This is a genomic window from Flammeovirga yaeyamensis (assembly GCF_018736045.1).
Lineage (GTDB): Bacteria > Bacteroidota > Bacteroidia > Cytophagales > Flammeovirgaceae > Flammeovirga > Flammeovirga yaeyamensis.
The window spans coordinates 2076174-2133844 of sequence record NZ_CP076133.1 but is presented as its reverse complement, the minus strand read 5'-3'; the positions used below and the strand labels follow the sequence as shown (position 1 = coordinate 2133844).

The window sequence follows — 57671 nt, the reverse complement described above, 5'->3', positions numbered from 1 at the left end:
CAGGACAATCTAATATGAGATGGTTTGTAAGAGATGCCAATAACCCAAGGGAGGAGATAAAAAATTCATCGAATTACACCAATATTCGTTTCCTTGCGATGCCGTTGTCAGGTTCTGATACTCCAAAAACTGAGGTAAAGGCAAAGTGGGAAGTATGTTCCTCAAGCACAATTAAAGACAAAACAGCTGTAGGGTATTTCTTTGGTAAAGAGTTATCCGACAACTTAAAAGGAGTAGCGATTGGTTTAATTGATATTTCTTATGGAGGCGCAAGCATCAGTACATTTATGGATGCAGAAACCATAAAAAATTCTCCAGAACTAGAAGGTATTGAAAGAAGAAATAAAAACTTCTTAGCACATTATCATAAGCAAAAGAAAAAATGGGATGAGAACCCTGAAGGTAAAGCACCTTATTATCCTGAAAACTGTTTGGGATCTTATTGTTTCAACGATATGATTCATCCATTAATTCCATATTCAGCACAAGGCATGATTTGGTATCAAGGGGAAACAAATGCAGGAGAGCCTAAACCTTATATCACTTGGTTTGGTGAATTTGTGGAGATGATGAGAAAGCATTTTAAAAATGAAAATATGCCTACTTATTTTGTTCAACTTGCAGGATTTAAAGGGGTGAAAGGAAGAGAAATGCAAAATGAGTCATGGGCAAAATTTCGACTTGCACAAGCGGAGTGTTTACAATTTGAAAATACAGGAATGGCCACGGCTATGGATGTAGGAGAAGCATACGATATTCATCCAAGAAATAAACAAGAGGTAGGAAGAAGACTATCTTTATTGGCTTTAAGAGATACTTATAAAAAGAAAGTAATTGCGGAAGGACCAACAGTAAAATCATATAAAGTAGATAACAATAAATTGATTATCACTTTTGATAACGTGGCTAAGCAATTAACTACTTCTGATGGAAAAGAGGAAGTGATAGGCTTTACAGTAAGAAATGACGAAGGAAAACTAGATCCTATATCAGCAAAGATTATTGGCAAGAATAAAATAGAAGTAGAGTTCAATGGAAATAATTTGATCATGTACGCTTATGACGTATTTCCTGAATGTAATTTATATAATTCTGCCAATTTACCGGCAACACCTTTTAACCTAAATACCGACCAAATGCTAAATTAGTGACCATCAGTTTTGGATAGTATTAGGACAAAAACTAATTGGTAATGTGATAAACATGATCAATTAGTTTTTTTGTTTTAACGGATTTCTAGTGTTTTTATCTATTATGATAACTATAAGTGTATCTCTTAAATAGGTGATTTGTAGTTATAGGTTAATTAATATAAGTGACTAAAGGAGTAAATTATTCATTTTATAACACATTTTCGTCTATACCATCTATTGAGACGATTTAGACCCCTTTATTCTGATTGATTCTACTTAATTTGTTGTATCATAAAATGGAATGAAATTTTTTAGATGATGAACAAATTAACAAAAACGTTATTAACCGCTGTATGGGGAGGAATGAGTGTATTCTCTCATGCACAAGAAATACCTAATTGGGAGAACCCCGATGTGATTCGTGTAAACACCGAACCGACAAGATCTACTTTTGTCCATTATCAAGGAGACAATACGACACAAGATCAAGAACAACTAGCCAATTATATTTATCTTAATGGGCAGTGGAAATTCAATTGGGTACCTAAACCTGCGGATAGACCTGCTGACTTTTATAAAACTGATTTTGATGTATCACAATGGAAAGACATTGATGTTCCATCGGATTGGCAAATGAGAGGTTATGGTTACCCTATTTATACCAATATCATTTATCCATTCCCTATGGATGCCCCTCATATTCCACATGATAATAATCCTGTTGGTAGCTACAAACGCACTTTTACAGTGGATGATAATTGGGAGGATCAGCAAGTATTTTTACATTTTGCAGGTGTTAGTTCGGCATTTTATGTTTGGGTGAATGGTCAACAAGTTGGCTATGCTCAAGGTAGTAAAACGGCCATAGAGTTTGATGTAACTGAGTATTTGAAATTAGGAAAAAATGATATTGCTGTAGAAGTATATCGTTGGTGTGACGGATCTTATTTAGAAGATCAAGATTTTTGGAGATTGAGTGGAATAGAGCGTGATGTATATCTATATGCAACCCCTAAAACATTTATTAGAGACATAAAAATAACTTCTACCTTAGATACAGATACCTACACAAATGGCTTATTATCTTATACGATTGATGTAGATAATAAATCAACGAAGAAAGCTAAAGGAATGTCTGTTGAGGTAACTTTAAAAGTAAAAGATCAACAAACTGTATATGCTCAAACACATACTGTAGCATTAGAAAAAGAGGAATTAAATAAGGTTTCTACAGAAAACATCGATCTTAAGAAGGTTTTACCTTGGTCTGCAGAAACACCTAATCTTTATACAATGCATATCGCATTAAAAGATAAGAAAGGGAATGTAATTGATGCTTCCAAACAAAGTATTGGCTTTAAAACTACTGAGGTAAAAAATGGACAATTCTTGGTAAATGGTCAGCCTGTATTAATCAAAGGGGTGAACAGACACGAGCATGATCCTGTAAATGGACATGTAGTGACTAAGGAAACGATGAAGCAAGATATCATTGACTTCAAAAAATACAACATTAATGCAGTTCGTACATCACATTACCCTAACGATCCATATTTCTATGATTTATGTGATGAGTACGGTATTTATGTTTGTGATGAGGCAAACATTGAATCGCATGGTTATGGTTATAAAAAATCGGAAACATTGGCCAATAGCGAGATGTACAAAGAACAGCATTTGGACCGTGTTAGAAGAATGGTGAAAAGAGATTTCAACCATCCATCTGTGATTTACTGGTCGCTTGGAAACGAAGCAGGTAACGGTTCTAACTTCAAAGCAGCTTACGATTGGATTCACGAGTATGATGGATCTAGATTAGTACATTACGAACGTTCTGAAGCGATTGATAAGATCCGTACTACAGATATTCTTTCTTATATGTATATGCCAATGAAGGATGCAAATAAGAAGGTTATTGCCAAGCAGAATAAATTACCTCTCGAAGAACAACGTCCATTTATTTGGTGTGAGTATAGTCATGCAATGGGTAATTCCAATGGTAACTTCTTAGATCATTGGGAGTGGGTTCGTAAGAATAGAATCGCTCAAGGTGGTTTCATTTGGGATTGGCAAGATCAAGGTTTAATTGGGAAAGATAAAGATGGAACAATCTATTATCAGTATGGTGGAGATTTCGAGCCAGAAGGAGTGTATAACGATAATAACTTCTGTGCAAATGGAGTTATTGGTTCAGATAGAACACCTCATCCGGCAATTGAAGAAATCAGACACATTTATCAAAATGTACATATAACTCAAGTTGAAGGGAATACATTTGCCATTTTCAACGAACAATTTTTCAATGATTTATCACGATTATCTATCTCATGGTCTTTATTAGAAAATGGAGTTAAGATAAAAGAAGGTGTGCTATCAAATTATAATGTAGCTCCACAGCAAACAAAAAATGTAGCTGTAGATTTTGATTATAACTTTGATGCATCAAAAGAATATTTTGTCAATTTCTATGTAAAAAATAACGGACAAGAAGCCTTATTAGATCAAGGTTTTGTGATGGCTTCGAACCAAGTGTTAATGCAGTCACCACAAAAGATTGCTCAAGAAGTAGCAGGCGAAAAAGTAGAAGTTGAGAATCAAAAAGAGGGGGTGACTATCCTATCAGCCAATGGTTATACATATACATTTGATCGTAGAGAAATTGGTTTAGCCTCTATTGTTTATCAAGAAAAAGAATTATTGGATGAACGTGCGAAGATGAACTTCTGGAGAGCACCTACGGATAATGATTTTGGTGCTTGGAATGTGGATAATAGAAAAGAGGATGCTAAATATTTTGAGTGGAGAGATTTAGGCAGTAAAGGAGAAATTACGGATGTAAAAGTAGAAAAAGGAGAATCAGTTACGATCACTTATGTGATGAACTACCCAACAATAGAAGCTACAAACACTGTCGTTTATACAGTAACAAAAGATGGTTCATTATCAGTAAATGCTAATTTTTCACCTCAAGCTCCTGACAAATTAACGTTTATGCCTCGTTACGGAATCACTTTAGCGATTGGTAAGGAGTATGCAAATGTCATGTATTATGGCAGAGGTCCAGAAGAGAATTATCAAGATAGAAATAACGGTTCTTTTGTAGGTCTTTACAAAACTACGGTAGATGCTATGTTGGTAGATTATATTCGTCCTCAAGAGAATGGATATAGAACAGATGTTCGTTTCGTACAATGGACAAATCAAGAAGGCAAAGGATTAAAAATTGATGCGACTTCAACAATTGGATTTTCATCACTAAGAAACCCAATTTCAGATTTTGATCCGGGTAACGATAAAGCACAAAGACATACCATAGATATCAAACCAACCAATTCAATTTATATCTGTATTGATGATAAACAAATGGGTGTGGGTGGTACAAATAGCTGGTCGAAAAAAGGATTGGCATTACCAAAGTACAGACTAAATCCTGCAAAATGTAGTCTTTCGTTTACATTATCAGCAATAGAGAAAACGCCTCAATAATAGTCTTTATTCCGTATCAAAAACCCAGGAATTATTCCTTGGGTTTTTGGTATGATGACATAAATCCAAGTATTTAATTATGCTTACGGATTATAGATACATTTTACTTCGATGGTTCGTGAGAAATGTATTATCACCAAAATGTTAAAAACGAATTAAATACCTATCTTCCAAAAGATGAGCCTACTATGATTATAGAATATTTAAATCTGTGGAGTGTAGAAGGAGAACATAAAGAAGAGTATAGACCAATAAAGCAGAAATTGAAATGAAAAAGTTAATCCTAATAAGTTTGTTGTGGAGTGTGAGTCTTACTGGATTTGCAACTGCCTATTACATAAATCCTGAAAAAGGGATGAAAGGCAATTCGGGAGAATCAATGGATAAACCATTAAAGTCCCTATTTGAAATAAGAAAATTAAGATTAAAGCCAGGTGATCAAGTACTCTTGGCCAATGGATATATTTTTAAAGGTAGTTTATGTTTAGAGGGTTTAGGTGGTACAAGTAATAAAAGAATAGTTATCAGTAATTATGTTTCACCTGAAAAAGCGGTAAAGCAATTACCGTTAATTGATGCAAAAGGAGAAGAACAGGGAATTTTCTTGGGTGATTGTTCTTATATCACCATCTCAAATATTAGAGTAAAAGCCAATGGAGGAAAGATGCCTGAAGGTAAAAGTCCAATGCGATGTGGAGTATTAGTTAAATCTAATACATCAGGTAAATATAGTGGGATTAAGTTAGTGAATTTAACGATTACAGATGTTTTTTTAATGGAGAAAGGACATCAAAGAGGGAAAAAGGAAGCCTTTACTCCAAACGGTACACAAGGATATGGATGGGGGATTAGGGTGCTCAATACAATTGAAGGAAGTAGGATGGAGGATCTTATAGTTAAAGAATGTACAATCCAAAATGTAGCACATACTGGGATTAAAGTCAACGGCAAAAAGAATACGATTAAGAATTTAGTTATTGCCAATAATAAAGTAACAAAAACAGGTGGCCCTGGCATTCAGATGAGTGGTATTCTTGATGGACATATTTATCATAATATTGTTAACTTCTCTGGAGATAAAAATGATTCAAGAAAGTGGGGTAGAGGTAGTGGACTTTGGACATGGAATTGCGACCGAGTATTAATTGAGCACAATCAATTTAGAAATGCTAAAGGTCCAGCAGATTCTGCAGGTTGTCATATAGATTTTAATTGTTCAAACGTAATCGTTCAGTATAATATAAGCGAAAATAATGCGGGCGGTTTCTGTGAAATTTTAGGGAATAACTATAACTGTGCTTATCGTTATAATGTAAGTATAAACGATGGGTATAGAGTGAAGCAAAAAGGAGTTGCTTCTCAGGAAGGTAAAATATTCTGGTTGAGTGGATTTAATGGAAAAGACAAAAAACATAAAGGTCCATATAACAGCTATTTCTATAATAATACCATTTATGTAAAAGAAGGTATTACACCAAAAATTGCTGTAAATCGAGCTGCTAAAGGGGTTTTAATTGCCAATAACATTTTCTGTTTCGAAGAATCAGGTAAGCAAGTATTAGGAGATCAATATAAGCCTGAGGTTGCAGGTGAGGTGTTAGTTGAAAATATTATATTCAAAAATAATTTGTATTTGAAGGCTGAAAATTGGCCTATTGAAACTCCCATTCAAGACGAAGCACCCATCATTGGAAATCCAAGATTTAAAAATAATGAAGGTAAAACAATAAATGATTTTGTACCCAAAAATAGAAACTTGGTAAAAGGTAGGGCTATTCAAATTAAAGCAATTCCTGAGGACAAAAAAGGATTGTATTTAGGATTTGAAATGGAGAAAGATATTCTAGGTAGATCAATTATTGGTACAGCTGATCTTGGTGCTATTCAACTTCCTAATAAATCGAAATAGAAATGAAAAAACACCTTTTATATATATTATTTTTTAAGGCATTAAAAGTAACTTAGTTTAAAGTAAAATACAGCCAAGTCCCAAGGCTTACAAACTGAGATAATTTGTTTGAAAATCAAATAAAAGAATATTTATTACCTCACTATTGTGAGGTAATTTTATTATTTCACTATGAATTATTGTAAACAGATTCTTTATAATTTGTAGGAGAAGAACCGTACTGTTTTTCAAATTCTCTTTTAAAGTAACGGATATCATTAATGCCAACTCTTTCGGCAATTTCTCTAACGGAATATTCTTCTTCTAAAAGTAATTGTGCTCCTTTTTTAAGTCGCACAGAACGTATAAAAGCAACAATAGTACTATCCGTTAACGTTTTAATTTTTCTATATAATGTCGATTGACTCATGCACATATGACTAGCCAACGATTCTACATTTAGCTCATCACTATCAATGTGTTCTTCGATATAGTCGACTGCTTTTTTAATGAACTTCTCATCAAGGGTAAGTTTTTTAGGTTTTTCAGCAACTAACTCTTCCTGTTTGATGATAGGTTGAAGTTGTTCGTTATAGAAAGCGATCAATTGCTCTTTGTATGCAAGTATATTTTTCACCTTTTCTTTAATCACCTTACTGTTAAATGGCTTTCTGATATAATCATTGGCACCCAATTTCAACCCATCCAATTCGCTATCGGTAGTAGCATTAGCAGTTAATAATAAAATTGGGATATTTTGATAATCAGGATGTTCTTTCACTTTTTTAGTGAATTCCATACCATCCATCTCTGGCATCATCACATCAGAAATGATGAGATCTACTGGATTTTCTTCCAATAATTTATACGCTTCTACACCATTCTCGGCCTTTAGAATTTGATATTCCTTAGAAAATATATCGTCTAAATAAAGCAGGATATCATTATTATCGTCTACCAATAATAACTGATGTTTTTTATCGCTAATAACATCATTGGTTACAATAGTGGTACCTGTTTCATTTTCGACTTTCGCATCCAAGATTGGAAGTTCAACAATAAACTCGCTACCGTTTCCATACTCACTTTTTACACGAATGTCACCTCCATGCAAATTGATGATGCTTTTCGAAAGTGCCAAACCAATTCCAGTGCCTTTTACTTGTTTATCAGAAGCAGCTTCCCCTTGATAATATCGATTAAAAATGGATTTCAGATCTTCTTGTTTTATGCCGACGCCTTGATCTTTAATCTTGATCAGAATAGCATCTTTTACAGAGAGTTCAATGGAGATTTGTTTCCCCTTAGGCGTAAACTTAATAGCATTGGATAGTAAGTTGTTCAAGACAATTTCAATCTTCTCTTGATCTAATTTGTATAACTGATTTTCGGCTATTTTGGATTGGAAATTCAACTGTAAACCAGAGAATTTAACCAACGATTGGAATTCCCAGCATTTCTGTTCAATCAACTTTCTGATAGAAATAAACTGATAAGATAGTACCAATTTATTGCTCTCCATTTTTCTAAAATCAAGAAGTTGGTTGATAAGCACCAATAAATTATCAGCATTTTTATTAATAATCTGAAGTTTGGTTCTGTATTTCTTCGGAAGATCCTCTTCATCTAATAACTCTTCTAAAGGAGAGTGGATAAGTGTTAGAGGAGTTCGAATTTCATGGGAGATATTCGTAAAGAACCTCACTTTTGCCTCTGTTACTTCATGTTCTTTCTCCTTTTCTAAATTGATGAGTCTTACCTCATTTTCCAATTTCTCTTTTCTGATGAAGAAGGAGAAAATGCCAAAAATAATCAACCCAAATAGAATCGCATAAATCACATAAGCCGTTGTCGAAAACCAAGGGGCAGGGGACATGTCGATGATGAGTTCATTGACTTTTCCACAATTACCATTTTTACAAGCTTTTATCTCAATAACATTCTCACCCACAGGTAACTGTGTTAAGGTAATACTAGAAGTATGTTGATTATCAATCCATTGATCGGATACTTTCTTGATTCTGTAAAGATAATTGAGGTTTTTATGATCGATATAGTCGGTCGTATTAATGCTTAAACGAATGACTTTATCTTTATAGCTTAAATCAATTTTTTTGGTAAATGCTAAAGCTTTCTCTAGAACAATATGATTGTTTAAAGTATCATCAACCCCTACATATTGATTATTGATAAAGAGTTGTGAAAAGTAAACATCAGGTAATTCTTTCTTGTTGGCGATAAAATTTGGAGAAAACATCACCATGCCTTTCTGCCCACCAAAATAAATCAAATCTTTTTTATTGTAAACTGCCCCAATATTTACAGACGATATATCGACTCCGTCTTCCTCAGTATAATTTTGAATGCTGCCATCTTCTAAATTCAAACAACTAATCCCTTTAGACAGTCCCAGCCAAACAATTCCGTTATTATCTACAGTGATAGCATTGATGCCATCGTTTTCTAAACCATTATTTTGATCATAAAATCCTAATGATTTGATCTGATTATTGGCAATATCAAGTACAAGCAGACCATTAGCACTGCCAACAAACAAAATGTCTTTTTGTGGATGTTTATATAAGGACAAGATAATATTCGATGGAAAATCAAACATCCCTTTTAAATCGATAAAAGTGGACTTTTTGTTCGCCATATTAAAAAGATACAAACCATTAAAAGTACCTAACCAAAGATTATATTTATCATCTGGGACTATATGTTCAATACGATCTGCTGGAAAATAAGCATCCGATTTATTTACTGGATTAAAATATTGCACCTCTTTGAGGTTTAACTTCTGATTATATTCAGCCACTGCAAGTCCATTTTGCTGAAGTCCAAACCAAATTTTTTGATGTGATTCATCAAAATAGATAGATTTAAACTTTCTGAATTTAGAAGAACCATAGAACTCAGATTTTCCAAGCGGTTCTCTAATTGGTAAAATCAATAAGCCTTCTGATGTCCCCACATACATCTTATCTTTTATAGGAGTAAAAGAGGCAATGACCATATTTTTTGATGAAGGAATAGGTGTGTATTCTTGATCAGATGATTTCTTGTAAGCTATACCACCATTTTTGGTTCCTACCCAAATGCCATCATAATCATCGACAAAAATGCTGTTAATGTTATTGTCAGGAAATCCAATTGGATCTCTAAAAGTGGAGGCGGTCTTGTAGAATCCTCTATTCTCAATTAATTTGACCACACCGCCATGTGTAGTAGTGACCCAAATGACTTTATTATTATCAATAAAAATATCAGTAATCCCTTGGTAGTTTTTGTTTAACTCATGGTGTGGACGTAATTCAATTTTCTGAAATATTGATTTCTCTGGGTTACTTCTAAATAAACCACTTTTCCATGTACCCACCCAAAGTCTACCTTGCTGATCCAGGCGTAGGGAGTTGATTAATTTAAGTTGATCATCATTTTCCCCAATAAATTTCTTTACCTTTTTTGTCTTTAAAGAAAATTCATAGACCCCTTTGGAACTACCAAAATATAATGCATCTCTTTTCTTGTCGTATATAAGTTTGGTTATCCACTGTGTAGCTTTTATGTTATGACGGTTCACCTTATTTGATTCGAAATTATATTCCATCAAATTTTTTGATGAGCCGTACCATACATTACCATTATTATCTTCTTGTATGGATTGAATAACCTTGTTGTTGGGTTGATGGAAAACGATGTCTTTTGTTTCAAGATCTAAGACAAAAAAACCGCTCATCCAAGTACCAATACACAAGTAACCATTTGAGGTTTCTTTAATTGCAGTAACTCTAAGAAATGTATTGTCTCTAGTAAAATCTTTAAATAAATGATTGTAGCTAACAAATTGATCCTTAGCGATATCATAGCTCGAAAGACCTCCGCTTTTAGTGCCCACCCAAAGAAGGTTATTAGAGCCTAACTCTAATGTTTCTACATCTTCACTATAAAATTGATCATACCTTTTCGAAGGTTTAAAATAGTCAAAACCTTGTGCGTCTAATTTTACAATACCTTCGCTACTCGCAAACCAAAATTGACCTAGATCGTCCTTTACTACACGTGTAACGGTATTATTTGATAATCCATTGGTTACATTAAGATATTCGAATAAGTAATCTTTTTTAGTTTCTGAATATCCAAGGTGAGTAAAAAAAATAAGTGATAATAAAAAGTAAAGGTAGTTGTTCATTTAATCATACTTTATTTAATAACTCAATTAAACCAATTTTTGCAATAAATATATAATCAGACAATAGTAATGAGTGTTAATACTATTGTCTGATCTTGATATTTAGTCAATTATTCTTTGAGATCCCCACCAATCATCATTGGGTTTAAAATCTTCTCCAAGCATCTCTAAACGCTTCTTTTCAAGTGCCGGCATCTCTTTCTTTTTGACTTTATTTAGATGAGCTTCTTCTTTTGCAAGCGTCCAAGTATCATCCTTTTCAGGATATTTTGCACCCAATTCGTTCAAATAAGTAAATAAGGAATCACTTAGATTTTTCACGATATTAGGATATTCTGAAGAAAGATTATTTGCTTCTTGCTCATCTAGTTCGAGATTGTAAAGTTCTTCACGATTATCTTCATAATAATGAATCAGTTTCCATTTCCCCGAACGAATAACTGAACTTGGTTCACCTCCTTGGTTTCCATAGTGAGGATAGTGCCAAACTATGGAACGATCTTTCACTGTTTCATCATGGAAAAGGGGAGCTAAGCTGATACCATCTTGATGTTGATCAGGATATAACGGTAAACCTGATAATTCTAATAAAGTAGGGTAAAAATCAGTATGAGTTACTGGAACATCCGAATGTCTCTTCTGATGTTTTAACCAAGGCACTTTAATAATATAAGGTGTTCTTAAACCTCCTTCAAACTGATACCCTTTACCTCCTTTTAAGGGTAAATTTGATGTTGAAAAGGCATCTCCTGCAGAAACACCTCCATTATCCCCAGTAAAAACGACAATAGTGTTTTCGTTCAATCCTAACTCTTTAAGAGAACTCATTACACGACCAACAGCATCATCCATAGATTCTACTAAACCTGCATATACCGGGTTGTCTTGATGTTGACGAATAGGCATAAATTTGCCCATTTCGTAACCTTCTTCTTCAATACCATTGGCTACTGCTTTATCTCTATATTTTCGCCATTTTTCTTCAGTAGTTTGAATTGGGCCATGCACTGCATAAAAAGATAGACAGGCAAAGAAAGGTTTATCTTTGTGACTAGCCATAAATTTTACAGTTTCATTGGCCAAGCGCATACTTAAGTTTTCCCCTTCCGGACCATCTTCTAATTTAGGGTTTTTGTAAGGAGAGAAGTATCCACCTCTTGGGCTTCCTGCATGGAAACCACCTTTATTAATATCAAAACCATGATCTTTAGGAAGCGATCCTTCACCACCAACATGCCATTTTCCTGCAAAGAAAGTGGTATAGCCATGTTCTTTAAAAGCTTCAGGCATGGTAATGTAGCCTGTATCTAATTTGTGCTCATAAAAAGCAGGTAACAACTTATTATGTCTTTTCTGTTTCCTCCATTTTTCTCCTTCAGCGGCTCCAATCCAATCGGTAATACCATGTCGAGCAGGAGATTTTCCAGACATAATACTTGCCCTAGAAGGACTACAGACCTGACAGGATGCATACCCTTGATCGAATTGAATACCATTTGCTGCAATTTGATCTATATTGGGTGTTTCGTAATAATTCGACTGAGTGGTCGATAAGTCATGTGCCCCCAAATCGTCGGCTATAATAAGGAGTACATTGGGAGCTTTCTCTGGTGTTTGATATGCCTTTTTCTGCTCACTCTTACAAGAGAAAAGTGAGGAGATGAATAAGCATGTGAGGAATGCTTTAGAAGAATGTTTCATTGACAAACATTAAAAAATGATTAACAAAATAATCGTTGCAAATACATATACAAATATGCTTGAATATGTATCTTTGATTGTGGCTATATTCATCATTTTTTGTGTAAATCCTTCATGTAGGGATGAATGAATTATTCTTCTTTGAACTATAAGTAATTGATTATTAAATAAATAAACTATTAAGTGTAAAATAGTCACATATTGACGAAAATAAACGGTTAATTTTTTAAACGACCTTTCATATTTACATCAACGTTGCAAAGACGCTATTTAATGAAATGAAAAAATCAGAAACTCAACTATCAATTTGTTCATAGAGTTTTTGATGAAACTATTAATGTATTTTTTAATTTATGAAAAGTTTCTATCAACAGAAGAGACATCCTTTTCGACTATTGCTTATGCTAAGCTTATTCTTAACGGGATTTCATGTAAACGCTCAAGATCGAATTCTTTCGGGCGAAGTTAAAGATGAAACTGGACTTGCACTTCCAGGGGTAAACATCAAAATTAAAGGAACGAACACAGGAACAATTACCAATTTTGAAGGTAAGTTTAAACTTGCTGTAGATGAAAATGAAGTAGTCATTTTCAGTTTTATGGGATTCGAGCAACAAGAGATTGAAGTAGGTACTAAAGATGTACTGAATGTTGTTTTAAAAGAATCAACAGAATTGCTTTCAGAAATTGTGGTAGTAGGTTATGGTACGCAAAAGAAAGAAAATTTAACTGGTGCTGTAGGTGTGGTTACCCCAGATAAAGATGTGGGAAACCAAGCAGTAACCAACACCGAGTCTTTATTACAAGGTAGAATTGCCGGTGTGCAATTAACTCAGTCAGGTGGTAAGCCAGGTGCAGGTGCTGAGATCACAATTAGAGGTAACGGTACGTTAAACGATTCAAGTCCTTTGGTATTGATCGACGGTGTACCGGGTAGTATGCAAGACATCTTACCTTCTGATATCGAAAGTATTTCTGTATTGAAAGATGCCGCATCAGCTTCTATCTACGGTACTAGAGCAGCAAACGGTGTAATCTTGGTAACGACAAAATCGGGTGAAGCAACAGAGAAAATTAAAGTAAACTACAATGGTTATGCTGGTTTACAAAAAGCAACGGTTCTTCCTGATTTCTTAGATAGCTGGGATTACATGACTTTGAAAAACGAAGCGAACATGAACGCAGGTCGTACACCAATTTACTCTGATGAAGAAATTGCAATCGCAAGAGATGGTAGCGATCCATACCGTTACGGAAACACCGATTGGGCTGACGAAACGTTTAAAGACGGTGCGTTCTTTATGAATCATCAATTGTCGTTATCACAAAAAGTAGGGAAAACACAATACTTGGCTTCTTTGGGTTATTTAGACCAACGTGGTATCATGTATGGAACATCTGCTGAGAGAATCAACTACAGAATCAACTTGAAATCAGATTTAGGTAAAGGATTCAAGTTTGGAACGAATTTCTTCGGTGCTATCAAAAAATCGGAGGAGTCGGCAGATACAGACGACCAAGGTGTAATGCGACTAATTGCTAATTCATCACCTTTAGTGCCTGTATTTAATCAAGACGGATCTTGGGGATCAGCATCAGGGAATCCTTACGAAATTAATACAAAGAACCCTGTTTTCTATGCTACTGAGGCGAGTAGACAATACAACAATTCTAATAAGATGACGATCAATCCTTATTTAGAATTTAATCCAGTGAAAGGTTTAACTTTCAAAACGAACTTCAGTTATTCGTTTACTCAAGGATTCAATAAGGCACATAAATATAATTTCCAATTAACAGATAATGATGGTAATGATTCTGATATTATTAGAGTGCAAAACTCTTTACAAGATATTGGAAATACTTACGAGACTATTCAGTGGGAAAATACTGCTAATTACAATAAGAAATTTGGAAAACATAACATCAATTTGTTAGCAGGTACAACAATGAACTCTTATGCACATAAATGGACAAGAGTACGTGTAACAGACCTACCAAGTAACGATTTAACGGAGATTGGATCGGGCACTAACCCAATCGTAGCAGGCACTTTTAACGAATCGAGATTACTTTCTTTATTCGGTAGATTCCAATACAACTACGACGATAGATATTTAATTGAGGCGAACATCAGACAAGATGGTTCTTCGAAATTCCCTCAAGACAATCGTTTTGCGTTGTTCCCTGCATTATCTGCCGGTTGGATTTTCTCTAACGAAGCTTTCTTGAGTGGTGCTGAATTCCTATCGTTTGGTAAGTTCAGAGCAAACTGGGGTCAGTTAGGTAACGATAAAATTGGTTACTATCCTTATTCTCAAACATACACACCAACAGACGGTTATCCGTTCGATGGATCGACAATTACTAACGGTGGTTTAGCAGTAACTGATTTAGCCAACCCAGATATTAAATGGGAAACAACGACCTCTTATGGTGTTGGTGCAGACTTCGGTTTCTGGGATGATATGTTGACAGTAACAGCAGATTACTTTGTAAAAGATACAGATGATATCTTGCTTAAACTTCCGATTCCAGGGGCAACAGGTGTAGGTACACCAGCTTTCCAAAATGCAGGTCGTGTAAAGAACACAGGTTGGGAATTAGCAGTAAATCACTACAATAAAGTAGGCAACTCAGGTTTTGAATATAACATTGGTTTCAATGTGACGAATATCAAAAATGAGATTATTGATATGCAAGGTGAAACGCAATATATCAATAACCGTCAAGTAAACATGGAAGGCCAACCTATCGGATCATTCTATGGATACAACAATACAGGGATCTATAGAACAGCAGAAGATTTAGAGAAATATCCTTATATCGATGGTCAAACTCCTCAATTAGGCGATTTGATTTATGAGGATATTAACGGTGATGGTGTTATTGATGACCAAGACAGAACTATTATTGGTAATCCTAATCCAGAATATATGTACGGTATTAATATCGGAATGGCGTATAAAGGATTTGATTTGAAATTATTCTTCCAAGGTGTTCAAAATGTGGATATCTACTCATCAGCAACAGGTCATCACAGTGGTAGTGGCAACAATTTGATGAACTGGACAACAGATTGGATGGACCGTTGGACTCCTGAAAATCCAAATGCAGAATTCCCAAGATTGGGTAATGTAAATAACGAGCAGACCTCATCGTTCTGGGTAGAAGATGCTTCTTACTTAAGACTGAAAAACGTAGAGTTAGGGTATAATTTCAATGAGAATGTTTGTAGAAAATTGAAGATACAACAACTTAGAATTTACGCCAACTCAACGAACCCTCTAACATGGTCACAAATCGACCATTGGGATCCTGAAAGATATGCTAGACAATCTAGAAACGAAGCATATCCTCAAACAACTACTTTAACTTTTGGTACAAACATCATCTTCTAAACGTATCATCATGAAAAAAGCAATCATCGCTCTATTAAGTGTAGCAAGCATGTCTTGTAGCGACTTCCTAGACTTAAAAGATAATAATACATTAAATCAAGATTCTTTCTGGAAAACAGAAGAACACTTGGACTTGGCTGTAACAGCTGCCTATGAAAGTTTAACTCCTGAAGAACTTTACGGAAGAGGTATTCGTGACCTGGACTGTATTAGTGATAATGGGTACAACGAATGGACTTGGATGAAATACTGGGACATTAGTGTGGGACAGCATAACCCGGCAACAGATCGTATTCAGTGGGTGTTTAACGATAACTACAAAGGTATTCGTAGAGCCAACGAAATCTTAGACAATGCACCAGGAATGGGTATTGATCAAAAAGCCAAAAATACCGCTATTGGTGAAGCACTTTTTCTAAGAGGTTTATTCTATAACAACTTATCAATGTTGTTTAACAATGTCCCTTTAATCTTGAAAGTGGTATCTCCGGCAGAAGCACGTATTGAGAAAGCATCTAAAGAAGAAGTGGTTGATCAGATTATCCAAGATTTAACGGAGGCGATCGAATTACTTCCAGACAAAGGAGAAACTGTTGGACGTATCAATAAATATGCGGCATTAGCACTGAGAGCAAGAGTATATCTTTACAATCAGCAATATGAGAATGCAATTAAAGACTGTGAAGAAGTAATCAACTCGGGTAAATACAGTTTATTGGATGATTATCAATTACTATTCTCAGCAGACGGTCAGAATAGTGCAGAATCGATTTTTTCTGTTCAATTCGTATCTAACCTAAAGTCGGGAGAGAAGTTTAGTGGTACTTACAAAAAGCAACCTCAATCTCATTTTGGGGTGTTGCCTAACCTAGTACACGATTTCTATACTAAGAATGGACTTAGAGCAGAAGACGATCCTGATGCTACTCCTTTCACACATTGGACAGATGAAAAAGGGGTGCCAAAATCGGCTGCTGAATTAGAAGCAGAAGGTAAAAGTATTTTCGATTATTGGGCTGAATTTGCAAACAGAGATCCTAGACTAGATCACTCTATCTTAAGAGGTGGAGAACCTTGGGTAGACCAAGACAAGTGGGATAACTCAGTAAAAGCTACTCGTTACGGTATTCAAAAATATATCCGTACTGAAGTAGGACAGTACGAAGATGGCGATCGTAATTTCATGATTCTAAGATATGCTGATGTTTTATTGATGTATGCAGAAGCGAAGAATGAATTAAGTGGACCATCGGGTGATATTTATACTGCACTTAACCAAGTGAGAAGAAGAGTGGGTATGCCTGATTTTGATACAAATTTAGATCAGGATGCATTAAGACAAGAAATCCGTCACGAAAGAAGAGTCGAATTGGCATTCGAAGGTTTAAGATACTTTGATGAATTACGTTGGAGAACTGCCAAAGATGACTTTGAAAATAAAGTAATATTCCACGAGAGAACCTTTAATGAAAGTAAGCATTATTGGTGGCCATTACCACAAACAGAAATTGATAGAAACCCTAACCTTACTCAAAACCCTGGGTGGTAATCATTCGAATTCATCTGACTAGAAGCTGTAAAAGGCTTCTAGCTCAGAAACTTCACTCTTAAAGATATTAGTATGAAAAAGAAATTATATAAAATAGCATTTTTGATTCCAATGTTGGCTGCTTTGATAAGCTGTGACTTGGATGATATGATTAACAATAGACCGAGTGCTGGCGATAAAGAAATTGAGCCGGAAGTAACATTTGGTAAAAAAGGATATGGACAGACTTTAAAATCACCAATTTGGAGTAATTGTGTCTCCGGAGTTCTACCTTATTGGCATTACTCATGGGGTAACGATTATCCAACAGATTTACCCGATAACGTAGAATTTGTTCCAATGCTTTGGGGACGAAATGATGTAGCCGGAAAAGTAGAGAAACTTAAAGTAATGGCTGCAGAAGGCAAAATCAATTACTTATTAGGATTTAATGAGCCAGACAAAGAAGATCAGTCACATATGTCAGTAGAAGAAGCGATTGAACTTTGGCCTTTATTAGAGTCTGTTGGTGTTCCATTAGGATCTCCTGCTCCTGCAAGTATGTCTTCAGGTTGGTTAGACGATTTCATGAATCAAGCGAATGCAAAAGGATTAAGAGTAGATTTTATCTGTATGCACCGTTATACGGATTCTATTGATCCGAATAAATGGATGGAAGCTTTTGAAAACGCTCATAATAAATGGGGTTTACCGGTTTGGATTACAGAAATGGGCTTGGCGGATTGGACAGCGGCTACTCCCGAAACAAATAAACGTACGAAAGAACAAGCGTATGACTTGATGGCTGAATTGCTACCAATGATGGATCAAGCTCCCTATATTGAAAGATATGCATGGTTTGATGGCGGTCGTGCTAAAAACCAAGCTGCCTTACATATTTCTGCTATCTACGAGCAAAATTCTGATGTATTGACAGAGCTAGGTGTTTTGTATTCGGAACACGATGCCAACCTTAAAACAGGTGGTGGAAACGGAGAAATTCCAGAAGCAGGAGATTATGGTTTAATCGTAGATGGTGGTTTTGAATTAAGAAATGCAGATGGTGCTTGGGCTGGATATGACAACGGCTTCACTGAAGAAACTGCTGCTAGAAAAGGTACAGTTGTAGGTAAAATTCAAGCGGATAAAAATGGAGACGGTGGTTCTATGCTACAAGCTATTGAAGTTGAACCAAATACGGTATATGAATTTAGTTATTCGACAAAATGGGCTGAACAACCTGATGGAACGATAACAGTTCAGGTACAAGACAGAACACCTGATTCTAAGCCAGAGGCAGGATGGGAAAGACTTTATGCAGAGCAAATCTCTACAAGTACAGATTGGGCAGATGTTAAATCAACTTTCACTACAGGTCCAAATACCACAACTGCTTATGTAGTCTTCTATAAAGGAGGAACAAACGATAATACCAATGCTGGTTTGACAGTACTTTATATTGATGAAGTATCGGTATTTAAAACGGATGAAGTAGTAGATCCAGGTCCAGATGTAAAACCTGTTCCAGATTCTGGATTAATTACAGATGGAGGTTTTGAGAATGTTACAGCTGGTCCACTACCAAGTGATGGAACTCCATGGTATGGTTTTGATGGAAGCTTTGTGAAAGATATTGCAGGTGCACATACAGGTGAAAACTATGCTGTATTGGCCATGGATAACAATCAAGATGGTGCTTTCTTGAATCAAGTGGTGAATGGTGTAAGTGGAAATAAAATTTACACGTTAGATCTTCATACAAAATGGTTGGCAGCACCAACAGCAGCAGGTGTTGTAAAAGTATTTGATGTAACGGGAGGCGGAAAAGTAGAATTATTAAATGGTAATTTTGCTTCTGCAACAGATTGGATGAAGAGCACTTTAACTTTCGAAACAAAAGAAACAACAACTGATTTAAGAATCACGATTATTAAGCCAGGCGGAGAGTTTGAAAACACAGTACATATTGATGATGTGTTGTTATTTGAAACAGGTGATGTTGCACCTCCTCCAGTAAATGATTTAGTGAAAGATGGTGATTTCGAAAACCTTCCTGCAGGTGCTTTAAACTTAACATCAACTCCATGGTCAGGTTACAATTCTGGATCAGCAGATATAGTAACTACAGCCTTAACGACACCCTATGAGGGAGATCAATGTGCAAGATTGAAAAAAGACGATGCGTCGATTATTCAAACTATTGATGTTGAAGCAGGTAAGACTTATGTTTTCTCAATGTTTACAAAATGGGAAGATGGTCCTGGTAAAGATTTGAAGTTTACGATTAAACCATCAAATGATAATGCAATAAAACATCAAGAAACTATTGCAGAAAGTACTTCTTGGTCGGAAACAACATTTGAGTACACCGTTCCTGCGGGACATACATCATTGACTTTCAATATTTACAAAGGTAAAGATACAGCGGGAGGATTTTTCCTATTGGATAATGTATCTGTTATAGAGAAATAAGAATTGAATAGAGTAGGTGGACAGTATGGGCATTGATCTCAATGCCCGTACACCACTGTACTAATATAAAGCACTAAATATGAAAACGAACGACTTATTTTATCTCATTTTAGTATTTTTTGGATGTACGTTCGGTTGTCAAAAAATTGATAAGATTGATAAAACAGACAGAGAGGTAACTCGCTTAACGGATCAGTGGGAATTTCAATTTCAAGATACTTTAGAGAATGAATGGACCACCGTAACGGTTCCACACGATTGGGCGATTTCCATGCCTTTTGATAAATCAATTGATATGCAAGAGGTATTGGTTTTGGAAGATGGAGAGAGAGTACCAAAATTAAGAACAGGTAGAACTGGAGCATTACCTCATATCGGAAAAGGCTTCTATAGAAAGACACTTCAGTTTTCTAACCAAGATAAAGGGAAGAAAATATTTGTTCAGTTTGATGGAGCAATGAGTCATGCAAAAGTCTATATAAACAAAGAGTTTGTAGGTAGTTGGCCCTATGGTTACTCCTCATTCGAATTTGATATTACACCCTATATTAAATACAATAAAGAAAACTTATTAGATGTGCATTTGGAAAATAAACCATTATCATCAAGATGGTATCCGGGTGCAGGTATTTACAGAGATGTAAGAATAGTAAAGACGAATCCTGTATATGTAAAAAACTGGGGAACATTTATCACTACTCCAGAAATTACATCATCAAAAGGAAAGGTGAACATTAAAACTAATGTTCAGAACGATTCAGATCAACCTAAAAACATTGAGATTATTCAATCCATATTCTATAAGAATGAAAGAGTAAGTTCTAACACAAAAACTTTGAAAATGGGTGTGTCTGATCAAGAAATCGAAATGAATCTTGAGGTAGTATCACCAAAACTTTGGTCGATAGAAACGCCTAATTTATATCAAGTAGTGACTCAAATAGCGGTAGGAGATGAGATTGTTGATACCTACAAAAGTCAATTTGGATTTAGAACCATCAAGTTTACGAATAATGAAGGCTTCTTTTTAAATGGACAGCATGTGAAATTTAAAGGCGTATGCTTGCACCATGATCTTGGTCCATTAGGAGCAGCTCACAACACTTCTGCATGGAGACATCGTTTGATGAAAATGAAAGAAATGGGAGCGAATGCGATACGTTCAACTCACAATCCATCTGATCCAAGCTTAGTACAATTGGCCGATGAACTAGGTTTTTTATTTGTCGCCGAAGCATTTGATGAATGGGAGGAGGCAAAGACAGAAAATGGCTATAACAAACTCTGGCATGAGTGGGCTGAAAAAGACTTGGTGGCTTTAATCCATCGAGATAGAAACCACCCATCTTTAATCATGTGGTCAATTGGAAACGAGATCCGTGAACAAAATAAAGAGGATGGGTACAAGAATGCTCAATTCTTAACGGATATTGTTCATAGAGAAGATCCTACAAGACCATCAACAGCAGGTTTTAATAACTATAAAGCAGCCATCGATAATGGTTTGGCAGATGCAGTGGATATTCCTGGTTGGAATTATAAGCCTAATAAATATAAGGTGACCCATGAGAAACATCCAGAATGGAAAATGTATGGAAGTGAAACGGCTTCTACAGTTAGTTCTAGAGGTGAATACTTTTTCCCTGCTAAAGAAGGGAAACATAAGATTCGTCCAAGTTTACAGGCCAATTCTTTTGATATGGATTTTCCAAATTGGGCACAAACTCCTGATAGAGAATTTAAGGCACAAGAGAACAGTGAGTTTATGATGGGCGAATTCGTTTGGACAGGTTACGATTATCTCGGAGAACCGACACCCTATAACGAAGAGTGGCCAACGAAATCGTCTTACTTTGGAATTATAGATTTGGCAGGGATACCTAAGGATCGTTTCTATCTTTATAAGAGTCATTGGTCGGATGAAAAAGTATTGCATCTATTACCACATTGGAATTGGAAAGAAGGGCAAACGGTAAGTGTACATTGCTATACGAATTACTATAAAGCAGAACTTTTCATAAATGGTAAAAGCATGGGGGTGAAGTCAAAAAATCCATCAAAATTATACGACACGTATCGTTTACGATGGGACGACATCACTTACCACGCAGGAGAAGTGAAAGTGGTTGCACTTAATGAAAAAGGAGAAGCTATTGCAGAAGAAGTAAAATATACTGCAGGTCAGCCACATCAATTAAAGATTGAAGTTGATAGATCTGAGGTGAAAGCAAATGGAGAAGAAATCGTCTATGCTACAGTTTCAGTTTTAGATAAAAATGGAGTGCTGTGTCCTAGAGCGAATAACTTGATCACATTTGATATTGATGGAGAGGGTACAATTCGTGCAGTTGGGAACGGAGATCCGACTTCTCTAGAATCATTTGTAGATCATCAAAGAAAAGCATTCAACGGAAAATGTGTGACTATTTTACAATCTTCTAAAACAGAAGGAACCATTACTTTAAAAGCAAACTCAGCTGGACTTGTTTCGGCTGAAGTGATTGTAAGTTCTAAAAATTCGATTTAGAGTGTTTATTCCGAGGGGCCATGGCCTCTCGGTTTAATTTATTATAACCAACTACCAAAACAACAATTGTATGAAAAATGAATTTTACTTTCTAACTATCTTATTCCTTATTTTCGGCTGTGCAAAAGACAACAGTCAAGTTCAAAAAGAGGAAAACGTAATTAAGCACCAACCTTTCATTGTTGTTAGTAATCAGAAAACGATTGACTTAGGAAATGAATGGATTGAGGTGTGGTCAGACGAATTTGATGGTACATCTTTGGATACCTCAAAATGGACTAAAACGGTGAGTACTAAATCAAGGGCAGCACGACCGGAATTAGGAATTAAATCTTGGTTCTGGGTAGAAGATCATGCTTGGCTAAATGGAAATGGTCAGCTTGTTCTGAAAAGCTCGAAGGTGACGACCGACAAAATGTATTGTGGAAGTGTAGACTCAAGAGGGAAATACGAACCCAAATATGGTTACATGGAAGCAAGAATTAAAATAGCAGATACCTCAAAGGGGAATCATACTGCTTTTTGGTTGCAAGGACAGCAGCAAGGAAATGTTGATGGAACAGGGAATGATGGTGCTGAAATTGATATTTTCGAATCAGCATGGACTTCAGATTATACTAAATCGGTGATTCATATTGATGGTTATGCCGCTGATCATAAAGCGAATACTAAGAAATACGACACACCAAATATTCATGATGGTTATCACATTTATGGTTTACTTTGGGATGAAAATAAATTGGAAATTTACTACGATGGGGAGCATAAAGTCACTTATGAGGGAATTTGGGTACCTCAGGTAAAAGAGTGGCTTTGGTTATCTGTTGGAGCAAGTTTTGGGGATGGCGATTTTGTCTCTCAACCTATCGGTGATTTATCAATTGCTGAGGTGGATTATGTGAGAGTTTGGGAAAGAGATCCTCTTTATCAATCGCCCAATACTTCTGATATTATCCGATTAAGAAACAAAGAAAGTAATTTCTATTTCAGAGTAAGAGGTGAAGGTGATGATGTAGAAGTACAGCAAACCGACAATTCAAGAACTGGTGATTGGACGCATTGGAAATTGGTGGAGAATATGGCACCCTATTATTATATCAAAAACGAAGGAACACAGAAGCTGATAAGATCATTAGTAAATGAGAACAATGCACAAGTTTATACAAAACCTTTGGAGAATACAGGGTCTTGGACGCAGTGGGAATTTATATATGTAGGAGAGGGATACTTCTTGATAAAAAACAAAGAAACTAAAAAATACCTGAGAGCATCTTCATTATCCAACGATTCACCAATAGTACTTGGTACCGCAACAGATAACTATGCTCAATGGAAGATAGAAACGTTGGAATAAACGTATCAGTAAACATGGTTTGTCGAATTTGTTTCCCTAATTGACGAATTTGTACATATGAATTATGTATGATTTTTTCAATTTGCCTTCACCAGAGTTCGACAACAAATTGAACTCAGGTATTAATTAAAAAAGTGGAAGAAATGAAAAAGTGGATTATTAGTTTTATGCTTTGTGTGTCTACATTATCTTATGCACAGAAAGAAAAGAAACCTAATTTTATAATCATATTAGCAGACGATTTAGGTTATGGAGATGTTGGCTTTAATGGTAGCAAACAAATTAAAACTCCTGAGATTGATGCCTTAGCAAAACAAGGTGTTCAATTTACTCAAGGGTATGTGTCTGCTCCAGTATGTGGTCCATCGAGAGCAGGTTTAATGACCGGAAGAAATCAAGTGAGTTTTGGTTTTGACAATAACCCTATTGTCGATTTACCTCAATTTGATCATAACTATATTGGAGTTCCTGTTGAGGAAACGACCTTAGCAGATCGATTGGCAGAATTAGGTTATGTAAATGGTTTAGTTGGGAAGTGGCATCTTGGTGAAGCCGATCAGTTCCATCCTTTAAAAAGAGGTTTCCATGAATTTTGGGGATATTTAGGTGGTGGACATAATTACTTCCCCAATAAAGCAGATGGTTCTCATTACCCTAATAAAATTGAGTGTAACTATAAGGAACCTCAGCCGATAACTTATATTACAGATGATAAAGGGGATGAATGTGTTGATTTTATCAAAAGACATAAAGACGAACCATTTTTCTTATTCGCTTCATTCAATGCACCACATGCACCTTTGCAAGCGACTAAGGAAGATCTAGCTTTATATTCTCATATTAAAGAAAGAAAACGTAGAACATATGCTGCCATGATTCATCGTTTAGATGTGAACGTTGGGCGTATTATGAAAACATTGAAAGACCATAAGATTGACGATAACACTGTAGTCGTATTTTTAAGTGATAATGGTGGACCTTGTGATCATAATGCATCAATCAATGCTCCTTTAAATGGACAAAAAGGAATATTACTAGAGGGAGGTATTAGAGTTCCTTTCGTCATTTCTTATCCGAAACATCTGAAAAAGGGAACCTTCGATCAGCCCGTTACATCTTTAGATTTAACACCTACTTTTGTGAAATTGGCAGGGGGAGAAATTAAGAAGAACGATAAACTAGACGGTGTAGATATTATGCCTTATCTTTTGAAGGAAAAAGAAGGCGATCCTCATGAAACAATGATGTGGCGTTTTACGATCAGTGCAGGCATCAGAAAAGGAAATTGGAAACTGATTCGTCTTCCAGATCGTCTACCAATGTTATTCAACCTAGATAATGATATTTCCGAACAACATGATGTCTCTTCTGAACATCAAGATTTAGTGATTGAAATGCTGAAACAACTTGGTCAATGGGATATTACAAGACCTCAAGTATTGTATTTAGAGGGAAGTAGATGGCGTAAAAATCAAGTCGAACTGTATGATGCAGAATATCAACTTGAACAACCTGAGGCGGCAAAGCGTAAGAGTAAATAATTGAGGTTGAATCATCTATTTTTCTACTAAAATACTGGTTTCAGTTTTATTCAGATTTACAAAAAATGGGCAGTAATAATCATATTATTGTCCATTTTTATATAGTAAAAAAACATTGATTTCTAAAGATAATTTTAGAACTTAGATGTCGGAACGAACCAATATTTTTTGAGACTAAATAATAAATAAACTAAACCGAAATGAGATATTACTTACATTACTTCACCTTATTTTTCTTGTTATCAAGTCCTGTCTGCTGGGCACAAGAAAACAATACATTACAACTCCTATATTTTGAACCCGCAGAAGATTGGGAATCGGAAGCCTTACCCTTGGGAAATGCCTTTATCGGAAGCGTGTTTTTTGGCGGGATACATCAAGAACGTATTCAATTTTCAGAGGGAACCCTCTGGGCAGGTGGTCCTGGAAGTAACGAAAACTATCAATTTGGTATTCGTGAAGGAGCATGGAAACATCTTTCTGAAGTGAGGAGACTAATTGACGAAGGTAAGTTAAATGAGGCACATCAATTAGCTCAGAAAGAGTTAACGGGAGTGACTAATCATAATAAAGAGTATTTGAGTGATTTTGGTGATTATGGAGCTCAACAGACGATGGGTGAACTCTTTATAACAACCAAACACTCTGATAAAGTAGAAGATTATCAAAGAGTCTTAGATATAAAAAATGCTGAAGGTACGATCACTTATAAAGTAGGGGAGAATACTTACCAAAGAACGTATTTTGGTCATTATCCATCAAAATTGATGGTGTATAAATTTGAAAGTAAGCTACCGGAAAATTACACTATTCAATTAGTATCACCTCACACTAAAGTGAAGGAAACTTGGAAGAAAAATACCTACTCTTTCCAAGGTGAAGTAAGTGATAATAAGATGCTATTTGAGACCTGTTTGAAATTTGATACTGATGGTAAAATCAGTTTTGATAATGGGAAGGTTGAAATCACTAAAGCTACTTATTTTGTGATGTATCATGCGGCATCTACCGATTATCTAAACGATTACCCAACATATAAAGGAAACGATTTTATTAAGGAAAATACAAAGAGTTTACAATGGGTAAAAGGGAAATCGTATGAGACCATTAAGGAGGAACATAGAGAGGATTATAAAAACCTTTTTGATAGAGTCGATTTGCATTTGGGTGATGACGAGTATATCGGAATGTCAACCAAACAAAGACTGTTACAATATGCATCTGGAGTAAAAGACCTTTGGCTGGAACAATTGTATTTTCAATACAGTAGATATTTAATGATATCAGGTTCAAGACCTGGAAGTATGCCTTTGCATTTGCAAGGAAAATGGAATGATAGTACGAACCCTGCGTGGGCTGCAGATTATCATATGAACATCAATCAGCAAATGTTATATTGGCCGGCTGAGGTGACCAATTTGAGTGAATGCGAAGAACCATTAAATGATTATATCGAAAGTTTAGTCGAGCCTGGAAAGAAATCGGCCAAAGAGTTTTTTAATGCGAGAGGGTGGACGGTAAGTACGATGAACAATCCATTCGGATTTACTTCATCGGGCTGGGGCTTTCCTTGGGGCTTTTTTCCTGCTGGCGGAGGGTGGATTTCTCAACATTTATGGGAGCATTATGCTTTTACACAAGATAAGGAGTATCTGAAAACTCAAGCCTATCCTATAATGAAAGAAGCAGCTTTATTTTGGGTGGATTATTTAACTGAAAACGAAAATGGCTACTTAGTTTCCTATCCTTCTTACTCTCCTGAACATGGAGGGATTTCGAAAGGAGCATCGATGGATCATCAAATAGCGTGGGATTTATTTTCGAATTGTATTACAGCAAGTGAGATCTTAAAGATAGATCAAGATTTTAGAGAGGAATTGCAACAATTAAAGGATAAGATTGCCCCACCAACCATTGGATCCTGGGGACAATTGCAAGAGTGGATGGAAGATGTAGATGATCCAAAAAGTACACACAGGCATGTGTCTCACTTATATGCCCTTCATCCAGGAAATCAAATCACACTAAATAAAACACCCGATTTAGCTGAAGCGGCAAAAGTAAGTTTAAATGCTAGAGGAGATAACGGAACAGGCTGGTCGTTGGCATGGAAAATCAACTTCTGGTCACGATTAAAAGATGGAGACAGAGCCTATAAATTATTTCAACGTTTGCTTTACCCAGTAAAATTTGAAGGAATAAAAAGCAAGGGTGGGGGAACCTATGCCAATCTATTTTGTGCACACCCTCCGTTTCAATTGGATGGAAACATGGGAGCAGCAGCAGGTATTGCCGAAATGCTATTACAATCTCATGAAGGTAACATAGAGTTACTTCCAGCCTTACCATCTACTTGGGAAAATGGTTATATAAAAGGGTTAAAAGCCAGAGGTGGTTTTGAAATTGATGTAGAGTGGGAGAAAGGGAGGTTAGTGAAAGCAATCGTTAAATCATCAAATGATAAAGAGGTGAAGGTAATGTATGCGGGAAAACATCAAATAGTGAATTTGAAAGGAGGAGAACCTTTTGAAGTAAGCTTCAAATAAAAGAGTATTTGATCATCTATTAATAAAAAATAAAAGGGTATCTCATAATTTAATAAAACCTCGTATCATAAGCCCTAGAATTAGTTCGGTTTATGATACGAGGAACATAGATAAATGAGTCAACCTAAGAATTTGAGGACCTAAGCTAGCGTAGCTTTTGTTCAACACTAGTTCTCACAAATTATCCTTTTAATTTTTTTCTCTTTGCCCTTACCTAATCTATCTTGATCTTGAGTAGTAACATCGAATTTTCCTCCTCCTAAGTGTGATTGATATACATCATAACTTAATCGATAAAATTTTCCCTTAGTGTCCTTCAATTTGAGCGTTGTTGGTAACCACCTTGTTAAAATCTGACCTGTTTCAGGATGCTTATATACATCCCAAGCATTTAGTTCTATTGAAGCATCTACAACTTCGTAGTCCCAATAATTAGAATCAATAAATTCTTGACCTAAAGTTATGATTTCTTTAATCAGCTTTTCATCATCCATTTTTGATTTTGGGAACGATAAAAATGGTCCCTTAATCGCATCATCTATAGCTTCTTTTGTGATTATTACTGGTATTGTTCCTTCAGCAAAGACGATCTCTTGATCTTTTTTAGGTATATGAGTTAAAACTATTTCTACTTTTAAATCTAATTTTCCTGGTACCAAGTTACCATCCTCGTAAGCTTGTATATATAATTCTCTACTTGCTTCTAAAAATGATTTAATATCTGCTCCTTTAATTGGTCTTTTAGTGAATTGAATTCCTCTAAATACAGCATACCTAATAGAAATATCATTATACCATTTAATTTCTGTACCATTAAGTGATAATCTATAATAAGGCCATTTATGAATCCTATATCTTCCATCTCTTACATCAAGACCATATTTACTGTATTCTAGATCAATAGTATTATATTCATCAGGGTTTTCCCCATGATGAGATAAAACGAATAAATTATCCCCAAAAATATATTCTTCAATATATGTATTATTATCTTTATTTAGATCATCGTCTGGCTTGTTAGAAAATGTAATTTGATAAGGCTCTGTTATCCGTTTTGAATAATTATCTCTTTTCTGATCAGAAGAAGTTGTTTTAGTACCTTCAATTGCACTATTTAATTTTTTTACGAGTCTACGTCCCAATTGGGCTTGAGTAGTTGTATTAAATGTTACAATTAAAGAAAAAGTTAAAAAAAATAGGTTAGCTGTTTTTAGTTTCATGGTATTAATAAATAAAAAAATTAACTTTTAGTATCAAAAAGAAGCTTTACTCATTACTTCTAAAACAGAATATTGAAAATATATTTATTCAATTTCTTTAAAAAGTAATATCTTATTTTGATAAAAGTACTGAATAATAGGGTTTTTGAGACTAATAGTTTGTATTACAAATTTAAAGATATATATATAATTTCACTTAATAGATTATATATAGTGTAATATTTGTTAACACGTGCTTAGTGTTATACTACTTTGTAAATTTGAAAAATGGCATATATCGAACACCAATGTGGGAGAAAAGGAAGTTGGTTTAAGTAGTCGAAAATCATCAAATGATAAGGAGGTGAAGATAATATATGAGGGAAAACATCAAATAGTGAATTTGAAAGGTGGAGTTCCTTTTGAAGTAAGCTTCAAATAAAAAGAGTATTTGATAATCCATTAATAAAAAATAAGCCCTGACATATCGCCAGGGCTTATTTTTTATATTATTTCAATATGATCTTCTTCACTTTTATATTACCCAACTCATTCGTTACACGAACAAGATAAGTTCCTTTTTTCAAGTGAGTTAAAGACAATGTCGATTCATCTTTAACATCTGCTTGTAGAACGACTTGTCCTAATATATTGATGATTTCCACCGACTTTTGACCTTCCCAATTGGAAGCATTAATAGTAATGATTCCATTAGATGGGTTAGGGTAAATCTGCACTTCATCTTGATTAGGGTAGAGTGATAAAGTAGTTGTTCTTCCTCCTGAAGTAGGTGTTTCATAAAGGATAGCGTTATCTAAGTAAGCAGATTGAACCGCTCCTTGAGGTCTCCATAAGTACACTTTTACTTCAGTTTGGTTATTTCCTGTTGTAAATGTTACTTCATGATAAGTATACCTCGTATTATCTATATAATTATTGGCCATATTCTGCTTATTCATATCATCTACACCCAATACCACACTCGCGTTTTGTGGGTCTTCAACTTTAACATATCCAGCAAAAGTGTAAGTGGTATTTGCTTCAACAGTGACTGTTTGATTTACTGATGCAGGACCTGTTAATTTAGCGGCAGTTCCATCGTATGCACCACTTGTAGATGCGACCACATTTTGCCATGTATTCCAGTGGTTTAATCCATTTTCAAAATCGCCATTAAGGAAAGTGGAGATACTTGAAGGTGACACAGTTACTTGTGTAGTCGCTATAAATCCACCATCTTCAGTAGTCGCAGTAATAGTCGCTGTTCCGATACCTTCTGCGGTCACAACACCATTGTAAACTGTGGCTACAGCACTATTGTCACTTTTCCAACCTACATTTTTATTTGTAGCAATTGAAGGAGAAACATCCGCTATTAATGTCAATTTATCATCAACGAATAGAGGAGATGTTTGTGATGAGATAGAAACTCCAGTGACAGCAATATCACCAGCAGGGATTTTAAATAACTCGATTTGATCTGCTTTTACCGTGGCTCCATCACTAGGTGGTAACCAAACAAATACCTTTACCGAAGTATTGCTTCCAGTCTCAAATGCGATTTCATGACGCGTGTATGTTCCTGTGTAAATATCTTTAGATTCAATTTTTTTATTGTCACTATCATTTACTCCTAAAACGACTCTTTTCGAAGTATCGCTAATTTTTACGTAAGCGGATAAGATATAATTCGTATTAGGTTCAACAGTAATCCATTGATTCACTGAGGCTTTATCGACCATTTGTACAGCATTATCACCTTCATAACTATCGGATACAATTTGAGGATTGTTCCAAGTATTCCAATCGGTTAATCATTTTCGAAATCACCATTTAATACTAAAGAATAAAGTACCTCACCGACAGAAACATTCACCGATGTAGTATGACGACCATCTAAAGTGGTCACTGTAATTGTCGCATTGCCATCAGCAACAGCTTCATCGCTACTTGACCATGATACAGATTGGACAGATGCATTTGCAGGGGATATTGTAGCTGTTGCTTGCCAAGTTTCTCCAGCTTCAAGAGAAGATGTGATAGGAGATAAGCTAACACCTGTTACACGAACAGCATCACTAGGTAAACCGATATTATGCTTATTATCCGCACCAATGTTAGGAATCAAATTCTTGACGTCTACTGGATTGCCATAAATATCAGTGGCTGTATGAAGAGAGATGTTTTCAAAAATACCTTGACCGGCCATAGGGAAAGAAGGTTCAGGAAATGCTTTACCGTTATTAAGGGCAGGGCTATTTTCTTTCAATTGGAAACCATCAATATCTGTGGCTGTTTCATCCATGAATTGAGGATCTTGACTTGTAATTTTATTGTTATCAAGATTCATGAAGGCATTAGAAACATTACCGTAGAATAGGTTGTTGCTTACTAATAATTCACTACCATTTTCAATATCAATCATTACCTCATCTGCACCAATACTAGCACCATTTATGACCTTAAATATATTGTTGTAGATGTAGGTATTCTTTGCAAAAATTGAGATGTCAGGAGTATAGCCGCTCTTGTTCAATAACACTGTGTTGTTGTAGACAAAATTACTATCTGAACGTACAGGTGTTTCACCAGAACCTACATAGCCAGATACCCAAATCGAAAATCCATGATGATCTCTAAAACCATCATTTTTAGAGACATTATAACGGAAAGTACTGTTCACACAATCTCCTAAGATTTCAACAAAACCACCTTCCGTGTCTTCGCTATAATTGTACTGATAGATAGCATTTTTACAGAAGAAGTCAATATGTCCACCAGCACCATAAGTATCTCCAAAACCACGTGCTCTATATTGTCTGTTAAATTGAACAATAATATTTCTAGTATCCCAAATCCAACATCCTTCACCTCTACCAAAATAACGGTCGGTTGACGATTTATGGTCACCCCATCCTAGATCTATAAAATCATTTTTTTCTACCAAAGCATTATAAGCTGATGCAAAAACAATGGCATCACCACCTAGTTTTTCGAATACATTGTTTCGAATCACAAAGTTCTTGTTTCTATCTTCAGAGTCGATAGGGTTGTTTCTGATGTTTGATAGGTGACGTACATGCACACCTCTAGAACCCAAGTTATAGAAGTAACAATCTTCAATTAAAACATCTTCGATACCAATTTCTTTGATAGGGCTAACCGTTTTATCATTCGCTTCAGAATCAAAGAAAATACCGTGAGCTGTATAATAATCTAAAGTGAAGTTTCCCTGGTAGTCGATCATATCAATACCGAAAACATCTGTAATTTTCAGTCCTCTAAAAATCAGACCTTTCATTACGCCACCCCACTTGTTAGCATATACTTTGATACCAATTGACGTGTTAGAGCCCCAAGTGATATTCCCTTTGTTTTTTCTATCGTTCTTGATCCAAAGGTTTTCCATAATTAAGTAAGGAGTGTTCGTCAGTTTTACTGCTTCTAAATTATCACCGTTAGGAATATTTCCTGAACCAGAAATGATAGGTAACTCACCCGTGCCATAACTACCTATTGTAATAGGAGCAGCTTCAGTACCTTGAGCAAATACAATTAGTTTCCCCTCAAAAGTATCACCTCGTCTAAATAGCATTTGATCTCCGGGAGCTAAAAGTCCACCTTTTGATTGTAATTGAGCAATTTCTGATGCTTTTTCTAAAGTTTTCCAAGGAGACTCAATACTTCCGTCGTTGCTATCATCACCATCAGCACTGAAATAGTAGATGTTATTTTCTGTAGATGTTGTTAGGCTTTCTCCATAGAGATATGGAGTGAAGAGTAGAGTAATAATTAAACTCCACGAGTATAATTTTTTCATAGTAAATTATTATTAGTAATAAATAATCACAGGCTCATTTCATTTCATTTTCTGCCTGTCAAAAAAATAGAGTGATCTTGCTAGCTGGTTGATTTCTCTATTAAGTATAAATGCTAATTAAGGGTAATTTTGATTGATTTATGAGCACAGATAAAGTTTTCATTAGCATATATTTAGTAAATAATAACATAAAAGTGTACTATTTACAGTTTATTGTCTGATAACCAAAAGAATAAAAAAGGAGGATGTCTCATTTATCCACTTTTCCTCGTATCATAAGCCTCGGATTTAAATCCGGAGCTTATGATACGAGGTTTTATTGAATTTTGAGACATCCTCCTTACCATAGAATGGCGAAGAAATATTATTTCAACTCTAATTGTTGAAATTGCCTGCCATGATTGCCTTTCATAGCTAAAAATTCTTCCATCATTTCTACTACTAATTCTGGCTTTTCTTTAGCAATGTTTTTCGATTGTGAAGGATCTTCTTTGATATTGAAAAGGCTTATTTCTTCAACGTTACCAGATTCAATTTTCACATGTTTATTGTACTTTGGACCTTCATAGGGAGGAATCAAAATATAATCACCTTTTCTGAAACAAGTTCTTGAAGTAGCTTCTAAGATCAATGATTCTCTACCCACTTTTGATTTTCCTAAGAAAGCCGACATCACATCTTCAGAATCAGGACCTCTCATATCACTACCTACAAGAGTGGCTAGAGAAGACAACAAGTCAATCTGACAAACCAATGCATCAGAAACTGATGGTTCGATAGTTCCTTTCCAATAGGTAAAGAATGGAACGTGTGTACCTGCATCGAATAGAGAGTATTTACCTCCACGGAATGGGCCAGATGGCTTGTGATCACCATTTAATTCTTCCGAGTCATCATAATAACCATCATTTAAAACAGGACCGTTATCCGAAGAAACGATAATTAATGTATTGTCTTCAATACCCGCTTCTCTAATTGTTTTCATTAATTCGCCGATACACCAATCCGCTTCCATAATTACATCACCACGAGGACCTTTGCCAGATTTGCCAACAAAACGAGGGTGAGGTGTTCTTGGAACGTGAGGTTGTTGCATTGTATAAGCTAAGAAGAATGGCTTCTCTTCTTTTGATTTTTCAGTGATATAACCTTTTACACCATCAAGGAAATGATCTGCCATATCCACATCACTCCAGATAGCAGAATTACCACCTTTCATATAGCCCATACGAGGAACACCATTGATAATTGTTGCATTATGACCATGGTGCCATTTCATTGTGGTTAACTCAGGATTATCTTTTCCTGTTGGTTGCCCTTCAAAGTTATTTATGTAATCAATTTCTATAGGATCGTTGGGATCTAAATTCACTACATTACCGTCTTCTATATAAACAGTTGGTACTCTATCTTGAGTTGCTGCAAGAATATAAGAATAATCAAAACCTACTTCTTTAGGACCAGGAGTAATGTGTTTATTCCAATCTTTGTAACCAGATCCTAAGCCCAAGTGCCATTTACCAATGATTGCAGTATGGTAACCTGCTTCTTGTAACATTTTTGGTAATGTTACTTGAGTTGTATCAATAATAAGCGGTGCAGTACCAGCTAATACTTTTAATTCTTTTTTCCATGGATAATGTCCCGTAAATGATGCATATCTAGATGGAGTACAAGTAGCTGAGGAAGCATATCCATTTGTAAAGTTTATCCCTCCATTAGCTAAACTATCTAGATTAGGAGTTTGAAAATCTTTAGCACCATTTACACTTACATCACCATACCCAAGATCATCAAAATAGACAAAAATGATGTTTGGTTTTTTAGCAGCTTTTGAAGCTGTTGTTTTTTCGTTGGCTACTTTACATCCTATCGCAAAGAACGATATCAATAAGCCGATTAAAATATTTCGTCTCATTTGTTTCTTAAAAAAAATTATTCATTTCACTTATTCAAATATCGGTATCATTAATACATCTATATTGGCTTTAATCTATCAAAAAGTGACAATGCTGTCTACAAAATAAAAATTTAGACAACATTATCACTCTATTCTAGGCCTAGAAATACATGGTTATTTTATTTTCTAAGCTATATGGACCTATTTTAATCATTTATAAAAAAAGCTCTGACAGATTGCCAGAGCTTAATTTATATTGCTTCAGATAATATTATTTCAACTCTAATTGTTGAATTTTCTTACCATAGTTACCTTTCTTAGCTAAAAATTCTTCCATCATTTCTTTTACTAACTCTGGCTTTTCTTTGGCTAAGTTTTTTGTTTGAGAAGGATCTTCTTTTACGTTGAAAAGAGCTACATGCTTAAGGTTACCTAACTCAATATTTACTTGCTTGTTCACTTTAGCACCTTTGTATGGAGGGATTAAAATGAAGTCGCCTTTTCTATAGGATGTTCTAGTAGTCGCTTCCAAGATCAAAGACTCTCTACCTTTAGTTGATTTTCCTAAGAATGCATCCATTACATCTTCTGAGTCTGGACCTCTCATATCACTACCTACAAGAGTAGCTAAAGACGAGAATAAGTCAATTTGACAAACCAATGCATCAGAAACGCCTGGCTCGATAGTACCTTTCCAATACGTAAAGAATGGAACGTGAGTACCCGCTTCGAATAAAGAATATTTACCACCACGGTAAGGACCTGCCGGCTTATGGTCGCCATTTAGTTCTACAGCATCATCATAATAGCCATCGTTTAATACAGGACCGTTATCTGAAGAAACGATAATCAAAGTGTTTTCTTCAATACCCGCTTCTCTGATTGTTTTCATCAATTCACCAATACACCAATCTGCTTCCATAATAACATCACCACGAGGTCCTTTACCAGATTTACCTACAAAACGTGGGTGAGGAGTTCTTGGTACGTGAGGTTGTTGCATTGTATAAGCTAAGAAGAATGGCTTATCTTCTTTTGATTTCTCCGTGATATAACTTTTTACACCATCAAGGAAATGGTCTGCCATGTCAACATCACTCCAAATAGCTGATTTACCACCTTTCATATAACCGATACGAGGAACACCATTGATAATTGTAGCATTATGACCATGATGCCATTTCATTGTTGTTAACTCAGGATTGTCTTTACCTGTTGGTTGACCTTCAAAGTTATTTTTATAATCAATTTCGATAGGGTCGTTAGGATCTAAATTAACAACATTACCATCTTCAATATACACAGTTGGTACTCTGTCTTGAGTGGCTGCAAGAATATATGAATAATCAAAACCAACTTCGTTAGGACCTGGAGAGATGTGTTTGTTCCAGTCTTTGTTTGCATCACCTAAGCCCATGTGCCATTTACCAATGATAGCTGTATTGTACCCTGCTTCTTGTAACATCTTTGGCATAGTTACTTGTGCAGTATCAATAATTAATGGAGCTGTACCAGGTAAAATTTTCAATTCTTTTTTCCATGGATAATGTCCAGTAAATGCTGCATATCTTGATGGCGTACAAGTAGCTGATGAAGCGTAACCATTTGTGAAGTTTACACCACCATTCGCAAGACCATCAAGATTAGGAGTTTGGAAATCTTTCGCACCATTAGCACTTAAATCACCATATCCTAAATCATCAAAATATACAAAAATAATATTAGGTTTTGATGAAGTTTCTGTTGCACCCGTTGATTGTTCGTTGGCTACTTTACACCCTATAGCGAAGAATGAAATTAATAAGCCTATTAAAATATTATGTTTCATTTGTTCTATTAAAAAATTACTCATTTCACTTGTTTCAAATGTAGTTGTTTTTTGTTCTTTATATAGGTGTAAATTGATCAAAAAGTGGTATAATTTTACCTATATGATTCATTTTGATCAAAAAATGATACTTTATTTATCAAAAATTATGGAGAGTTTAATCACAGTTTTATTTCTCTAACCACGGTTTACACCTTTTTAAAGAGTTAATATATTTCCGTTTCAAATCGGTCAGAATGTTTCTCAGAATATGCTTTATCCATCAATAATCCCATATAGGTAGGATCGATCATTTGGTCTAACCACGTTCTATATTCTGCTTTCAGCTCGTTTCTTTGTTCCTTAGAAAGTTGCAATTTTTCTTTCTCAGAAATGTCTTTTTTAACATTGTAGAAACTTACCTTTTCTTTTTGTTTCTTAGCATCAAATTCTACAATCATTTTAAGATCACCTTTACGAACGGCATGTCTTTTTTGATCGAATTTTCTCCATGCGATAGATTCATGAGGCGTACCAGTTTTTTCTCCATTTAAATAAGGAATCAGGTTTACTCCATCCAATTTATTTTTTGGAGTAGCATTAGCAAATTCAGCAGCTATTGCAGCGATATCCATAGCAATTATTGGTTCATTATATACTGTTCCTGCTTCAATTTGTTTTGGCCAACGCATGGCAAATGGCACTCTAAAGCCACCTTCGTAAATAGAACCCTTATGACCTCTTAAAGGACCTTGATCAGTCATTTTTCCTTTCTTTCCACCATTGTCAGATAAGAAAACCACCAATGTATTATCATCAATTTTTTGATCTTTTAATGCTTTTAATACTCTACCTACACCGTCATCAACTGCAGATACCATCGCGCAATAGGTTTTACGCTTTCCATCTTCCATATCAGGGAAACGATCTAAATATTTTTGAGTTGCTTGATAAGGTGCATGAGGTGCATTGTAGGCTAAATACATGAAGAAAGGCTCGTCGCTATTATTTTCGATAAACGTTACTGCTTCTCTTGATAATGCATCTGTTAAGTACTCTTTTTCATCCACTCGCGTATTATTATGTAATAACTTCGTACGGTACGCATCTTGTTGTGATTTTACCTGAGAAATATCTGATAATGTCCAATCTTCGGGAAAGTATCTATGACCACCTGTAAGGAAACCATAAAACTCATCAAAACCTCTTTTTAAAGGTCTCAATTCTTTATGTCCACCCAAGTGCCATTTACCTAAAGCCATACTTTTATAGCCTTCATGACCCAAGAAATCTGCAATGGTCTCTTCTTCAATGCTTAAACCTTGTGTGATATCATTAGGCGCCCAAAGTGGATTTCTAGATGAACCATAACGATCTTGATATCTACCTGTAACTAATGCGGCTCTTGATGGTCCACATACAGAATATGTTACATATCCGTTAGTGAATTTAGCACCTTCATTCGCAATTCTATCAATGTGAGGAGTAGGGATGTCTTTACTACCGTTGAATGAGACATCTCCATAACCTAAATCATCGACTAGAACAACAATGATATTCGGAGGCTTGTTTGCTGTTGTATCTTGAGTTTCGTTTTGAGCTGTTTTACAAGAATACAAAACAGCAACTAGGCTTATGACTGATATTATTTTCTTCATACTAAAAAATTCATTTCAATTTCTGGTATGCAATCTTAAATAATATTCTAGTCACAAACGGGGCGATATTCGTCAATTATGAGCACATAAACTGTAATCTGATGAAATATACTATTCTGTGTTTGCTTTTAATCATTAATACCACCCCCTTTAATAATCTAAATTAGTCTAAAGTTACTTTACTGCCCCACCAATCGGCATTGGGTTTAAAGTCTTCAGAAAGCATCTTCATACGTTCTTTTTCGAGGTTTTTCATTTTCACCTCTTTCATTTTCTTTAATTGTTTTTCAGCACGGCTTGCTTTAAAATCAGGATCTACAGTAGGGAATCTAGCACCCACTTCTTGTAGGTAATCAAAAAGCTTTTTGTGAAGGTTATTCACTATCTCTGGATGTTGATCTGCAACATTTTCCGATTCAGAAATATCTGCCCTTAAATTAAAAAGCTCTACTTTTTCAGATTCATAATAATGGATATATTTCCAATCCCCTAAACGTATCACCGAAGAAGGTTCACCACCTTGGTTACCGTAATGAGGATAATGCCACACCAAAGGACGGTCTCCTAAAGTCCATTCTTCACCCATAAGGATAGGTTTTAAACTTACTCCATCAGCATGAGTTTCGGGTTTTAAATCTGCACCCACTAAATCTAAAATAGTAGGGTAGAAATCAGTTCCTGTTACTGGAATTTCAGATACTTTTCCATTATTTTCTACCCAAGGAACTTTAATAAAATAAGGTTCACGAATACCGCCTTCATACTGATATCCTTTGCCACCTCTTAGCGGATAATTATTAGTAGAAAAAGCATCTCCAGCGACTACACCACCATTATCACTTGTAAAGATGACGATTGTATTCTTATCCAATCCATTATCTTTCAATGACTTCAATACTACTCCAACAGCATCGTCCATTTGTTCCACTAGACCAGCATAAACAGGGTTGTCTTGGTTTAAACGCATCGGTAAGAAATGTCCCATTTCATATCCTTTATCTTTCACGCCAAGTTGAACCGCCTTTTCTCTATATTTTGACCATTTTTCTTGAGTAGTTTGAATAGGGCCATGTACAGCATAAAAAGATAAATAAGCAAAGAAAGTAGTGTCTTTATGTGCTTTCATAAAGTCTGCAGTTTCTTGTGCTAACCTCATCGATAAATTTTCTCCATATTGACGGTTTTCTAACTTGGGGTTTTTAAAAGGAGAAAAGTAACCACCTCTAGGACCACCTGCATGATAACCTCCTTTATTAATATCAAATCCATGATTTTCCGGCGAAAAGCCTTCATCGCCCAAGTGCCATTTCCCAGCAAAGAAAGTTTTATATCCAGCTTCTTTCATCGCTTTAGGTAGCGTTGTAATTGCAGTATCTAATTGATGCTCATATTCAGGGGGGAGTAAAATATTTTCTCTACCTGATTTTTTCTTCCAATCTTTTCCTGTAGGGGCTCCAATCCAATCCGTAATTCCATGTCGAGCCGGGAACTGACCACTCATAATACTTCCTCGAGAAGGGCTGCATACTTGACAAGTTGCGTATCCATCGGAGAATTGCATTCCTGTGTTGGCAATAAAATCTATGTTGGGGGTTTCGTAATAATTACTTCCAGAAACGCCAGTGTCTTTATACCCATAATCGTCTACTAAAATAAACAATACATTTGGTTTGTTTGGAGCTTCTGTAGTAGTTTGTGCTTGTTTTATTTTACATCCAATCATCAAGGATAAAAGGGTAGAATAAAGAAAGAGTTTTCGTAATTTTTTAAATTCGTTCATTTCATTAAAAATTTAAGTTTGTCAGTTTATTAAACCTTTTCAATAAAGGTTTTTAATGTTTGTAATAACTAAATAACAAATATAAATTCAATCATCACAGAATAAACTTATCTTGGACAAATCGTTTTTATACTCAAAAAATAATGATATTTTTTTTTGATTCTTCAATCTCTAGCTATTAACAAATTATTTTACCCTTTTTTTGGATAAATTCTTCTCTTATGGTTATTCAATTAACGATTAAATTTGATAAACAACTTTTGATGAAATAAGAAATGAAATATACAAAACGACTAATCGCAAGCTTATTTTTTTTAGGTTTAATTTTTGGGTGTTCTAAACCATCTAGTACTCAATCGAATGCGTCGGCATCAAGTGATATTGATACAGACGATTTAGATTTGACCAAAATGATCCAACCAGTTGGTGAGGAGAATATTTTAAAGAATGACAACTTTCATAATTGGGGATCATCGATAGTAAAAGGAGAAGATGGTAAATACCATTTATTTTATGCTCAAATGCCAAAGGAAAATAGCTTCTTTTGTTGGTTAACCCATGGTATAATATCTCATGCTATTGCAGACGATCCCGTAGGTCCCTATAAACATGTAGAAGAAGTTTTAGCAGGTAGGGGAGCCGATCATTGGGATGCTTACACTGCTCACAATCCAAGAATTAGATATTTCGATGGAAAATATTATCTCTATTATATGTCAACCAATACGGGAGATAGAAAAATAACTTCAGAAGAATTATTTGAGGTGGGGTATCATCCTAAAGAACATAAAGAATTAAGAGAAATTTTAAGGAGAAATCAAAGAATAGGAGTGGCTGTTTCAGAAAGTGTGTTTGGACCTTGGGAAAGGTTAGATCAACCTATAGTTGAGCCTGCCGGACCAATCGTGAATGCTACGTCAAATTCTGCAGTAGCCAAACACCCCGATGGCTATTATCTGATGTTATTTAAAGGGGATAAGCCAGATATGGGAGATAAAATATTTAGACAACAAGCTATTGCTACCTCTCCAACTCCTCTAGGACCATGGGAGGTTCAACCTAAATTAGCAGTAGGTGATTTAAACGCAGAAGACCCTGTGATTTGGTACGATGATAAAAGGGAACGTTTTTATGGAATATACCATGCTTTTGGATATATGGGGTTAATTACTTCAGTAGATGGATTCCAATGGGATAAAGCCAAAAATTACAAAGTAATGGACTTGTCGTTTGATTATAAAGGGAAGGAAAAAGTAGATGTGAAGCGTTTAGAAAGACCTTTTGTATATATAGAAAATGGGACGCCAAAAGTATTGACCGTAGCAGCTAAGAAAAGTTATTTGGAGGGAGATAGTTATTCGGTGTTTATTCCTTTAAAGACAGAAGTGCAATAATCACTCACTTTTTTCTATATAAAAAGCCTTGTATTTTTTGTCATACAAGGCTTTTACTTTTTAAATTTCTTCATCAATATCTAAATCATACTTTTCAATAGCGTCTAGCTCGTCTTTCAAATCTTCGAAGTCTAGATCTTCCATGTCATCAAATAGACCGTCGTTGTTGTCAAAGATTTGATCTTCAAAATCCATAGCGAAATCTTCCATAATCTTATAGTTTATGAGGTATAATTAATTTACACTCATAATAACGGAACACTTCTTATAAGGTTGATGGTGTTTACATTTATTTTAGGGAAAAAATTACACCTCAAAAGAGTACAATAATATCTAGTTTTATCTATTTTTTTTACGTCCAAATAGAGGTCCTGTCCTCAAAGGATGTATTACATGATCAATTCTTACACGAATCATTTGATTTTCTGCAATGTATCCTGTTTCAGCTTTACTATAGGCCCGCTCATTTATATATTGCAAGGTGAGATGTACATTACCATAAATCTTGTTTTTAATACCAACAAGTAAACGATTAGCTCCGATGTAACTACCATCTTTTTTTACAGAGACAAAAGGTTCAGCCGCCAAAGTCCAGTGGCCAATAGGGGAATGGAATTTTAGGGCAGGGTTATACCTTATTCTAAAGTTGAAATTTTTGGTAGGATCTGTAAATGTTTGTTGTTCAAATCGTATACGTTGCTGAATGGTAATATCTTTTATCTTAAAACTATAGACATAATCTTGATAAAAACGGATTTCTTCTGACGCTACAGAACCATTCACATACATAATCCCTCCTCGGGCATACATGTTAGCATTAATATCGTATCTCAGACCAGATCTAATTTGACCTCGATATCTCTCAGCATCAAAGTATTCTCTCCAACCTATGTCAGAATCTATTGAAAACTTATAAGATAATTTGTACCGATTAAAATAATGAAACCAAATATAATCTTGAGCAAATAATTCGTTCGATATAGCAAAAGAAAATATTATGATCAGGTTTCTAATTAATTTATTTATGTTAATCAATTGGTTCATTTGTAAGTAGTCGCACTGTAAGTATAGTAAATCACACACAAATGTAATATTTTCTTTAGAATATAGACTATACATCTCCAATTTATTCGTTAAAGTTATTTAAGTTGGAGTTGAAACAATTCTTTTTTTGACGTCTATTAAGATGAAAAAATGAATATCACTTATTATCAGTGTAATAGGTGAGTTGTTTGAATGATATGTTCAATTTTTAATTTTGTTGTACAAATAAGTGTAAATGTTGTATTCTATTAAAATCAAGTATCAAATTTTGTATTCATTAATAGTTTTCTAAAATTTATAAAATGTAGGTTAAAACCCGACCTCGAAAAAAAAGTATTATTCATCGAACAAACAATTAGAATAACAATTTCAATTATTAATACTATATGAAACATAATTTTAAATTATTAACCCTAGTGTGTGTGCTCTTAGCATGTACCTTTACTTACGGGCAAAAGAAAAAAAACAAGAAAAAAAATAAAGCAAAAACAGAGGAGTCGGCTCCTAAAAAGGAAAAAGGACCTTATAAGGAATACAGTGAAGTTATCACTGATAAAGCAACATCTCAAGAAGGGTTATTTACTACTCACAAAGTAGACGATAAATATTACTTCGAAATCAACAAAGACCTTTTTGATAACGAAATCTTGATTGTATCTCGTATCGCAGGTCATGTGCAAGGGCTGAACTTTGGTGGTGCAGGTATGAAATCAAGACCTCAACAAGTTATCCGTTTTGAACAAAAAGATAAAAAAGTTTTGATGCGCTCGGTTTCTTATAATAGTGTTGCTTCAGAAGAAGAACCTATCTATAAGTCAGTTAAGAATAATAACTTCGAACCCGTAGTCTTCACTTTTGATATAGAGGCATTGTCATTAGATTCATCTTCTGTTGTTTTTGATGTGACAAAATTCTTTACTACTGATGTAGCTATGATTGGTGCGATGTGGGATCGTGAAAGAAAAGAATTTGCCATAAAAGGTTTAGATGGAAGCAGAAGTATGATTTCTTCTATGAAATCATTCCCTAAGAATGTAGAGGTACGTCATATCCTAACTTATAAAGGTGATAAATTACCTGACAATCAGATAACGAAGACACTTTCAGTAGAAATGAATCAATCGTTTATTCTTTTGCCAGAAAAAAAATGGCAACCAAGATATTACGATCCACGTGTTGGTTATTTTTCTGTTCAACAAACGAATTACAGTTTAGATCAACATAGAGCAGCGACTCAAAGGTTCATCACTAGATGGAAATTAGAGCCAAAAGATTGGGATGCATATAATAGAGGTGAATTGGTTGAGCCAGTAAAACCAATTGTATATTATATTGATCCGGCTACTCCAATGAAGTGGAGACCTTATTTAAAAAGAGGTGTAGAAGCATGGCAAGCCTCTTTTGAAAAAGCAGGTTTTAAAAATGCAATTATAGCTAAAGATGCTCCAACAAAAGAAGAAGATCCAGATTGGTCACCAGAAGATGTTCGTTATTCAGTAATCAGATACATTACTACTCCAATTCAAAACGCACAAGGACCACATGTTCATGATCCAAGAACAGGTGAGATTTTAGAATCAGATATTCTTTGGTACCACAATGTGATGAACTTATTAAGAAATTGGTGTTTGATTCAAACAGCTGCTGTGAACCCAGAAGCAAGAACAGCTCACTTCAAAACCGAATTAATGGGTAAACTTATCGAATTTGTAGCCACTCACGAAGTAGGGCATACCATTGGTTTAATGCACAACATGGGATCAAGCTGTAATTACACAGTAGAGCAGTTAAGATCTCCAGGTTTTGTTCAGAAACACGGTGTAGCACCTTCAATTATGGATTATGCTCGTATGAACTACGTTGCACAGCCAGAAGATAAAGGGGCAGGACTTTATCCAATTATTGGACCTTATGATCATTGGGCGATTGAATATGGTTACAAATTGACATCAGCAGAATCTGCCCTATCGGAGAAGCCAACTTTAAATGAGTGGATTAAGGAGAAAAACAAGAATCCATGGAATAGATATGGGGCACAACAATGGCCTTCAGTTATTGATCCTTCTGCTCAAACAGAAGATTTAGGTGAAGACGCTATGTTAGCAAGTGAGTTAGGTATCAAAAACTTACAACGTATTTTACCAAACCTTATAGAGTGGACTAAGGTGGAAGGTGAATTCTTTAACGATCTGGCTGAAATCTATTATTCTGCTGTTGGACAGTTTAACCGTTATATGGGTCATGTATCAAATAATGTCGGTGGTGTAATCATAGATTATAAGACGACTGAAGAAGGAAAGTCAGTGTACACTAACGTGACAAAGGAAAAACAAAAGCGTGCAGTAGCCTTTCTAGACAAGCAATTGTTTACTACTCCAGAATGGTTAATCAATCAAGATATTCTAAGTAGAATTGAATACAAAGGTACAGTCGAACAAATTAGAAAGTCGCAAGAGCGAACATTAAAAAACCTACTTAAAAACTCAAGACAGTTAAGAATGGTCAACCAGTTTGCACTTTCTAACGATGCTTACTCTATTGTTGAATTAAATAATGATTTAACGAAGAGTATTTGGAAAGAATTGAGATCGGGTAAATCAATTGATACTTACAGAAGAGAGCTTCAAAGAGTACACATCTATATTTTGATATCTAAATTAAAAGATGAAAAAGAAACATCATCTGATATAAAAGCGGTATCAAGAGCACAATTGGTAAGTATTCGTAAAATGGCTAAGTCTATGAGTAACAGATATAGATCATCATCTATTGAGAGCATGCACCTTAATGATGTTGTCGCAAAAATAGATACTGCTTTTGAAGGAAAATAAGCAGTAAGCTTTACAATGTTATTTTAAAAAGTGATATGAATATCAAAAGATATTTATATCACTTTTTTTAGTTTCTAAATTGTAATATTTAAAGATATTTTAGAATATGTGTGTTTTCGACACATAAATTTTGAGGAATATTTGGATAATAAAATTAAAGCTAGTAAAATTGGTCTACCAGATTATGGTAACCCAGTCGGGGTGCAAATATGATGGCTTGAAATGAAAAAAAACACTATTCATTGCGTATTATGAGCGAAAAGATAAAATTAAGAATACTACTAACTTCTCTAATAAAACATTCATTTTGTGATTAAGGATGATTATATTTAATCTATGAAATGAAAAACTAAGAACTGGTAGACCAGTCAAAAAATGAAATGATTTATTATGGAACAGTCAGTATTTGATACATTTAGAAAAATAGAAGTAGAAAAACCTGTTGATAAAATTATCAAACAGTTGAAAGCATTGATATCTAGCGGTCAATTAAACCCGGGAGATAAACTACCTTCCGAAAGAAAATTAAGCGAATTATTTGGTATTGGTAGAACCTATGTACGTGATGCTATCCGTAAGCTTGAGTTTTATGGGATTTTAAAAACTCATCCACAAAGTGGCACTGTAGTCGCTGGTTTTGGAATTGATGCACTTGAAGGTTTAATCACAGATGTTTTAGAACTAGAAGGCAACGATATGAATTCTTTGGTTGAAACTCGTGTTGTTCTCGAAAAAAGTACAGCTAGATTTGCAGCGTTGCGTAGAGATGAAAAAGACATCGTTTCTATTTCTAAAGCGTTATCTGAGTACGAAGAAGCTGTAAAGTTAGGTCAAGAAACAGTAGAACACGATTTGATGTTCCACTTAAAAATCGCAGAAGCAAGCAAAAACTCTGTTTTAAAATCTTTAATGTTAATTGTGGCGCCAGACATTATTACGTTTTTTAAAGAAAACGAAGTATGTATTGGAGATAAACCTCACAAGGCATTAGACGAACATTATAAAATTCTAGAACATATAACTAATAGGGAGCCAGATTTGGCCGAACAAGCTATGTTTAATCACCTGAAAGGGATATTAAACACTGACATATAATTATTATCAACTTTAAAATAAACTATGCCTATGATATAATGTATCATACAAAAAAAAAGGATTAACGAAACGTTAATCCAAACAGGCAATTCAAACGCAGGGTCATCGGCAAAATCATCCGCATTTCGAATACCATAGGATAAATATAATAAAACAACACATACATCACTATATGTGATCCTATTTCGCCTGTCCAATTTTCTCAATTTTTAACAACAAAAAAGTATATAGCGCATTGTTATAGCGTATATATATTATGGTACGCTACTAATTGATGTACTATCAATCTCTTCACTAAATAAAATGAACACAAGATTATTACTTTTATCATTTACTCTCTTGCTAGTACTTTTTTCAGGACAAACATTCGCACAAGATAGCGAGCGTGTCTTAAAAGGCAAGGTAGTCGATCAGGACAACAATTCACTTCCTGGCGTTTCTATTATTCTCAAAGGAGGTAAAGGAAACAAAGGTACAATTACAGATTTTGATGGAAATTATTCACTTCTAGTAAAATCAACAGACATTTTAATGTTTTCTTTTATCGGTTGCAAAACACAAGAAGTTGCAGTGGGTAATCAAACTACATTAGATGTACAGTTGATGGAAGAAGCAAGTCAACTGGATGAAATTGTTGTCGTTGGTTATGGGTCAGTTAAAAAGTCACATTTAACAGGAGCAGTTTCTAAAGTTAAGAATGAAAACTTAGATCAGATTCCTACTGCCAGAATTGATGACGCTCTTTCTGGACAAGTTTCTGGTGTAAACATTCAGCAAACTAACCCTACAGCAGGTGAGGCACCAACAATTAGAGTGAGGGGTGTTGGTTCAATCACTTCATTTCCAAGTCCACTAATTGTAGTAGACGGGATTGTTGTAGATCAGGATTACTTGGCCACTTTGGATATGAACGATGTAGAATCGATTGAGATTTTAAAAGATGCATCTTCAGCAGCCATCTATGGATCAAGAGGTGCAAACGGTGTGATCATGATTACCAATAAGCAAGGTAAAGAAGGTAAGGCCAAATTTAGCTATAATGGTTACTTTGGTGTGAAATCAGTACCAAAAAATGATGTATTGAAAACAGTAGGTGAATGGACTTCTTTCGTTCAAGATAATAATAACGGAGAACTTACTGACCGTATGAAGTACATTCAACAATTAGGTACTGAAACAGCATGGGACGATGTAGTGATGGATGGTGGTACGATTCAATCGCACTCGTTATCCGCAAGAGGGGGAACAGAAAGAACAAAGTATTCTATCTCTGGTAACTATTTAAAAGACGAGGGTGTTTTACTTACAGATAGCTATGACAGAATCAACTTCCGTTTGAACGTACAAACGAAAGTAAACAAAAGATTAACGTTCGGTTTGAACGTGAACCCTTCTTACAGTAACCAAAGAGAATTCCCTATCGGATTACACGATGCAATTAGACAATCACCTTGGTTGCCTCAGTATATTGACGAAAACTCTATCAACTATGTAAATAGATTAAGAGAAAGTGGTCGTTGGGCAGATACACAAGTAGGAGATTACGCTATGGAAAGAATGTTTGATGACTACGATTTAACAAACGGTATGCCCGTAGAAAGTGGTGGAACTGACATTAGTACAACATCAAATGTATCTCCAATATCAAAAATTTTAGAAAGAGAAAGACGTAAATACAAGACGAAGATCTTCTCAAATATCTTTTTGAAATATAAAATCGCAGATGGCTTAAACTTTAAATCATCTTTCGGTGGAGATTACAGAAACCAAAGAGATGCAAGATTTGTAGGCTTAAAAGCCACAAGAAATGCTGAGGCAGGTACGGAAGCTTACGATCGTCGTCAAAATGAATTTCACCTTGTAACAGAACAAACTTTAGATTGGAATAAATCATTTGGTCATCATTCTTTTAGCGCAGTTGGTGGATTTGCCTTCGAGTTCTGGGATTATAATAGTAGCACAATCGAAGCTGCAGGATATAACTTTGATTATGTGAAAACTATCCCACAAACAAACGTAACTGCAGCGGAAACATATGCTAATCAAAAGTCATTAGTTTCATTCTTTGGTCGTGCCAATTATGCTTACAACGATAAGTATTTAGTTTCATTAAGTGTTCGTTCAGATGGTAGTTCAAAATTTGGTGATAACTACAAGTATGGTGTTTTCCCAGCAGCTTCTGTGGGTTGGAGAATTTCACAAGAAAACTTCTTAAAGGATAGTGAATTGATCAGTAACCTAAAAGTGAGAATGAGTTATGGTGTTTCTGGTACTGATGGTGATGACAGAATTATTGGTCGTTACCCTGCAATTGGTTTGGTTTCTCCAGTAGGTTCTGTATTAGATGGCAATATTTATTCAGGTTTTAACCAGACTTCATTATCTAATCCTGAATTAAGATGGGAACGCTCGATTGAAATCAACCCTGGTATTGATATTGGATTATTTAAAGATCGTTTAAGCGTAAGTGTAGATCTTTACAAAAAGAATTCAGATGATCTATTATTACGTCGACCTATTGCTTCAGCTTCTGGATTTGAAGAAGCAATTGTAAACTTAGGTGAAGTAGAAAATAGAGGTGTTGAATTTGAGGTAAGAACAACGAACATAGTTACTAAAGATCTAAAATGGTCAACTACAGCAAATATGTCATTAAACGAAAATAAAATCGTAAGCATGGCAGGTGCAGATGGTATTATTTCAACTGTAGATCCTAAACGACCAGCAGAATGGATTGCAAAAGAAGGTCACCCTGTATCATCTTTCTATGGTTATGTGGTTGAAAAAGAGATTCCATTAGAAAATATCAAAAATCCTTTCTATCCAATCAATGGACAATCGCAAGATATTTATGTGAAGGATTTGAATGGTGATGGTATTATCGATCCAGATGATAGAACAATCTTAGGATCACCTTATCCTAAATTAATTTGGTCGGTAACGAACTCAGTAAACTACAAGAGTTTTGATTTAAGCTTCATGTTCCAAGGTTCACATGGTGCTAAAGTTAGAAATATGGATCCTCAATATGTAAACAATCAGTTTAGTTCTAATCAGGATTATATTACTGATGAAACAGATCCAAACTTCTTCCAGGATGCAGATAAAGTGGTTCAAAGAATCTTTACTGACGATATCGTTATGGATGCTTCATACATCACATTAAGAAACTTAAATGTTGGATATACGTTGCCGAAAGGACCTTTAAATAAAGTGGGTATTTCTTCCATGAGAGTATATGTAGCAGCACAAAACTTAATTTATATCATGGGTAGCGATTATAGAGGTTACAATCCTGAAGGTATTAACCAAGGATTAGATTCACCACTAACTTATGGCTACCAAAGAGGTGCAGCTCCAATTCATAGAACATTTTCAGCAGGTATCAACTTAAACTTCTAATATAACATGCTAATCAAAAAATCGATATATAAAATCACTGCAGTTTTAGCACTTATTGGGTTTACTGCTTGTGAAAGTCAATTGGATCTAAAACCAATCTCAGCTATTGGTGATAACGGATTTTATTCCAATACTGAAGAAGTAGAAGCAGCAGTTTTCGCTATCTACGACGGTTTACAAAATACTGTTCAAAGAGAATTTGCATTAACAGAAATGCGTTCTGATAATACAAAAACAAAGAACAGTGAAGGAGAATGGGCACAATTCGAACATATGAATGTATCGCCAACAAATGGTACATTATCTGATTATTGGGTATTTATGTACAATGTGGTATATCGTTCGAATAAAGTTATTGCATCTTTAGATGTTGTTGGTGATGATGCCACAAAAAAGCTATTCGAAGCAGAAGCTCGTTTTAATAGAGGTTTAATGTACTTTAATCTAACAAGAGGCTTCGGTGAAGTACCATTGGTGACAGGTATTATCAATCCGGGAGATGAAAGTGGATCTACTAGAGGGTCTTACAATGAGATCTATGCTCAAATTGAGTCAGATTTAATGTATGCAGTAGAAAATTTACCTACTAGAGGTAATATCCAAGAGGGTAGAGCTACGAAAGGAGCTGCTCAAGCATTATTAGCTAAGGTAAAATTAACTACAGGAGATTATTCTGGAGCTAAAACACTTCTAGAATCAGTAATGAATAGTGGTGATTATGCTTTAGTTGATGAATTTTCTGATGTTTTCTATGATGAGTTAAACTCAGAGATCATTTTTGCTATTCAGTTCTTGAACGACAATACAGCAGAATCTCAAGATTTTTCTTATGAATTTACAAAATTGGGTAGTACTAGTGGTATTAATTATGTAACAGCTGATTTTAAAGCTAATGTTGATGTAAACGATACTGAAAGAGCAGCAGTTCTTTATAGCCCTGAAGATGCTAATGAATTGGGGAAATTCCTTACATCTTCTGCAGACAATAGTTTGTGTGGTAACGATTGGATTGTGCTAAGATTAGCGGATGTGTATTTAATGTATGCAGAAGCAATTATGGCGGGTGCTGAGACAACAACAGATGCAGATGCAGTAAATGCTTACAATATGATACGTGATCGTGTGGGTCTTTCAACATTAGCAGCGGGGGCAACTTTAACAAAAGACGCTTTGATGTTAGAAAGAAGAGTGGAGTTGGCTTTCGAAAACCATCGTTTGTATGACTTGGTTAGATTTGGCGAAGCTGAAGAAGTGATGGGTAATTTTGCTGAAAACAATGGATTCCCATTCAATGCGACTAAGTTATTACTTCCAATTCCACAAAGAGAAATTGATACCAGCTATGGTTTATTAAGTCAAAACCCTGGTTATTAATCAAAATGTTGTAGACTGAATAGAAATAAATCAAATACGTGTAAGATACCGTTCAGTCTGCAACTTTTCTCACAATCATTAATTATATCAGACTAAAATGAAAACAATCATAAAGAAATTAGGATTAGCAACACTTTTGGGAGGCGCTTTACTTTCTTGTACAGAGGAACTTCCGGGAGTAGGATCTATTGAAGATTTAACACCTCCATCTGCCGACTTTACATACAAGGCATCACAAACTGAATTTAGAGACATTGAATTTACGAATACATCTATTTCAGCAGGCATTTTTGCTTGGGATTTTGGTGACGGTGGTACATCAGAAGATAAAAACCCGGTACATACGTTTAGTGGAGAGGGAACTTTTGAAGTTAGCTTAACTGCAAAAGATGGTAATGATGTCACTTCAGATACGACTATTACAGTAGTTGTAGTAGACGAATTAGTGCCAGAGTTTCAATGCCCAAGTTTTGAGTGTAGTGATAGGAGTGTTTGGGGTAGTTTCTCAGGATCGGGTTCACCAACACCACCAGACGAAAGTACAGGAGCTAAAATTGGAAACGATAGTCAGTACTTAGATCAAACAATTCGAGTAACAGGAGGAATTGAATACCGTGTAAGCTTCTGGTATGTAAGTAAGTCAGGTGGGACATCTGCAGGTAAATTAGTAATGGAAGATCCAGACAACAGTATCACTTTTGTGGATGAAGACTTACCGTTATCTGCTAGCAGTTCGGATTACGAACAAAAAAGTTATATCATCAAAATGGATGCTGCCACTACTCAGTTAAGGTTTGCCATGAACTTTGGTGATGTTGAAACAAGATATGATTTGGTAGAAATAAAGAAAATAGATTAACATTTCATTTCAAAAGGCCACTTGATATTTAATGATCAGGTGGCTAACCAAAAATTTGTATATGTGTTAAATATGAAATGTAAAAAGATAACAATAGACAGATAGACAATACTAACATTTCATATGCTGAAGTAGACGGACAACTAAACTACTAAACAACGAAGAATGGACCTTCGAACTAACTAACATTGGACATAATTATAGATCGTAAATACCCATAAGAGGTGGTCCATTCACCTCTTTTACTAAAAAAATATAACTAACTGATCACCTTTCATTCATTAAAATTATGTGTGTTAATCATCTGACTTTTTTATCAGATAATAAGTTTCTACCCAAGGGTAGCACTTTATAAACTACTAATAACTGACTTGAATTTTTACACATTAATAATTTTAATCATGAACAACCAGTACAATGTATTTAAAAATACATTTAATAAAATGATTGTTGGAGCATTCCTAACAGGAAGCATCATAGGATGTACTAATCAACAGAATGAGGTTAGTATAGAAAAAGAAAACGAACCAAGTAACTTACGAACAACAGTTACAGTTCCTAATGCTAGTTTTGAAAGTAGTTGGACGAATTGGACAGATTCTGATCCATCTGCCATTTCTGGAGATGCAAACACGGGAACAAAATCAGCTAAAATCACAGGAAGCGGTGGGAGTTTTTCCCAAGATATTAGCATTAATTCAAATGCTAATTATGAATTATCTGCTTTTGTTAAAGGAAGTTGGAGAATTTCAGCAACTGTAGATGGAGTAAAAACTTCTAGAAGCGGTAATGCTTCTGATTGGACTCAAGAAGTGGTAAGTTTTAATTCAGGCTCTGGAAGTACTGTAACCATTAAAGGAGAATACTACGCTGGAGAGGGTAGGTACGACGATTTTTCTTTAATAGAAGTAGATGGAGGAACAACACCGCCTCCAAGTTCAGGAACTGAACCACTTACTGCAATAGCTGTAGTAGCTTCTTCTGATGATGGTAATGTTCCATCGAACACTGTGGATGGCAATTTGGGAACAAGATGGTCTGCCAATGGCTCCGGTCAATGGATTAGATATGATTTCGGTAGTGTGAAAAATATCGAAGAGATGAAGGTGGCTTGGTTTAAGGGCGATGTAAGGTCAAGTACTTTTGAAGTGTTGGCTGGAAATGCAACAGATCAATTAACGGTAGTATATTCTGGAGTTTCATCAGGTAATACGTTGGAATTAGAGAATGTGTCATTAAATGGAGTTTCAGGAAGATATGTACAAATTATCGGCTATGGAAATTCATCTAATACTTGGAACAGTATCACAGAAGTAACTTTTGCAGGTACCGATGGAGAAGGAAATGGTACGGATCCGGTTGATCCAGTAGATCCTCCAACAGGTGGTGGCGGTTACCCGTACGATGTGTTAGGGTTACAAAATTGGAAGCTAAATGCATTCTCTGGAACGTTAAACAATCCGACTTTTGTAGATAATACTCCAAACTTATCTACTTACGAAAACGATAATTGGTTCTATACAGACGGTACAAACGTTTTCTTTAAATGTTATGCAGGTTATCCAACTTCTTCGGGTTCTGGTAATCCGAGAACTGAACTTAGAGAATTAACTGCAGATGGATCGTCGAATATTTATTGGGATGGTGGATCAGGAATAAATAGAATGGAATGGAAAGTAACTGTGAATCAGTTGCCAAGTTCAGGTAAAGTTTGTTTTGGTCAGATTCACGGCCCTTCTAACTCATATGATGATGTCATTAGAGTGCAATATGAAGGAGATCCAAACCAATCGTCTGGTTCAGCTCGACTGAAAATTATGGGTTGGGTAACAGAAGAAAATGACGATATGTCAGGTGACTTTATTGATGGTAATTGGGCATTAGATCAAGAAATGCACTTGGAACTTGTCTTTGAAAACTCAAACGTTGTTTTATACAACTTAGCCAATGGAGGTAGAACTGAAATCTACAGATTTAACGGCTGTAATAGTGATTCCAATTATTTTAAAGCAGGTAATTATATGCAGTCCATGAAAGGTAAATCATTAGATACATCAGATTATGGTATCGTATCGATAAGTTACCTAAAAGTAAGTCACTAAAATATTAAACAGTGTTGTTTTGTGTGTGTTTAATGAATGAAGGACAACATAATTAATCAAATTTTGGAACACACTTAATTATGAATATAGTAGTAAAGGCACAGATTTTATCTGTGTCTTTTATATTACTTCAGAATTGTTTAAAATGAATTTTTCTGCTGCAGCTGTGGCTTCAACTAATGATTCAAACATGTACAATCTCCAGCCTCTATTAAAAGCTATATTTTCTACAATACGTGATTCTTCAATAGGTGAATTAGATGCGATATAAAATCTACAATTTCTTTGGAATCCTAGCCTTTCTAAAGTGGATATAACACTATATTTAGAGGCAAGTTCCATAGTATTTGTTAACTCTTTACCGTCTACCACACCTACCATAATTTTGTCCTCAGCAATCTTTTTTGCAAACTCGTTCAAAGAAATAAGTAGTTCATCATCTGTTATTTTCCCTTGAAGTTTTAGTTTGAGGACTTTATTGTTTGTCGAAATAAAATAATTCATAAATATTACATTAGTGGGAATATATAAAAATAACAAAACTCATTGGTGGGTTAATTTTTTTGGTTGAAATTTCATAAAATCAATATAATTGTTCTTTGAATAATTCAATTAACAAATTGATTTTTGTATTATTTTAGGATTTTGAAAAATGAAGTAAAAATCAAATTTGTCATAAAATGTTTAACAGTTGTTTGAAGTTTTACAACAGTATAAGTATTTGATAGCCAATGTGCAATGTGTTTATAGAGATATAAATATTTTTGTTTTATAGAAGTTAAACAAAAATCAATATAATTTATGATATTAACATTGAGAAATGAAAAATGAATATTATTTCATAATTAAAATAGTACTAAAAATAATGAACTATGACATTACTTGACCAAATAAACCAACTAGCTATTTATACACAAACAGAAGCATTTAGAAAGACTGTTCCAAGTGTCTCAAAGGCAGGGGTAGATTGGCATGTTTACCATTCTATATTGTCAATGAATTTAATTTGTGAGGCTTTAATTAATTCAAATCCAGAACAGTATCAATCTGTATTTAATATTAAGTGGTGGATAATAAAGTTGATAAAGAAGATGCCGAGAGGTAAAGCACGTGCGCCGAAATATGTAAATAATTTCGGTAATGTAGATTTATCTATCGTTGAAATGGAATTAGATAAAGGTTATCAATTGATAGAACAAATTGATACACTTTCGGAAAATCATTACTTCAGACATTTCGTTTTTGGAGAATTGAATGTAAAAGAAGCAAAGAAGATGATGATCATCCATACCAATCATCATATTAAAATTATACAAGACATTCTTAAGTCCTAGGCTGTTCTACAACAAGTCTAGTTTGAAAGCTTTTTTGAAATTCTGAAAGTATAAATTGATAAGTACCCATATTATTCTCTTTGTCAATAAGAATAATATCTTTACTAACTATTTGTCCATTTTCTAGTTCTTCTTCAATAGTAGTTTTTTCTAATTCATTAAACGTCACTTGATCAAAAATCTTTTTTAGATGAAAAGCAATTTCAAATTGAAAACTCTTATCATCGGTAATTACTAAATCTTCTTCCAATGTATGAGTAAGGAAGAGTTCTTCATTTGTCTTAAAATAAAAATCAATCTTTGTTGGGCTTGATGGAGTATAATGCCCATTGATTTCTACACTTTCATCTGAATCTAAATGATTATCCATTGAGATAGTCACCTTATCGTAAGTATTGACAGGAAGATTAGTGAAATTAAGTTCAGGAAAACTTTTTCTAGATATCAATTCATATTGATACTGATCTTGAAAGGCTGTAAAAGCAGAATCATTTTTAAGAAAATCAATTTGATGAATTCCTAAGTTGGTTTCTGTAATCATATACTCTTTCCATCCTGCACCTTCATCGACATCATTATTAATAGCCACAAGATTTAAAAGAAAATTACCTGAAGGAGTAGGAAGATCTTCGATAATACTATCTTGACAAGAAAAGAATCCTAAACAAGTAAAAAGAAGTACGTAAGTATATGATTTAAAAATTTTCATGAGTTTGATGTCTTTATTTAAGTTACAAATTTAATAGAATTAAAGGGTTAATAACTCATGTAAAATCATAATTTATTGAAAGCCAATTAACATAGCCTTTTTAAACTGCTCCCAATTTCCATAAAAAACGTTCATATCTACTTTTCCTGGGATCCCATCTACTGTAGCAGTTTGAGAATGTTGCCACATGGTCCATCTTTTTTCTGAAGATTGAGTTCCATTACTATAATTCGCAATCCAAATGCGATATTTTGGGAAGTACCCTTTGAGATAATCTTTGTAAAAAACATCACCGGTGTAGATCATTGGTTTAACGCCAATTGCACTTTCAACGTGATCGAGAAAGTCTTTTAACCTCTTTCTCATTGTACTAGGGCTTACTCGATCTAAAACTTCTATATCGACTACAGGGACCATATCAGCAGGAGCTAAATCGCCTACCGTATTTAGAAAAAAATCTGCTTGTTGCTTTCCATCTTTTTTGGGTCTGAAAAAATGATAAGCACCAAATGAGATCTGATGTTCTTTACTTCTTTTCTTGTTATGACTAAAATGTCTGTCGGAATGATCCAATCCTTCTGTTGCCTTGCAATATGCAAATTTAATTGATTGACCTTGCGCGTGCATTTTACTTACTCTGGACCAATCAATATATTGTTGATGATGGGAAACATCTATACCATGTACTGTATATTTATTAGGTAATTTGATACTGTATCCCGAGACATGTTTATAAAAAGGTGTTTCAATTAAATCTTTAAGATTTAGTGCGTAAGCATAAGAGATTTTTGCATAAGGTTTAACTTTATCTTTAGTATCTGGGTTTTTGTACACATAAATCGCTAAGAGAAAAAGAGTTAAATATACTAAGGAGGAGAAGGGGAATATTTTTTTACGTTTTTCAGCCATATTGAGTAAGCAGTATCCGAGAGTGAATCCCGGATACAATAATAGTTTCTTTACTACAAGTTAATACGAATAAGTGAATGAACTAACTTTTAGCAACTTTGATAGAACAACCAATTGCTTTTGTTTCTTTTTCAGCAATTTCCGTGTTGTTTTGAAGTGCATTGATAGCGTCTTCAACAAACTTTACTTTTACCGCATCAGCATCTTTGTAGTTATCGTCAATTGCACCAATATATTTAACCACTAGCTGATTGTTCTCTTTGTTTAACAAGAAAACATGAGGAGTTTTTGTCGCACCATAAGTTGGGAATACTTTCTGTCCTTTATCAAATAAGTAAGGGAAAGTGAATCCTTTTTCATCCGCTCTTTCTTTCATTTTATCAAACGAATCTTTTGGTTGAACAGCGGGATCATTAGGATTAATCGCTATGACTGGATATCCTTCTTCTTTAAATTTTTTATCTAAAGCGATAATACGGTCTTCGTAAGCAATAGCATAAGGACAGTGGTTACATGTGAATATAACAATAGCACCTTTTTCTCCAGCCAAATCATTTAGAGCATGTTGTTGATCGTCTATGCCGATTAGGTTAAAATCTGGTGCTATTTCACCAATTTTTACAGCTTGTACTGTTTCTGTAGTTGAAACAGCTGCTTGTTTAGTTTCTTCTTTTTTCTCGCTTGA

The 57671-nt window shown here is 34.9% G+C and carries 34 protein-coding genes (2 of these 34 cut by a window edge); 19 read left to right on the top strand and 15 right to left on the bottom strand.

The window, feature by feature from the left end; genetic code table 11:
- The 4 genes from KMW28_RS28120 to KMW28_RS28105 form a co-directional block, all read left to right on the top strand.
- Positions 1 to 1148 carry the 3' portion of a sialate O-acetylesterase gene (locus tag KMW28_RS28120; protein ID WP_169666729.1) on the top strand. 319 nt of this gene lie to the left of the window's left edge, so the window shows 1148 of its 1467 coding nt (coding positions 320–1467); its start codon lies off the left edge, out of view; the stop codon is at positions 1146 to 1148.
- 303 nt (positions 1149 to 1451) lie between these two features.
- Positions 1452 to 4619 (top strand): glycoside hydrolase family 2 TIM barrel-domain containing protein, encoded by a 3168-nt coding sequence (locus tag KMW28_RS28115; protein ID WP_215585932.1) that lies wholly within the window; start codon positions 1452 to 1454, stop codon positions 4617 to 4619.
- Positions 4620 to 4744: 125 nt separating this feature from the next.
- A complete protein-coding gene (locus KMW28_RS28110) occupies positions 4745 to 4891 on the top strand; it encodes a hypothetical protein (protein ID WP_215585931.1) in 147 nt (48 codons plus the stop codon).
- Positions 4888 to 6528: a right-handed parallel beta-helix repeat-containing protein gene (locus KMW28_RS28105; RefSeq protein WP_169666724.1), complete on the top strand. Its 1641-nt coding sequence runs from the start codon at positions 4888 to 4890 to the stop codon at positions 6526 to 6528. The genes KMW28_RS28110 and KMW28_RS28105 overlap by 4 nt, the downstream gene beginning before the upstream one ends.
- A 169-nt stretch (positions 6529 to 6697) precedes the next feature.
- Here the strand turns inward: KMW28_RS28105 and KMW28_RS28100 are convergent, their stop codons facing one another.
- Together KMW28_RS28100 and KMW28_RS28095 are read right to left on the bottom strand one after the other, a co-directional pair.
- Entirely contained in the window at positions 6698 to 10699 is a 4002-nt protein-coding gene (locus KMW28_RS28100; RefSeq protein WP_169666721.1) for a hybrid sensor histidine kinase/response regulator transcription factor, read from the bottom strand.
- Positions 10700 to 10801: 102 nt separating this feature from the next.
- Positions 10802 to 12400 (bottom strand): sulfatase, encoded by a 1599-nt coding sequence (locus KMW28_RS28095; protein WP_169666718.1) that lies wholly within the window; start codon positions 12398 to 12400, stop codon positions 10802 to 10804.
- Positions 12401 to 12801: 401 nt separating this feature from the next.
- Between KMW28_RS28095 and KMW28_RS28090 the strand changes: the two genes are divergently transcribed.
- The 7 genes from KMW28_RS28090 to KMW28_RS28060 all read left to right on the top strand — a co-directional run bounded on the left by KMW28_RS28090 (position 12802) and on the right by KMW28_RS28060 (position 27769).
- The gene (locus KMW28_RS28090) at positions 12802 to 15801 is read left to right on the top strand and encodes a SusC/RagA family TonB-linked outer membrane protein (protein WP_169666715.1); all 3000 of its coding nucleotides are present in this window, start codon (positions 12802 to 12804) and stop codon (positions 15799 to 15801) included.
- 10 nt (positions 15802 to 15811) lie between these two features.
- Positions 15812 to 17350 (top strand): RagB/SusD family nutrient uptake outer membrane protein, encoded by a 1539-nt coding sequence (locus KMW28_RS28085; protein ID WP_169666713.1) that lies wholly within the window; start codon positions 15812 to 15814, stop codon positions 17348 to 17350.
- A gap of 72 nt (positions 17351 to 17422) precedes the next feature.
- Complete coding sequence (locus KMW28_RS28080) at positions 17423 to 19801, top strand: glycosyl hydrolase (RefSeq protein ID WP_169666711.1); 2379 nt, start codon at positions 17423 to 17425, stop codon at positions 19799 to 19801.
- A gap of 79 nt (positions 19802 to 19880) precedes the next feature.
- Positions 19881 to 22328: a glycoside hydrolase family 2 TIM barrel-domain containing protein gene (locus tag KMW28_RS28075; protein WP_169666710.1), complete on the top strand. Its 2448-nt coding sequence runs from the start codon at positions 19881 to 19883 to the stop codon at positions 22326 to 22328.
- 70 nt (positions 22329 to 22398) lie between these two features.
- Positions 22399 to 23682, top strand: coding sequence for a family 16 glycosylhydrolase (locus KMW28_RS28070; RefSeq protein WP_169666708.1), 1284 nt, complete (start codon positions 22399 to 22401; stop codon positions 23680 to 23682).
- 143 nt (positions 23683 to 23825) lie between these two features.
- Positions 23826 to 25223: a sulfatase gene (locus KMW28_RS28065; RefSeq protein ID WP_169666705.1), complete on the top strand. Its 1398-nt coding sequence runs from the start codon at positions 23826 to 23828 to the stop codon at positions 25221 to 25223.
- A gap of 200 nt (positions 25224 to 25423) precedes the next feature.
- The gene (locus KMW28_RS28060) at positions 25424 to 27769 is read left to right on the top strand and encodes a glycoside hydrolase family 95 protein (protein WP_169666703.1); all 2346 of its coding nucleotides are present in this window, start codon (positions 25424 to 25426) and stop codon (positions 27767 to 27769) included.
- A gap of 167 nt (positions 27770 to 27936) precedes the next feature.
- Here the strand turns inward: KMW28_RS28060 and KMW28_RS28055 are convergent, their stop codons facing one another.
- The 7 genes from KMW28_RS28055 to KMW28_RS28025 all read right to left on the bottom strand — a co-directional run bounded on the left by KMW28_RS28055 (position 27937) and on the right by KMW28_RS28025 (position 39933).
- Positions 27937 to 28989: a hypothetical protein gene (locus KMW28_RS28055; protein WP_169666700.1), complete on the bottom strand. Its 1053-nt coding sequence runs from the start codon at positions 28987 to 28989 to the stop codon at positions 27937 to 27939.
- A gap of 488 nt (positions 28990 to 29477) precedes the next feature.
- On the bottom strand, positions 29478 to 30749 hold the full coding sequence (locus KMW28_RS28050; RefSeq protein ID WP_394369919.1) for a carbohydrate binding domain-containing protein: 1272 nt from the start codon (positions 30747 to 30749) through the stop codon (positions 29478 to 29480).
- A gap of 29 nt (positions 30750 to 30778) precedes the next feature.
- Positions 30779 to 32788, bottom strand: coding sequence for an Ig-like domain-containing protein (locus KMW28_RS28045; RefSeq protein ID WP_169666696.1), 2010 nt, complete (start codon positions 32786 to 32788; stop codon positions 30779 to 30781).
- A 364-nt stretch (positions 32789 to 33152) separates the two neighbouring features.
- Positions 33153 to 34706, bottom strand: coding sequence for a sulfatase-like hydrolase/transferase (locus tag KMW28_RS28040; protein WP_169666693.1), 1554 nt, complete (start codon positions 34704 to 34706; stop codon positions 33153 to 33155).
- Positions 34707 to 34959: 253 nt separating this feature from the next.
- On the bottom strand, positions 34960 to 36516 hold the full coding sequence (locus KMW28_RS28035; RefSeq protein WP_169666735.1) for a sulfatase-like hydrolase/transferase: 1557 nt from the start codon (positions 36514 to 36516) through the stop codon (positions 34960 to 34962).
- A 206-nt stretch (positions 36517 to 36722) separates the two neighbouring features.
- Positions 36723 to 38153, bottom strand: a complete 1431-nt coding sequence (locus KMW28_RS28030) for a sulfatase-like hydrolase/transferase (RefSeq protein ID WP_169666691.1) — start codon at positions 38151 to 38153, stop codon at positions 36723 to 36725.
- Between the two features lie 163 nt (positions 38154 to 38316).
- Positions 38317 to 39933 (bottom strand): sulfatase, encoded by a 1617-nt coding sequence (locus tag KMW28_RS28025; protein ID WP_169666689.1) that lies wholly within the window; start codon positions 39931 to 39933, stop codon positions 38317 to 38319.
- A gap of 275 nt (positions 39934 to 40208) precedes the next feature.
- On the opposite strand from KMW28_RS28025, the gene KMW28_RS28020 reads away from it, so the two are divergent.
- Positions 40209 to 41327, top strand: coding sequence for a glycoside hydrolase family protein (locus KMW28_RS28020; RefSeq protein WP_169666687.1), 1119 nt, complete (start codon positions 40209 to 40211; stop codon positions 41325 to 41327).
- 60 nt (positions 41328 to 41387) lie between these two features.
- On the opposite strand, the gene KMW28_RS28015 is transcribed toward KMW28_RS28020, so the two are convergent.
- Complete coding sequence (locus tag KMW28_RS28015) at positions 41388 to 41537, bottom strand: hypothetical protein (protein WP_169055552.1); 150 nt, start codon at positions 41535 to 41537, stop codon at positions 41388 to 41390.
- 129 nt (positions 41538 to 41666) lie between these two features.
- A complete protein-coding gene (locus tag KMW28_RS28010; protein WP_169666685.1) occupies positions 41667 to 42371 on the bottom strand; it encodes a DUF2490 domain-containing protein in 705 nt (234 codons plus the stop codon).
- A 386-nt stretch (positions 42372 to 42757) separates the two neighbouring features.
- On the opposite strand from KMW28_RS28010, the gene KMW28_RS28005 reads away from it, so the two are divergent.
- The 6 genes from KMW28_RS28005 (at position 42758) to KMW28_RS27980 (ending at position 54034) form a co-directional block, all read left to right on the top strand.
- Positions 42758 to 45202, top strand: coding sequence for a zinc-dependent metalloprotease (locus tag KMW28_RS28005; protein WP_169666683.1), 2445 nt, complete (start codon positions 42758 to 42760; stop codon positions 45200 to 45202).
- Positions 45203 to 45592: 390 nt separating this feature from the next.
- The gene (locus tag KMW28_RS28000; protein WP_066215695.1) at positions 45593 to 46297 is read left to right on the top strand and encodes a FadR/GntR family transcriptional regulator; all 705 of its coding nucleotides are present in this window, start codon (positions 45593 to 45595) and stop codon (positions 46295 to 46297) included.
- 303 nt (positions 46298 to 46600) lie between these two features.
- Positions 46601 to 49699: a SusC/RagA family TonB-linked outer membrane protein gene (locus KMW28_RS27995; RefSeq protein ID WP_169666680.1), complete on the top strand. Its 3099-nt coding sequence runs from the start codon at positions 46601 to 46603 to the stop codon at positions 49697 to 49699.
- 6 nt (positions 49700 to 49705) lie between these two features.
- On the top strand, positions 49706 to 51073 hold the full coding sequence (locus KMW28_RS27990) for a RagB/SusD family nutrient uptake outer membrane protein (protein WP_169666676.1): 1368 nt from the start codon (positions 49706 to 49708) through the stop codon (positions 51071 to 51073).
- Between the two features lie 97 nt (positions 51074 to 51170).
- On the top strand, positions 51171 to 51932 hold the full coding sequence (locus KMW28_RS27985; RefSeq protein WP_066215691.1) for a PKD domain-containing protein: 762 nt from the start codon (positions 51171 to 51173) through the stop codon (positions 51930 to 51932).
- Between the two features lie 401 nt (positions 51933 to 52333).
- The gene (locus KMW28_RS27980; protein WP_169666673.1) at positions 52334 to 54034 is read left to right on the top strand and encodes a polysaccharide lyase family 7 protein; all 1701 of its coding nucleotides are present in this window, start codon (positions 52334 to 52336) and stop codon (positions 54032 to 54034) included.
- 120 nt (positions 54035 to 54154) lie between these two features.
- Here KMW28_RS27980 and KMW28_RS27975 read toward each other — a convergent pair whose 3' ends face one another.
- On the bottom strand, positions 54155 to 54538 hold the full coding sequence (locus KMW28_RS27975; RefSeq protein ID WP_066215686.1) for a hypothetical protein: 384 nt from the start codon (positions 54536 to 54538) through the stop codon (positions 54155 to 54157).
- Between the two features lie 368 nt (positions 54539 to 54906).
- On the opposite strand from KMW28_RS27975, the gene KMW28_RS27970 reads away from it, so the two are divergent.
- The gene (locus tag KMW28_RS27970) at positions 54907 to 55368 is read left to right on the top strand and encodes a DUF1569 domain-containing protein (protein WP_169666670.1); all 462 of its coding nucleotides are present in this window, start codon (positions 54907 to 54909) and stop codon (positions 55366 to 55368) included.
- On the opposite strand, the gene KMW28_RS27965 is transcribed toward KMW28_RS27970, so the two are convergent.
- From KMW28_RS27965 to KMW28_RS27955, 3 genes are all read right to left on the bottom strand, one after another.
- On the bottom strand, positions 55358 to 56077 hold the full coding sequence (locus KMW28_RS27965; RefSeq protein WP_169666668.1) for a hypothetical protein: 720 nt from the start codon (positions 56075 to 56077) through the stop codon (positions 55358 to 55360). The genes KMW28_RS27970 and KMW28_RS27965 overlap by 11 nt on opposite strands.
- 72 nt (positions 56078 to 56149) lie before the next feature.
- Entirely contained in the window at positions 56150 to 56986 is an 837-nt protein-coding gene (locus tag KMW28_RS27960; protein WP_169666665.1) for a glycoside hydrolase family 25 protein, read from the bottom strand.
- A gap of 82 nt (positions 56987 to 57068) precedes the next feature.
- Positions 57069 to 57671: the 3' portion of a thioredoxin family protein gene (locus KMW28_RS27955; protein ID WP_169666662.1), read on the bottom strand. 60 nt of this gene lie beyond the right edge of the window; only the last 603 of its 663 coding nucleotides appear in the window; the start codon falls outside the window, past its right edge; the stop codon is at positions 57069 to 57071.

Bases quoted from the DNA above. Each gene is read 5' to 3' on its own strand.
- KMW28_RS28060 (WP_169666703.1), top strand. From the start codon at position 25,424: ATGAGATATTACTTACATTACTTCACCTTATTTTTCTTGTTATCAAGT.
- KMW28_RS28025 (WP_169666689.1), bottom strand. From the start codon at position 39,933: ATGAACGAATTTAAAAAATTACGAAAACTCTTTCTTTATTCTACCCTT.
- KMW28_RS28070 (WP_169666708.1), top strand. From the start codon at position 22,399: ATGAAAAATGAATTTTACTTTCTAACTATCTTATTCCTTATTTTCGGC.
- KMW28_RS27995 (WP_169666680.1), top strand. From the start codon at position 46,601: ATGAACACAAGATTATTACTTTTATCATTTACTCTCTTGCTAGTACTT.
- KMW28_RS27960 (WP_169666665.1), bottom strand. From the start codon at position 56,986: ATGGCTGAAAAACGTAAAAAAATATTCCCCTTCTCCTCCTTAGTATAT.
- KMW28_RS28005 (WP_169666683.1), top strand. From the start codon at position 42,758: ATGAAACATAATTTTAAATTATTAACCCTAGTGTGTGTGCTCTTAGCA.
- KMW28_RS28075 (WP_169666710.1), top strand. From the start codon at position 19,881: ATGAAAACGAACGACTTATTTTATCTCATTTTAGTATTTTTTGGATGT.
- KMW28_RS28085 (WP_169666713.1), top strand. From the start codon at position 15,812: ATGAAAAAAGCAATCATCGCTCTATTAAGTGTAGCAAGCATGTCTTGT.
- KMW28_RS28020 (WP_169666687.1), top strand. From the start codon at position 40,209: ATGAAATATACAAAACGACTAATCGCAAGCTTATTTTTTTTAGGTTTA.
- KMW28_RS27980 (WP_169666673.1), top strand. From the start codon at position 52,334: ATGAACAACCAGTACAATGTATTTAAAAATACATTTAATAAAATGATT.
- KMW28_RS27965 (WP_169666668.1), bottom strand. From the start codon at position 56,077: ATGAAAATTTTTAAATCATATACTTACGTACTTCTTTTTACTTGTTTA.
- KMW28_RS27975 (WP_066215686.1), bottom strand. From the start codon at position 54,538: ATGAATTATTTTATTTCGACAAACAATAAAGTCCTCAAACTAAAACTT.
- KMW28_RS28110 (WP_215585931.1), top strand. From the start codon at position 4,745: ATGTATTATCACCAAAATGTTAAAAACGAATTAAATACCTATCTTCCA.
- KMW28_RS28035 (WP_169666735.1), bottom strand. From the start codon at position 36,516: ATGAAACATAATATTTTAATAGGCTTATTAATTTCATTCTTCGCTATA.
- KMW28_RS28055 (WP_169666700.1), bottom strand. From the start codon at position 28,989: ATGAAACTAAAAACAGCTAACCTATTTTTTTTAACTTTTTCTTTAATT.
- KMW28_RS27970 (WP_169666670.1), top strand. From the start codon at position 54,907: ATGACATTACTTGACCAAATAAACCAACTAGCTATTTATACACAAACA.
- KMW28_RS28080 (WP_169666711.1), top strand. From the start codon at position 17,423: ATGAAAAAGAAATTATATAAAATAGCATTTTTGATTCCAATGTTGGCT.
- KMW28_RS28015 (WP_169055552.1), bottom strand. From the start codon at position 41,537: ATGGAAGATTTCGCTATGGATTTTGAAGATCAAATCTTTGACAACAAC.
- KMW28_RS28000 (WP_066215695.1), top strand. From the start codon at position 45,593: ATGGAACAGTCAGTATTTGATACATTTAGAAAAATAGAAGTAGAAAAA.
- KMW28_RS28090 (WP_169666715.1), top strand. From the start codon at position 12,802: ATGCTAAGCTTATTCTTAACGGGATTTCATGTAAACGCTCAAGATCGA.
- KMW28_RS28065 (WP_169666705.1), top strand. From the start codon at position 23,826: ATGAAAAAGTGGATTATTAGTTTTATGCTTTGTGTGTCTACATTATCT.
- KMW28_RS28095 (WP_169666718.1), bottom strand. From the start codon at position 12,400: ATGAAACATTCTTCTAAAGCATTCCTCACATGCTTATTCATCTCCTCA.
- KMW28_RS28045 (WP_169666696.1), bottom strand. From the start codon at position 32,788: ATGAAAAAATTATACTCGTGGAGTTTAATTATTACTCTACTCTTCACT.
- KMW28_RS28030 (WP_169666691.1), bottom strand. From the start codon at position 38,153: ATGAAGAAAATAATATCAGTCATAAGCCTAGTTGCTGTTTTGTATTCT.
- KMW28_RS28115 (WP_215585932.1), top strand. From the start codon at position 1,452: ATGAACAAATTAACAAAAACGTTATTAACCGCTGTATGGGGAGGAATG.
- KMW28_RS28040 (WP_169666693.1), bottom strand. From the start codon at position 34,706: ATGAGACGAAATATTTTAATCGGCTTATTGATATCGTTCTTTGCGATA.
- KMW28_RS27990 (WP_169666676.1), top strand. From the start codon at position 49,706: ATGCTAATCAAAAAATCGATATATAAAATCACTGCAGTTTTAGCACTT.
- KMW28_RS28105 (WP_169666724.1), top strand. From the start codon at position 4,888: ATGAAAAAGTTAATCCTAATAAGTTTGTTGTGGAGTGTGAGTCTTACT.
- KMW28_RS28010 (WP_169666685.1), bottom strand. From the start codon at position 42,371: ATGAACCAATTGATTAACATAAATAAATTAATTAGAAACCTGATCATA.
- KMW28_RS27985 (WP_066215691.1), top strand. From the start codon at position 51,171: ATGAAAACAATCATAAAGAAATTAGGATTAGCAACACTTTTGGGAGGC.
- KMW28_RS28100 (WP_169666721.1), bottom strand. From the start codon at position 10,699: ATGAACAACTACCTTTACTTTTTATTATCACTTATTTTTTTTACTCAC.